Source organism: Phaeobacter gallaeciensis (assembly GCF_001678945.1).
Lineage (GTDB): Bacteria > Pseudomonadota > Alphaproteobacteria > Rhodobacterales > Rhodobacteraceae > Phycobacter > Phycobacter gallaeciensis_A.
In genome coordinates, this window is the sequence record NZ_CP015124.1 from 3,991,304 (window position 1) to 4,048,974 (window position 57,671).

A 57,671-nucleotide genomic window follows, 5' to 3' on the forward strand; every position below is an offset into this window, starting at 1 on the left:
TTGCGCCCAAGGATAAGCGCGGACCGCTGGTGATCTCTGCTGCCTTCACGCAGACGCTGAGTCCTGAGCGCTGGAAGGAGCTGCGCTGGCGTTTCTTCCGGCTGCATTTTCAGTATCTCTGCGCCTTTGACCGGCCCGGTGACTATGACTACTTCCGGATCACCGCAGGCCCCATCTCGCTGGCGGAGCGTTACGAGGGGCGGCAGGCGTCGAAATCCCGGATAGAGGCGCCAACCTCGGGCTATACTACGGTGACAGCACCATGACGCCTCTACCGCCCAAACCCCCTACGCGGCCGGACAAGGTATCGCTCTGGCGCTATGTGAGGCTGTTTCGCAAGGACATCCTGTCGGCGCAGCCCGCGCGGCTTTACCGGGCATGGATGGCTGAATTCCGCACGCCCTTCTTCCGGTCCTTCCTGCTGAACCAGCCGGATCTGGTGAAAACCGTGCTGAAGGACCGCCCGGACGATTTCCCGAAATCGGACCGGATCAGCGAGGGGTTGAAGCCGCTGCTGGGTAATTCTGTGTTCCTGACCAACGGCGAAGTCTGGAAGCGCCAGCGCCGGATCATCGACCCGGCATTCGAAGGCGGGCGTCTGAAAGAGACCTTCCCGGCGATGCGTGCCGCTGCCGAAGCCGCTGCCGCGCGCCTGAAGGGGCAGGAGGGAGAGGTGGAGGTTGAGGCGGTGACTTCGCATGTGGCGGCGGATGTGATTTTTCGCACGCTGTTTTCCATCCCCATCGAGCACGAGGTTGCCGCCGAGGTGTTTTCCCGCTTCCGGGACTACCAGCGCAGCCAGCCAATCCTGAATCTCGCCGCCTTTGTGCCGGTGCCGCGCTGGATGCCGCGTTTCTTTCGCAAGGGAACGCGGGAAAATGCTACGCGAATTCGCGCCCTGATTACCCAGTTGACGGGTGAGCGCGCAGCCGAAATCGCTGCCGGAACCGCGCCGCAGGACCTTGCGACCAAGATCATGACCACTGCCGACCCGGAAACCGGGGCGCGCTTTTCGACCGATGAGATGGTCGATCAGGTGGCGATCTTCTTTCTGGCCGGTCATGAAACCAGTGCTTCGGCGCTGGCCTGGACGCTTTATCTGATGGCGATCTACCCGGAGTGGCAGGAGAAGGTGGCCGAGGAAGCCGCGGCCCTTGAGGACGACAGTTTCGCCGCCGTATCGCGCCTGCGCATTAGCCGTGATGTGTTCCGCGAGGCGCTGCGGCTCTATCCGCCGGTACCGATGATGGTGCGCGAGGCTGCGTGCCCCGAACGTTTCCGCGACCGCGAAGTGCCGCAAGGATCGCAACTGGTGCTCAGCCCCTGGCACCTGCATCGCCATGAACGGCTATGGGACAACCCTGATGGCTTTGATCCGGAGCGCTGGCAGACCGAGAATGGCAAAAAGTGTCAACGCGAAGCCTATATGCCGTTCTCGGCTGGTCCCCGGGTCTGTACCGGTGCTGGCTTTGCTATGGTCGAAGGGCCGTTGATCCTGTCGATGCTGCTGCGCCATTTCCGGGTGGCGCCGGTGGCAGGCAAGGAGCCCGTTCCGGTTGCCCATCTAACGGTGCGGGCAAAGAATGGGATCTGGCTGCGGCTGGAGCGGCGGGATCAGTCCCCGGTCTGATGCGCCTGCAGGTGGCGCAGAACGTACAGGCGGATGGCCGAGGCCAGCCCGCATTCTGTTCCGCGTTCTTCATCAATGTCGGCAGCCAAGTCGTTGATTGCACGGCCTTCCTTGGCGGCTATGGCGCGGAAGGCAGTCCAGAATTCATCCTCCAGAGAGACCGAGGTGCGGTGCCCGCGCAGGGTCAGGGAGTGTTTCTTGGGACGGTTGCTCATTCTTCGGACTTGTGACCGTCAAGTTGGCGGTCGCTTTTGTCACGCCGACTGCGGTCCAGCTGTTTCTCGGCCTTGCTGCGGCCGAATTTCACAGCGTTGGCATCAGCGCGGGCCTTTTTCTCGGCCCGCGCCTTTTGTTTCCTGAACCGGTTCAGATTGACCGGTTCCGCCATCAGGCCTTGGGCCCGATCATGTCTTCGGGGCGCACCACGGCGTCAAAGGTGGCTTCATCCACAAAACCAAGCGCGATGGCTTCTTCCTTGAGGGTGGTGCCGTTCTTATGCGCGGTCTTGGCGACCTTGGTGGCGTTGTCATAGCCGATGGTCGGCGCCAGAGCGGTGACCAGCATCAGCGACTCTTTCATCAGCTTTTCGATGCGGGGCTCGTTCGCCTGAATGCCCATCAACATCCGCTCGGTAAAGCTGTCCGCCGCATCACCCAGCAGCTGGATGGACTGCAGCAGGTTGTAGGACATCATCGGGTTGTAGACGTTCAGTTCGAAATGGCCCTGGCTGCCCGCGAATTTGATCGCGGCGTCGTTGCCCATGACATGGGCGGCGACCTGTGTCAGTGCTTCTGCCTGGGTCGGGTTCACCTTGCCCGGCATGATCGAGGAACCGGGTTCGTTTTCCGGCAGGATCAGCTCACCCAGACCCGAACGCGGACCAGAGCCGAGGAAGCGGATGTCGTTTGCGATCTTGTAGCAGCTGCCTGCGATGGTCGCGAGGGCGCCGGACAGGAACACCATGGCGTCATGCGCGGCCAGTGCCTCGAACTTGTTCGGTGCTGTGACAAAAGGCAGGCCGGTGATCTCGGCCATGTTGGCCGCTACGGTCTCGCCCCAGCCGTTTTGGGTATTGAGCCCGGTGCCGACGGCGGTGCCGCCCTGTGCCAGCTCATAGATACCGGGCATCGCGGCCTCGACCCGTGCCAGACCCTGACGGATCTGATGCGCGTAGCCAGAGAATTCCTGGCCCAATGTCAGCGGGGTTGCGTCCTGGGTGTGGGTGCGACCGATCTTGATGATGTCCTTGAACTCTTCGGACTTCTTCTCCAACCCTTCGGCCAGTTTGGTCAGGCCCGGCACCAGCACGTCACGCACGGACATGGCAGTGGCGATATGCATTGCGGTGGGGAAGGTATCGTTCGAAGACTGCCCCATGTTGCAGTGATCGTTGGGGTGCACGGGATCCTTGGAGCCGATGACGCCGCCGAGGATCTCGATCGCCCGGTTGGCGATCACCTCGTTCGAGTTCATGTTCGACTGGGTGCCGGAGCCGGTCTGCCAGACAACCAGCGGGAAGTTGTCGTCGAACTTGCCTTCGATCACCTCACCTGCGGCTTCGATCACCGCATCGGCGATATTGGCGTCCATTTTGCCAGAGGCCTTGTTGGCCATGGCGCAGGCTTTCTTGATCACGCCCAGCGCGCGCACGATGGCGACGGGCTGTTTTTCCCAGCCAATGGGGAAGTTCATGATCGAACGCTGCGTCTGCGCGCCCCAGTATTTGTCGGAAGGAACTTCCAGCGGACCAAAGCTGTCTGTTTCGGTGCGGGTATCGGACATCTTGTCTCTCTCCGTCTCGTATGCCGTTGCATGCCGTTTAGCCGACGCCCGGGTCAGGCGCAATCGGCCAGTTGCGCGCATCATAGGGAAACGCGCGCGCGGGTATAGGGACAAATGGGCGCGCCGGATTGCCTGCGCCCTGAAATAAGCTAAAGTCACCCGAAGATACTTTCGCTCATCTGTAGACAAGGAACGCCAGTGCCCGATTATTCTGCCCTCTCCAGTCCATCAGCCGTTGCCCGCGCCGGGGCGTTTCCGGCCGTACGTGACGGTGTAGCATGGCTCCGCTGGGTCATGCTTCAGGCTGCGATGTTTTGTGCCGCAGTTCTGCTGCTTGCGCAGGCGGCTATTGCGGATATCGCGCCGTTTGTCGGGGCCTACACCGGGTCGGTGATCGTCACCCATCCCGACGGCGAGAGCGAGCTGCGGGACATGAGCGTGACGATTGCTGAGGCCAAGAAGGGATTTACCGTCAAATGGAGCACCGTCACCATCAAAGGGGGCGGCAACCGCAAGGCAAAAACCTATGAGATCAGTTTCGTGGACAGCGATCGGTCGGGGATTTTTGCCGCTGCGATGGAGCAGAACGTCTTTGGCCATGCCGTCCAGATGGATCCGATGAAAGGCGATCCCTACGTCTGGAGCCGGATTGCCGGAGATACCTTCACGGTGTTTTCAATGTTCATCGCGCCGAACGGCGATTACGAGATGCAGCAATACGACCGCACCCTGGTCAAAGGGGGGCTGGATCTGAAGTATGTGGTCCATCGCAATGGTGAGCCGACCCGGATGGTTTCGACCTTTCTGAAGCGTCAGGACTAACGCCGCGCCGTATTGCCTTGCTGTCCCCCGTCAGGGCTGGTTTTCGATGTAGAGTAGCCGCGCCGATGGCTGACGGTTCAAGCGGGCAAAGGCCCTATTTGGGGTATCTGAAAAAAACGCCACCCGTGACGTGCAAGAGATTTAGCCGTACTTCGCGATCTGGGTTTTTGGTGATCCGGCAGGCCGCGACCAGCAGTTACTTGCGGAAGCTGTCCAGCGATACCACCTCGGCGTCGGTTTTCTCCGCTGTCTCATCCGTAGTCGTATCTTCCTCGGGCGCGGTGATGTCTTCGGGCTGTTCGTCCTCGACGTCGTCCTCGGCGGTTTCGAACCGCAGGCCGAATTCGACGGAGGGGTCCACGAAGGTTTTGATCGCGTCGTAAGGAATATAGAGCGGCTCTGGCGTTTCACCGAAATTGAGCGTGACGGCAAAGCCATCCTGATCGACGGCAAGATTGTCATACCAGTGCTGCATCACCACGGTCATTTCTTCCGGGTAGCGTTCGCGCAGCCAGTCGGCAAGCTGGGCATCGGGATGACGGGTGTCAAAGGTGATGAAGAAGTGATGATTGCCGGGCAGACCGTTGTCCGCCACATCCTGCAGGACGGTGCGGATCAGGCCGCGCATGGCGGAATGCATCAGGTTACCGTAGTCGATTTCTCGGGACACGCTGAGACCCCTTTTTCTTTTCCCCCAGCATAGGGGATTCTCCGGGAAACGAAATAGTTACCGGGACCGATTTGTCAAAAAAAACAGCGGAACGAAGGGGGCGTTTTCCGTTCTGGCACAGGGATTACGGGAGCAGCAGATCGGGTGCAGCCGCAACTGCGAGCCCCGCCACAACCATAAGCGCCAGAAGCCAGAGCAGCCGCCCGCGCAGCGCGATGGTCGCGCCCGCTGCCACTGCTGTGAGAAACAGCGCCTCGGCGTCAAGGCTGCTCCAGTCCGGCACCACAAAGGACAGCGGCCCGACCTGTGTCTGCGGCAGGTCGCGGAACAGGACGTGCAGCAGGAACCAGACCGACAGGTTGAGGATGACACCGGTCACCGCAGCGGTGATCGCCTTTAGCGCGCTGCCAAGGCGGGGATGCAGCGAGAGGCGCTCCACATAGGGGGCGGCGGTAAAGATCCACAGGAAGCAGGGCACGAAGGTCGCCCAGAGGGCCACCGCCCCGGCAGCCAGGAACACGGGCATCCCGCCGGTCGCCAGCCCGGCCAGCATCGCAATGAACTGGGTGACCAGGATCAGCGGTCCGGGGGTGGTTTCTGCAAGACCCAGCGCGTCGATCATCTGCCCGGCGGTGACCCAGCCATGCTGCTCGACCACGGTCTGGCTCATATAGGCGAGCACCGCATAGGCGCCGCCAAAGGTTACCACAGCGAGTTTGGCAAAGAACCAGCCAATGTCTGCCAGAAAGCCGAAGCCGGAAAAATGCAGCAGTGCCAGCGGCGTCAGCCAGAGAATGCTCCAGAAGGCAGCGACCCGCAGCGGCGATTGTGACCCGTGTCCCTTTGTGACTTCTGCCGGTGCCGCTGCCTGGCCTTTCACAAGACCAAACAGACCTGCGCCCAGGACGACAACGGGAAAGGGCAGGCCAAGGAAAAACAACCCGACAAAGCCAAGTCCGGCGAGGGCCCAATCGGAGCCTTTGCTGAGGGCCTTCTTACTGAGCCGCCACAGGGCTTGCAGAACCACGATGATGACCGCTGCCTTGATCCCGGCAAAGGCGGCCTGAACCCCCGGCACGGTGCCAAAGGCAGCGTAAAGCCAGACCAATGCGGCAATAACTGCGGCGCCGGGCAGCACAAAGAGCAATCCGGCCAGAATCCCCCCAAAGGTGCCGCGCAGGCGCCAGCCGGTATAGGTGCACAGCTGCATCGCCTCGGGGCCGGGCAGTAGCATGCAGAAGGAGAGACCACGCAGGAATTCATCTTCGCTGAGCCAGGGGCGCTGCTCCACCAGTTCGCGATGCATCAGGGCGATCTGGGCGGCGGGGCCGCCAAAGCTCAGCAGGCCGATACGAAGGAAAACGCGGAACAGATCGCGCAGATCCGGGCGGTCGGGCGTGAAACTGGCAGACAAGTCGATCTCCGCGGCTGATCGGGGCAGGGTCTTGCATGCCTATATGGCAGCCGCGCCCGCGGAGACAGAAAAAACTAGCTTAGTCTGTGGAGGGATTACTGAGCCCAGATCAATTGCTCGCCTGTGAGGCAGATCGGGAGGGAATCCTCGGGCAGCTGGCCAAGCTGCTCGAACATCTTCATGTAGTCTATGGTTGCAATAAGTTCTGTCACTATTGCTTCTTTGACCCGGGCGATGATCTGCCCGGTAAAGCGAACGTCATCCCCAGTTGCGGCGGATTGCGCCTGCACGATCAACTTTACTGCAACCCATTCCCCCTGCTCGACAGGATAGGCGTATTCGAAGTGAATATTCTTTAGCAGGTCATTCAACGCGGTGACCACTTCGCCATAGTTCTGTGGCGCAGCCAGCTCTGATATCGCTCCCTGCATCGTGGTGCCAGAATTGGAGAGGGCATTTATGGCGGCCGTGTCCGCTTCTTCCCAAAGCTCGTGAAACCATTGCTTTACAGTCTCAAGAACGCTGCCTGTCTGATGAGTCATTCGTTGGGGTCTCGGTTGGTCAGAGTTGAAGTGTCAATCCGGTACTTGTTACCAACAGTGAAGTCGAGAGGGCTTGTGGCTGCGAATCAACCACTTTTACGTGTGGGTGTTTTCTAGTGAAAATGATTGGGGTTGAACTTATTTGCGAGGCTGGTGGTCTAAGGCGCCGCGGCGATGCTGTGGGATGTCTGTCTGACCCAATCGAGCCGCTGCCCGGTCATGCAGATCGGGATCGTGTCGGGCGGCAACAGGTCCATTTGCTCCAGCAGGCAGATATAATCGACGTGATTATAGGCTTCGGCGATCCTGCCGTTTTCGAACCGGGCCATGACCTGCCCTGAAACCTCAAGCGGGGCGCCCGTGTCGGTTCTTGAGGTGCGCACGACGAGAAAGGCTGAAACCCAGTCGCCTTCGGCGATCACCTTGGGCAGGTTCACTTCAAACCGCCCGACCTGGGCCTGAAAGGTCATGATAAGGTCTCGGAAATCATCGATTCCCATCTGCATTTCAGGAACGATTCCCTTGGCGATGGTGTCCGGTGCAATGAAATCTGTGATCGCGTCCAGGTTTCCTTTTTCCCAGACCTCGGTATACCAGTTTCGCAAGCGTTGAGCGTTGGTCATCACAGTTCTCCGTCTTGCGCATAGGATGCGCCCAGAGTCTGAATAAAACCTATACGGGTGCCTATGATCGTTGAGAAAGCTGGGGAAAAGTGCAGGTTTCTGTTGCCAGGTACCTGCGAACCCCGCCTAACGCGGCTAGGCGCTAGGACTTAAAGTCGGTTCGACTCGAACTGCTTACGCAGCCAGAGCAACCGGAGCACGATTGTCGTTTGCAATTGTACTAGTTTCGCCGATAACGGTGGCAGACAGCCGAGACAAAGCTAACCCCTTTAGACGTTCGTCGATCCTGTTTCGGCCCCATGATCCCCAAACGAAGGATATATGGTGGAGCCGCCGGGTACCGCCCCCGGGTCCGATCCGCTTATTACGAGCGCGTTTATGTCCATAGTTCCACGAGGGAACAGTGAGAACATAGGTGCTGACCGGGCGGAGTTAAAGGGGCAAATCGGATAGACAGTGCGAATTTTGTGGGCCGAATTACCTGCGATCAGGCGTCAGGTTGAGACCGCCGCAGCACGTGCGGCGAAGACATCCGAGGCCAGCTTGCGCGTTTCCTTTTCCAGATCACTGAGGCCTTCGCTGGCAGCGGTGCCGTCACCGGATTCGATGGCATCCGCGATGCGTCCGTGCAAATCCACGATACGTGCACGGTCCCTTGCGGTGAAGGTGATCATGTTCATCAGCGGCTGCATTGCCTCGACTGCGCCAGCCAGCTGATAGGACAGGACTGGATTGCCCGCGCCATCGACGAGCGCCCGGTGAAAGGCAACATCCGAGGCGCAGAAGGCTTCATCGGTCAGGCCGGGCTGGGACTGGCGGAACATCTCGGTCCGCATCGTGGCCAGTTGATCGGCTGTGCGCCGCTGGGCCGACAAGGGCGCGCAGGCGCGCTCCAGCGCATAACGCGCTTCGCAGGCTGTGTCGAAACTGACCGCATTCATCGACAGCAGCAGGGTCGAGGTGGTCACCTGCTGGGGGTAGGCATCCTCAAAACTCAATCGGTTGACGAAGGCGCCGCCGGTGGCGCCGCGCTGCGTACGGATCAGCGATTGCGCCGCAAGCCGTTTCAACGCTTCGCGTACGGTCGGGCGGGACACCTGAAAATGATCGGCCAGTTCGGCCTCGGAAGGAAGTCGTTCATCGACGATCAGCTGACCGCCAATAATCGCGTCCTTGATTGCCTGTGCGATTTGCACAGAGAGGTCGTCGGAACTGGAAGGGTCGATTTTCATGGGTACTGTCCTGTCGATATCCGGCGTCATTACCATATCGTGAGGGGCTGTAAAAATCATTTGTCAGACATTTAAAAGTCTGACATTTGAGAAACAAGCGTTGAGTCGCGGTTTCCGACCCTTGGGTGAAGCGTAAAACCCCTGTTCCGGTGAGGATGAGTAGGACCGCAGGCTACTGGGCAACGCGCCTTGCCAGGGAGGATTTGCAATGGCACTGATTTCACCGTCGCGTCGGCTGCGGCGCACCCCGTTTTCCCAAGGTGTGGAAGAGGCCGGAGTGCGCGCCTACACCGTTTACAACCACATGCTGCTGCCCACGGTTTTCGAAAGCGTCGAGGCGGATTACCATCATCTGAAGAACCATGTTCAGGTCTGGGATGTGGCCTGCGAGCGCCAGGTGGAATTGCGCGGACCTGATGCCGGGCGGCTGATGCAGATGCTGACCCCGCGCGATCTGCGCGGGATGACGGCAGGCCAGTGTTTCTACGTGCCCATCGTCGATGAAACCGGCGGCATGCTGAACGATCCCGTGGCGGTTAAGCTGGCCGAGGACCGCTGGTGGATCTCCATCGCGGACAGCGACCTTCTTTACTGGGTCAAGGGTATCGCCAATGGCTGGCGTCTGGATGTGCTGGTGGACGAACCCGATGTCTCACCGCTGGCCGTGCAGGGACCAAAGGCCGAGGAGCTGATGGTGCGCGTCTTTGGTGAAAGCATCCGCAATATCCGCTTCTTCCGCTTCGGGGTCTATCAGTTCCAGGGTCATGATCTGGTCATTGCGCGCTCGGGGTATTCCAAACAGGGCGGGTTCGAGATCTACGTGGAGGGCAGCGAATTTGGCATGCCACTGTGGCGCAAGCTGTTCGAGGCGGGTGAGGATCTGCAGGTGCGTGCGGGTTGTCCGAACCTGATCGAACGGATCGAGGGCGGCTTGCTGAGCTATGGTAACGACATGACCGACGACAACACGCCACATGAATGTGGTCTGGGCCGGTTCTGCAATACCCATACGGCGATTGGCTGTATCGGCCGGGATGCGCTGTTGCGGGTGGCCAAGGAAGGGCCGGTGCAGCAGATCCGCCCGATTGCCATCGACGGCGATGCCGTGCCACCCTGTACTCAGTTCTGGCCGGTGTTTGCTGGCGGTCGTCCGGCGGGGCGAATTTCCTCGGCGGCCTGGTCGCCCGATTTCCGCACCAATGTGGCAATCGGCATGATCCGCATGACTCATTGGGATGCGGGCTCAAGACTTGAGGTAGAAACACCCGACGGTATGCGCACGGCCACCGTGCGCGAGAAATTCTGGATGTGAAACGAGGGGAAGCATGATGTTCAACGCATTGGTCGTGAATAAGGACGAGGACACCGGAAAGACATCTGCGGCGGTCGAGCAGATCAGCCTTGATGACCTGCCCGAGGCCGAGGTGACGGTGGCGGTGGACTATTCCACCGTGAACTACAAGGACGGGCTCTGCATCGGCCCTGGTGGCGGTCTGGTCCGCAAATACCCGCATATTCCCGGCATCGACTTTGCCGGTACGGTCGAGGCGTCTTCGGATGCGCGTTACAAGGCGGGGGACAAGGTGGTCCTGACCGGCTGGCGCGTGGGAGAGGCCCATTGGGGCGGTTATTCGCAAAAGGCCCGTGTGCGCGCCGATTGGCTGGTACCGCTGCCCGAAGGGCTGACAACCCGCCAGGCGATGGCAGTGGGAACCGCTGGGTTCACCGCCATGCTGGCGGTCATGGCGCTGGAGGATCACGGGCTGCAAAAGGACCACGGTCCGGTTCTGGTGACAGGCGCCGCCGGTGGGGTTGGCTCTGTTGCAACTGCGATTCTGGCTAATCTCGGCTATGAGGTCGCGGCCGTGACCGGCCGTCCGGAGACTGCGGATTACCTGCGCAGCCTTGGCGCGACACAGATCGTGGCCCGTGAAGAAATCAATGAGACGGTCAAACGCCCGCTGGAAAGCGAAACCTGGGCAGGCTGCGTTGATGCGGTTGGCGGGGCGATGCTGGCCCGTGTGCTGGGGCAGATGAAATACGGTGCCTCCGTTGCGGCGGTGGGTCTTGCTGGTGGGGCGAACCTGCCCGCAACTGTGGTGCCCTTCCTTTTGCGCGGGGTGAACCTGCTGGGTATCGATTCCGTCATGCAGCCCTATGACAACCGCCTGCGCGCCTGGGAGCGGATCGCAACGGATCTGCCGATGGACAAGCTGGAAGCGATGATCCAGTCCGCAACTCTGCAGGATCTGCCGCAACTGGGCGCAGACATCCTCAAAGGGCAGGTCAAAGGCCGCGTCGTGGTGGATGTGAACGGGTAACGGAAACACCGTTTTTCTGAGACGAAGGGAGCGCGCAGGGCTGATACTGCGCGCTCTTTCTTTTGGCTACACATCTGGCGCCTCACGCTGCAGGACGGTTCCACCGCGTACCGGCGCTTGACCTTGCACGGCAAGATCTGCATCCCTTTTGCGAACACAAAAGCAGGGGAATGACAGATGGCGCTGGATATTGATTTTGTACGCGGGCAGTTCCCGGCCTTTGCCGAACCCACGCTGCAAGGGCAGGCTTTTTTTGAAAACGCAGGCGGCTCTTATACCTGCAAGCCGGTGATTGATCGTCTGATGCGTTATTACACCCAACGCAAGGTTCAGCCCTATGCGCCTTACGAGGCCTCGACCCTGGCCGGGGCAGAGATGGATGAGGCCCGGCAACGGCTTGCGGCAATCCTGGGGGTGGATACCGATGAGGTCAGCTTTGGCCCCTCGACCACGCAGAACACCTATGTTCTGGCGCAGGCGTTCCGGCAGTTCCTCTCCCCGGGGGAGGCGATCATCGTCACCAATCAGGATCACGAGGCCAATACCGGCCCCTGGCGGCGGCTGGCCGAAGAGGGTATCGAGGTCCGTGAGTGGAAGATCGATCCTGCCACTGGTCATCTGGATCCGGCGGATCTGGAGACGCTGCTGGATGAAAACGTGCGCCTTGTCTGCTTTCCCCACTGCTCGAACGTGGTGGGAGAGATCAACCCGGTGACCGAGATCACCGCGCTTTGCCATGCAGCGGGGGCCTTTGTCTGCGTCGACGGGGTGTCCTACGCGCCGCATGGGCTGCCCAACGTCGGGGAGCTGGGACCGGACATTTACCTATTCTCGGCCTATAAGACCTATGGTCCGCATCAGGGGATCATGGTCATCCGCCGGGCGCTGGGCGAAATCCTTCCGAACCAGGCGCATTATTTCAACGGCGACGTTCTCTACAAGCGCTTCACCCCTGCGGGACCCGATCACGCACAGGTCGCGGCCAGCGCCGGTATGGCGGATTATATCGACGCCCTGTGCGATCATCACGGCGGCCCTACCGAAGACGCAGCAGCGCGCGCCGGGTTCGTGCACGATCTGATGCGTGACCACGAGGTTAAACTGCTGCAACCGCTGTTGGATGAGCTGAAGGACCGCAACGATCTGCGCCTCATCGGGCCAAGCGACGCCGCCGTGCGCGCGCCGACCGTGGCTGTTGCCGTCAACCGGTCTGGCGCTGGGCTGGCAGAGGAACTGGCCGGGCATGGTATCATGGCGGGCGGCGGGGATTTCTACGCGGTGCGGGCGCTCTCGGCGATGGGGGTGGACCCGGAACAGGGTGTCCTTCGGATGAGTTTTACCCATTACACTAACGAAAATGAGGTGACGCAGCTGATCGAGGCCCTAGATCGCGTGCTGTAACGAGAATGGCAGCACAGGACTTTCAGACATATGACCAGCAATGCCCCGGTGATCTGGTGGATCCGGCGCGATCTGCGCCTTGCGGATAACCCGGCCCTGACGGCGGCCGTGACCAGCGGCGCGCCTGTCATCCCGCTTTATATTCTGGATGCGCAGGACAATGCGCTGGGCGCGGCGCCGAAATTCCGTCTTGGCCTTGGGCTGGAGAAACTCGCTGAAACGCTGTCCGCGCGGGGCAGTCGGCTGATCTTCCGTCGCGGCGATGCGCAAGAGGTTCTGCGGCAGGTGATTGATGAGACCGGGGCAGGGAGCGTCGTCTGGTCGCGGCTTTATGATCCCGAGGCCATCGCGCGGGATACAGCGATCAAGGAGGATCTGAAGGCCTCCGGGATCGCGGTGAAATCCCATGGCGGGCGGCTGCTGTTTGAACCCTGGACGGTCGAGACCAAGGCAGGGGGCATGTTCAAGGTCTACACCCCGTTCTGGAAAGCCGTTCGCGATCGCCAGCCCGCCGATTTGCTGCCCGAGCCGGGCAAGCTGTCCGCGCCGGTGAGCTGGCCGGTCAGCGATAGGGTGACGGATTGGCAGATGGGTGCGGCGATGCGGCGCGGCGCCGATATCGTGCGGGCGCATTGCAATGTGGGAGAGCAAGCGGCACTGGACCGTCTGGACGGGTTCCTCGAAGAGGCCGTCGCCCGCTACAAGGATCGCCGTGATTACCCAGCCGAGGATGCAACCTCGAACCTGTCGGAAAACCTCGCATGGGGTGAGATCAGCCCGCACCGGATGTGGCATCTGGGCCAGCGCGCGATGGCAGGCAGCGGGAAAGGCGCGGAACATTTCCTGAAAGAGGTGGTCTGGCGCGAGTTTGCCTACCACCTGATGTATCACAGCCCGCAGATTCTGACGGAAAACTGGCGGCCAGAATGGGATGGTTTTGGCTGGTCCAGCGAGATCACCCCGGATGTGGAGGCCTGGCAGCGGGGGCAGACCGGTTATGACTTTGTCGATGCCGCCATGCGGGAAATGTATGTCACCGGCAGGATGCACAACAGATCGCGCATGATCGTGGCAAGTTTCCTGACCAAACATCTGATGGTGCATTGGAAGGTCGGGATGGACTGGTTTGCGGATTGTCTGGTGGACTGGGATCCGGCCGCCAATGCGATGGGCTGGCAATGGACCGCGGGCTCTGGCCCGGATGCGGCGCCGTTCTTCCGCATCTACAATCCGGAAGGCCAGATCGACAAGTTCGATGCAGATCGCCGTTATATCCGCCGATGGATCGCCGAAGGTCAGCGCACACCGCCGCAAAGCGCCAGCAGCTTTTTTGATGCGGCGCCGCTCAGCTGGGGCTTGTCCCCGGACCAGATGCGCGCCCGGCCCCTGATCGATCTGAAAGCGGGGCGGGAGCGGGCTTTGGAGGCCTATGGGCAGCACCGTAGCGCCGGACAGAAAGCAGGCTGAGTGACGCCGGGCAGGCTAGCTTTGTTGCCCAGTTGCGCATGGTGGCAGAACTTGTTCCCGGCACCCTTGTCTGCGAGGCCGGAACCGGCGAAATTGCTGGTCAATGCAGGATGCGGTGGCCGTTTGGGGGCGACCGCCACAACAGGAACGGAACCCGCCGGGATGCCAAACGGAGCACGACTGATCGCAGCCCTGTCGATGGCGCTGCTTGCCTTTGTTGTTTCGGGCATGATCATGCCCCTGATGCCCGAGGGTACCGATTTTGGCTATTTCACCTATGTGAACATGGCCATCGGGGTTGTCTGTGGCTGGATCCTGATGGGGCGGCGGGCTGGTCATGGTCTGGTGCCCGCCATCAACAACGGCATCACCGGCATGGCGGTGATGGTGTTCTGGGGGCTGTTCGTGCAGGGCGTCTGGGAGATGTTCCGGCTGGCCATGCGGCACCGGTTTGACGGGCCGTTCGAGGCGCTGACTGCGATCTTCACCATTTCGCTGGATTATTTCTTTGTCATGGCGGTGCCGCATGTCCTGCTGGCGCTGGTGATCGGCGGGGTTCTGGCGGGCCTCGCCACCGAGAACGCTCACAACCGCTGGCGCTGACTGTCAATTTTCACTTCATAACGGGAGCGCCTTGTGGCTGATCTCTTTTTATACGGCACGCTGCGCTATGTGCCGCTGCTGGAATGCGTTCTGGGACGCAGCGCCGAAAGTCTTGATGCGCGGCAGGCGCAGCTTGCCGATCACGCAGTGCGGCAGGTCAGGGACCAGCCCTTTCCCGCCATCGAGGCCTGCGAAGGCGCCTCTGCGCCGGGGCTGCTGCTGCGCGGTGTGACGCAACAGGATCTCGACGCGCTCAATTTCTATGAAGGCGGTTTCGATTATGCGCTGAAACAGGTGGAGGTGCGCCTGGAGGGGGGAGAGCCTGCGCATGCAGAGGTATATTTCCCCGCGCCCGGTATGTGGGATACCACTGAGCTTTGGGATCTGGACGGCTGGATTGCAGACTGGGGCGCGCTGTCACTGCGCGCTGCCGAGGAGGTCATGGACCTGCGCGGTTGCAAATCGGCTGAGGAGATCGCCCGGATCTTCCCCTCGATCCGCCGCCGCGCCGCGTCCTGGTTGGCGGCGCAGGCCCGGCCAGAGGATCCGGCCCACGATCTGGCGCGGGATGTGCGGGTGCACGGCCACAAACGTGCCTATGTGAATTTTTTCGCCATGGAAGAGATGGATCTGCAGTTCCGCCGCTACGATGGCAGCTTCAGCCCGGTGGTGAACCGGGGCGTGGCGCTGGTTGGACGGGCGGCGGTGGTTCTGCCCTATGATCCGGTCCGCGATCAGGTGCTGCTGATCGAGCAGTTCCGCGCCGCGACCTATATTGCCGGGGAAAAACGCCCCTGGATGTGGGAGCCGGTGGCGGGTCTGATCGACCCCGGTGAAACGCCGGAAGAAACCGCCCGGCGCGAAGCACAGGAAGAGGCGGGCGTAGCCGTCACCCAGCTGGAGCGCGTGGCCGAGGTCTACCCCTCAAGCGGCGCTTCAGGTGAATTCATTCACATTTTTGTGGGGCTTGCCGATCTTGATGCGGTCGAAGGGGGCGGCGGGCTGGCCAGTGAACACGAGGACATCCGCAGTAAAGTCATTTCGTTCTCTGAATTTATCGATGCGGTGGACAGGAATACCTATCAGGACATGCCTTTGGTAACGGCAGCGCTGTGGCTGGCCCGGCACCGGGACAGGCTTCGCGCGCACATCGGTTGAGTAGGGCACAGTTGTGGCTTCGCGCCTTGTGATCGGAGGGGCGGTTGGCTAAGTCTGTAGGGAAAGATCGAAAGGGATACTATGCGCATTGCACGTGATCTGGCCGATGCAATCGGCCATACGCCACTGATCCGGCTGAACCGCGTTAGCGACGAAACCGGCTGTGAAATTCTGGGCAAGGCGGAGTTCATGAACCCCGGCCAGTCGGTCAAGGACCGTGCGGCGCTCTATATTATCCGCGACGCCATCGCACGCGGCGAGCTGAAGCCGGGCGGCACCATTGTTGAAGGCACCGCGGGCAACACCGGGATCGGTCTGGCGCTGGTGGGGGCCTCGATGGGGTTCAAGACCGTCATCGTGATTCCCGAAACCCAGTCCGAAGAGAAAAAGGACATGCTGCGCCTTGCCGGTGCGCAACTGGTGCAGGTTCCGGCGGCGCCCTATCGCAACCCGAACAACTTCGTGCGCTATTCCGAGCGTCTGGCCAAGGAACTGGCCAAGACCGAACCCAATGGTGCGATCTGGGCCAATCAGTTCGACAATGTTGCCAACCGTCAGGCCCATGTGGAAACCACCGGCCCCGAGATCTGGCAGCAGACCGACGGCAAGGTCGATGGTTTCATCTGCGCTGTCGGCTCGGGTGGTACGCTGGCCGGCGTCGCGGAGGCGCTGCAGCCCAAGGGTGTGAAGATCGGTCTGGCCGATCCGATGGGGGCCGGGCTTTACAGCTATTACACCACCGGTGAAATCGCGATGGAGGGCTCCTCGATCGCAGAAGGCATCGGTCAGGTGCGGATCACCAAGAACCTTGAAGGCTTCACACCGGATTTCAACTATCAGGTCCCGGACGAAGAAGCGCTGCCGTTTGTCTTTGATCTTCTGCATAACGAAGGTCTGGTGCTTGGCGGTTCGTCGGCGATCAACATCGCGGGCGCCGTACGCATGGCCAAGGAAATGGGACCGGGCAAAACCATCGTGACGGTGCTGTGTGATTATGGCACGCGCTATCAGTCGAAACTTTTCAACCCCGATTTCCTGCGTGAGAAAAGCCTGCCGGTGCCGGACTGGATGACTCACGCTCCTGCCTCCATCCCGGGTGTATTCGAGGACGTATGAAACGCATAGCTGACTTGCTGCGCATTTGGGGGGCTGGGCTGATCCTGTTGATCGGCCTGGCCCTTCCGCTGTCTGCACAGAGCACGGAAGAGATCCGGGCCATGTCTGCCGAATGGCAGAAAACCGCGACGCGTGCGGAACAGGTTATTGATGCCAACCGGGCTTCCAACGCTGCGCTGGAACAGCTGCGAAGCGAATTGGCCAGATTCCGGCAAACCTTTCTGTCTTCAGGCACCGACAACGCTGACCGGATTCGCACGTTGGAAGGTCAGTTGGAGGCGCTTGGCCCGCCCCCGGCAGAGGGCGAAACCGAGGCCGAGGATATCGCCCAGTTGCGGGCAAGCCTCCGAGATCAGCTGAATGCCTTGCGGGTTCCACGGGTGGTTTCTGAAGAGGCTTACAGCCGCGCCGACGGCTTGATTGCAGAGATCGACAAAATCATTCGCGAACGGCGCACCAAACGATTGCTGGAACGGGGGCCGTCGCCTCTGAACCCGCAATACTGGCCCGAGGCAGCGGCCGATCTGTCCGATGCCGGAATGGCGGTGTGGCATGAAACCGCTTTCCAATTGGGCAATGACACTACGCGGGAGCGGATCAGCAACAACCTGCCGGCGATTTTGCTGCTGCTGCTGTTGTCCGGGCTTCTGCTCTTGCGGGGACGCCCCTGGGCACGGGCTGCGGGCAGCCATTTGCGCCAATATGGCGGCGGTGGCACGGGCGTCTGGAGTTTCGTGGTCTCCTTGCTGGAAGTTCTGCTGCCGTTCGGTGGCATCCTGTTGCTGACCGCTGCAATCGATCTGTCCGGTCTTCTCGGGCTGCGCGGTTCGCTGCTGACGGATTACGTGCCGGTCTGGGCCTTCTTGCTGTTGTCCTTCCATTGGTTGGGCGAACAGGTCTTCAAGCCGCGCGACGGCAGCAGCCTGATCCCGGTTGCCGACAACCGGCACCAGCAGGCCCGGTTGATGCTGGATCTTCTGGCGGTGTTGCTGGTGCTGAAGGATGCGCTGATCCGTTTTGAGCAGATCGAAAGGATCTCGGTCGAGGCCCATGCGGTGCTGGGCTTCCCGCTGATCGTCTTTGCCGCGCTTGTGATGTTGCGGGTACAGCGGCTAACGGCCATCTCCGAGACGTCCGAGACCCAGCAGAGCGAGGACGACGACACAGGAGCGCCAGCTGTTTCAAATGTCGGGCGGATACGGTCCGTCGTGCGACGTGGCGCCTATACCTTGGGGATCGTGTCGCCGCTGGTGGCTGCAGTCGGCTATACCAGTGCGGCCGAGGCGCTGATTTATCCGGCAATCTCCACGCTTGCGATCCTCGCGGCAATGCTGGTGCTGCAACGCTTCATTGGCGATGTTTACGGCTGGCTTAGCGGCAAGGGGCAGACCGCGCAGGATTCGCTGTTCACGGTGATCTCTGGCTTCCTGCTGGTGACGCTGTCGCTGCCGATTTTGGCCATTGTCTGGGGGGCCCGCGTTGCCGACCTGACGGAGCTGTGGTCTCGGTTCCTTGCGGGCTTTTCGATTGGCGATACGCGGATTTCTCCGACCGCTTTCCTTAGCTTTGCAATCGTATTCGCCGCCGGGTATGCGCTGACCCGGCTGGTGCAGGGTAGCCTGCGCAATTCTCTGCTGCCAAAGACCAAGATCGATCCGGGCGGCCAGAATGCCATTGTTTCGGGGCTTGGCTATGCGGGGATATTCATTTCCGCTGTGGTGGCGATTTCCCTGGCCGGACTGGACCTGTCTTCGCTGGCGATTGTTGCCGGTGCCCTGTCTGTCGGGATCGGTTTCGGCCTTCAGACCATCGTGTCGAATTTCGTATCGGGCATCATCCTGCTGATCGAACGCCCGATCTCCAAAGGCGACTGGATCGAGGTTGGCGGGTTGATGGGCTACGTGCGGGACATCTCGGTGCGCTCCACCCGGATTGAGACCTTTGACCGCTCTGATGTGATCATCCCGAACTCTGACCTTATCACCGGGACTGTGACCAACTATACGCGCGGCAACACGGTAGGTCGCGTGATCGTGCCGGTCGGGGTGGCCTATGGCACGGACCTGCGCAAGGTCGAGAGTATCCTGATGGAGATTGCCAAGGCCAATCCGCTGGTTCTGATGAACCCGGCACCCAGTGTGATCTTCCAGGGCTTTGGTGCTGACAGTCTCGATTTTGAAATCCGCGCCATTCTGCGGGATGTGAACTGGGTGCTCTCAGTTAAATCCGAGATGAACTACGAGATCGCTCGCCGGTTCCACGAAGAAGGCATCGAGATCCCGTTCTCGCAGCGCGATATCTGGATCCGCAATCCCGAGGCTCTCGCGACATCGCAGTCTTCCGGTCCGGCTGCCCCTCGTTCGGCGGTCGACGATCCGGTTAAACCCGATCTTCAGGATCTCGACCCTGATCAAGCCGACGGAGAGGATTGAGCGGGCGCGCCTGACGTGCCCGTAAAACCTTGCGCGATGCGGCGTCGCGGGCGGCGGCGAATAGTTGATTCGTTAAGATTGCCGCGGCTGTTTGTTTCGTGCGCAGCAACATTGGCGCTTGTTTCTTGTGATTGCCTCAAATTGGGTGATTATTCGAGAAATTGGCCCGGCACGGCTACTCGGATGTTTGGCGCTTCAAACAGGCCGAAATTGCAATGAGCAAAGAAACAGAAGGCCGGGTATTGAGTGGATTTTGCACACAATAATGGCGGTAGGTGCCGGATTGTTTCGAATGCTCGTTGCAAGTTAAGCCCTTGCCGTCGTTGATATACTCCAGCTTGGAAACAGTTTTTCAACGTTACAAACTCAAAGAGGGCGCGTTTCTTTGAGTTTCTACAAATCGTTTAAATTTTCTTTCGATTTTTTCCTTTGTTGGTTTCAGGGCCTAGGGTAGTTTCGATTGAGCCCATCTGGGGGGGCTGTTTTTGAGTACGCCGAAATTCGGCACTGGGGTTCTGTTCGCTCTGGTATTTGCTGTCGTCTGCCTGGCAGTGAGTGTGTCGTTGAATGTGCATTGTTGACCTGCACGCCTTTCGGGCTGTGCAGAATACGGCGGCGGTAGAATAGGCCGCATCCCCCTACATGATCGGGTATTGGCGATGTCGGCAGATCTGTGCGGCATGGTTATTTGGTATTCGGTCGCTCCGGCGTCCAGAGTTTCTGGTGCGAGCGCGTGCCGAAGAGGAGAATGTGATGGCTGAGAATTTCGACAACCCGTATTCGGCAAATCTGATTGGTTTGTGGGACTTCCGCGAGGATTATACCACTGAGGACACCGGTCTGGGCGATGGCATCGCGCAGGATGGGACGGGGTCTCCCTCCACCACCTACGCTGGCGGCTGGATGCTCGGAAATGGCAGCAACACGCAATTCTCTGTCGATGGCAGCAATGATGGCCCCTTCGATCTGACCGAAGGCACCCTTATCAGCACCTTCCAGCCGAATGAGGTCCCGGCCTCTGACTCCCAAACCGTTGTCAGCCGCGGTCTGGAAACGTCGGGCGATGCCGATGGCGAGAATTTCGAAATCCGGGTCACCGCCGATGGGTCGGTCGAGGTCGCACATGCCGATGGCGGCGCTTCCGTGCTGCTGACGACGGCCCCGGGCTTTTTCACCTATGGCGATGTGCTGACCGTGAAATACAGCTGGACCGATGGGGGCCAGACGATGGTGGTGGAAAACACCACTCAAGGCACGGTTGCTACCGCCGGGGATGATGTGGCTGGCCTGTCTTTGGATGTTACCGCCGACGGCGATGACAGTTTCTCCATCGGCGCCGCCGGGGACGGGTCTGCGTCCTTTAACGGTCTGATTGATTATGTGGCCGTGCTGGATGAAGACGTGATCGCCGGTGAGTTGGACGGGATTGTGGAAGGTGGAGCCACGGACGACCTGATCGACACGGCCTATACCGGTGATCCAGAAGGCGACCGGATCGACGCCGGTGATGCGATCAACCCGGCAGATGGCCCGGATGACGATCTGGTCAACGCCGCAGCCGGGGATGACACCGTTGAAGCGGGCGCCGGGGACGACACCGTGCATGGTGGCTCTGGGGCAGACAGCCTTAGCGGCGGCGCAGGCGATGACGTGCTGGAGGGTGACACCGATGCGCCGGGCGCCGGTCCCAGCAGCCGCGAGGTGTTCCAGTGGGATCTGGCTCCGGACCCGGATGACGGTGGCGCCGTTGATCCGCAGGACGATCTGAGCGGCGGCTTTTCGCAGGATACAGGTTCGGTCACCGTGGACTTCTCCGTGCTGTCTCAGACCTCGGGTTCTGAGACGCTATTCAGCGACACCACGCAGTTTGTTGGCAATATCGACACCGATGGCAGTGCTGCCGATGCCAACAGTGGCATGGCGTCTGAACTGGACGGCGACGGTAACAACGCGGCCTATCAGCTCGACTTTTCTGACCCGGTTGGAAATGTTTCCTTCCGTATCAACGATATCGATGGCGATGGCACGGTACAGGTCAGCGCATTTGACGCAGATGGAAACCCGGTAATCGTCAATCTCTCGGGCGGACCGGCGCTGACTTTGTCGGATGCGGATGCCGTACCGGGCGATGACAGCGCCGAGGTCAAGGTTGACGGCACCTATGCCAGCGATTTCGACCCGGACATTTCCCTATTGGTGACGATACCGGGGCCGGTATCTTCGATCGTGATCAGCCACACGCAGGATGGACATGACAACAGTGGCATCGACGTCTCCGACGTCTATTTCGATGCCACCGATCCCAACGCGCCGATCGTGCCGGGAAATGACACCATTGATGGCGGCGACGGTGATGATGTGATCATCGGCAATGGCGGGGACGACAGCCTGACCGGCGGTGACGGGTCTGACAGCGTCGATGGCGGCGACGGCGATGATGTCATCGACACCTCTGGCAACGAACCGACACCGCTGCCGGATCGCGGTTTCCCGGGCTACACCGGCACCACGCCGAACATTCCGCCGATCCCGGCGGACAGCGATCCCTATGATGACATGGATACCGTCGCGGGTGGCGCGGGCAATGACACCATCACCACTGGTGATGACGCCGACCTGATTTCCGGTGGCAGCGGTGATGACAGCATCGATGGTGGCATTGACGACGATACGGTCGATGGCGGCGCCGACAACGATATGATCATCGGCGGTGAGGGCTCTGACGTTCTGCTGGGGGGCGATGGGGACGATACCCTTTATGGCGGTCTTGATCCGGCCTTCCCGGATGGGCTCAACATCATGGACGATGGCGCTGATGGGCGCCCCGTTGATCCTGATCCGACCAATGGCATGGACACCATCGAAGGCGGTGCTGGCAACGATCTGATCTATGGCCAGGACGACGACGATGTCATTTCCGGTGGTGAAGGCGACGACACCATTGATGCGGGTATCGATGATGACGAGGTGACCGGCGGCACCGGCAACGACGTGATCACCGGCGGCCATGGGGCCGACACGCTGAGCGGCGGCGCTGATCGCGACTTGTTCATCGGTGCATCCGATGGCGATGTGGTCGATGGTGGTTCCACTGGCGATGACTATGACACGCTGGATCTGACCGGTCAGAACTTTGAAATCACCAGCCGCACGCTGGACGCCGATGGCAACAGCTATTCGGGCACCATCAACCTGCTGGATGGCGCGGACTCCGTGATTGGATCCATGACCTACAGCGAGATCGAGCGGATCATTCCCTGTTTCACGCCGGGCACCCTGATCGCGACCCCTGATGGGGAGCGCAAGGTCGAGGATCTGCAGGCGGGGGACCGGGTGATCACCCGTGACAACGGCATTCAGGAAATCCGCTGGATCGGAGCCCGTAGCCTGACCGAAGCCGAACTGAAGGACGCCGCGCATCTGCAACCGGTGTTGATCCGTCAGGGTGCGCTTGGCAATGGTCTGCCGGAGCGCGACATGATGGTCAGTCCGAACCACCGGGTACTGGTCGCCAACGACAAAACGGCGCTTTATTTCGAGGACCGAGAGGTTCTGGTCGCGGCGAAGCATCTGACCGGCCTTGAAGGGGTGGACGTGGTGGAAACCACTGCGGTGACCTACATCCACTTCATGTTCGACCAGCACGAGGTGGTTCTGTCAGATGGTGCCTGGACCGAAAGTTTCCAGCCCGGTGATCTGACCCTGCGTGGTCTGGATGGGGATCAGCGCAACGAGGTGCTGGAACTGTTCCCCGAATTACAGACTGTCGAGGGCCGCGAGGCCTACACGTCAGCGCGCCGGTCGTTGAAGAAACACGAAGCGCGGCTGCTGGTTCACTGAACGGTCCGTCCGTAGCACCGGGGGGAAGCTGCGGAAGAGGACCCGTGAACCACTGCAGACCGAGGCTTCGGGGGAGGGGCAGGGCCGCTGGGTCCTGCCTTTCTTGTTATCAGGTGGTCTTTCGGATTGGGGTAGGCGTCCGAGGGTAGGCCTTCAAACCCGCGCGGCACGCCAGGCGGCCCAGGCTTCTGGCGTGTCCAGATCCGTTGTCGCATGGCGGGCGGGCAGAGCGATGTATTGTACCTTGTCCTGCTTCAGCAGCACACGGGCGCCCTGATCGCCGGTGATCGCCTCAAGATCCGCAAAACAGCGTTTGGGGAAGAGTACCGGATGCCCGGACTGGCCGTCCTCGGCCGTGGCGCGCAGAATCGGGCCATCGCCGCCATGGAAATGCGCTGCCATGTGCATCAGGTCCTGCGTTTCCAGCTCGGGCATGTCTGCGGGCACGATCATCACCCCTTCGGTCGTCTCCGGCAGGGCAGTCACTCCGCGCCGGATCGAGGCGGCCATGCCTTCATCAGCGTCCGGTACCGGGACGGGCGTTGCCGTACCGGTCAGACCGGTGCGCGGGTGTGCTTCATTCGGGACGGTGACATAGACCGGCAATCCGGTCAGCGCAGCGCGTCGGCACATCAGAGCGAGCAGGGGCTGTCCTTCGACTTCTTCGCTCAGCTTGTCGCGCCCAGCCATACGGGACGACGCGCCTGCCGCAAGCAGAAGGATAGCAATGTTGGACATGGAACGTTCCCCCGTGGCTGCTCTGTCACCTGCCAGCCGTTTGGGGATCTTGTGGGCATTGTGCCCATAAAGCCAGAGATTTCTGGCGCCTGCGTCACCCCCGCCCGGGAACAGGCGGAGGCGAAATGCGTTTCAGATCACTGGTCAGCCGCGCATGCGGGCGCCGTCGGCGTCGAACAGCGGCGTGGTGATCAGGCGGGCCTTGTGCATCTTGCCGAGAATTTCGATCTCGGCCTCCAGCCCTTCGGCCACCTTGTCGGTCGGTACGAACCCTTGCGCGATGGATTTCCCGGCGTGATGCGAATAGCCGCCCGAGGTGCAGAAGCCGACAACCGTGCCATCCAGCCAGATCGGTTCATAGGCGGTGACATCGGCGTCATCCGCATCAACCTCAAAGGCGCAGAGCTTGCGCGCAGGACCCGCATCGCGTTCTGCCTCGGCAGCAGCGCGGCCGATGAAGTCCACGTCCTTCTTGAAGGAAATGAAGCGGTCCAGACCGGTTTCGGCGGCGGTGTAGTCGGGGGAGAATTCCCGCAGCCAGGCGCCAAAGAATTTGTCCAGACGTAGCGACATCATCGCCCGCATGCCGAAGGGCTTCATGCCATGGGGCTGGCCTGCCTCCCACAACACATTCCACAGGGCACGCTGGCTGGGCAGATCGCAGTAGATCTCATAGCCGAGGTCACCGGTGTAGCTGACCCGCTGCACCACGCAGTCTGCCATGCCGACGCTCATCCGGCGCACGTCCAGAAATTTCATGTCGGAAATATCCTGTCGCGTGCAGGCCTGCAGCACCTCGCGCGCCTTGGGGCCCGCGATCTGGAAGCCGTTAACCCGGTCCGAGATATTCTCGACGTGAACACCGTCCTGTGCGTTCTGCTGGAACCAGCGCATATGATAGGCCTGCGCGCCATAAGAAGCGGTCAGCTGGTAGGTTTCCTGATCGAGGCAGGAGATGGTGAAATCACCTATCAGGCGTCCCTTGTGCGACAGCATCGGCGTCAGGCTGATCCGGCCCGGCTGCGGCACCCGACCTGCCATGACACGGTCCAGCCAGGCGCGGGCGTTGGGGCCGGTGACGCGGTATTTGCCGAAGTTATGCACCTCGTTGATCCCAACCGTTTCGCGCACGGCCTTGACCTCACGCGCGGTGGCGTCAAAGGCGTTGGAGCGGCGGAAAGAGGGCGTCTCGTAGCGCGGCTCACCCTCTGCGGCGAAGTAGTTCACCACTTCCATGCCGTATTGCTGGCCCCAGACCGCGCCCATCTTGTCGAAGATATCGTACATCGGCGTGGTGCGGAAAGGACGCGCGGCCGGCAGTTCCTCGTTCGGGTAGGAGACGGAGAACCGGGTCTGGTAGTTTTCGATCACCTTGGGACGGGTATAGCCCGGCGTGATCCAGTCGCCGTAACGGGCACAGTCCATGGCAAAGGTATCGCGTTCGCATTCACCTTCGACCATCCATTGCGCCAGCATCAGGCCAACACCGCCACCCTGGCTGAAGCCTGCCATGACGGCGCAGGCGGACCAGTAGTTGCGCATGCCGGGCACCGGGCCGACCAGCGGGTTGCCGTCGGGGGCAAAGGTGAAGGGACCGTGGATCACCGATTTCACCCCGGCGCGCTCCAGCGCGGGGAAGCGGCGATAGGCAAAGGCGATGCTGTCCTCGATCTTGTCGAAATTGTCGGGCAGCAGTTCGTGGCCAAAGTTCCACGGCGTGCCATCCACCGCCCAGGGTTTGCAGGGTTGTTCATAGAAACCAATACAAAGGCCACGGCCCTCCTGGCGCAGGTAGCTTTCGCCAGCCGGGTCCATGACGTGCGGGTGCTCGCCACCTGCGTCGATAATGGCTGCAATTTCAGGCACTTCGTCGGTGACGATATATTGGTGCTCCATCGGGTGCAGCGGGAAATAAACCCCGGCCATCGCGCCCACTTCGCGCGCCCAAAGACCGCCTGCGTTGACCACGTGTTCGGCGTGGATGGTACCCTTTTCGGTGACCACGTCCCAGGTGCCATCGGGGCGCTGGTTGGTTTCGATCACCTTGCAGTGGGTTTCGATGGTGGCGCCGCCCATGCGCGCTGCCTTGGCATAGGCGTGGGTGGTGCCCGAGGGATCAAGGTGCCCGTCGAGCGGATCGTAAAGCGCGCCAAGGATGCTGTCGGTATTGGTGACCTCTGACAGTTTCTTCACTTCTTCGGGGCCGATGATGTCGGTCTCAAGCCCCATGAAGCGGTGCTTGGCCCGCTCGGCCTTCAGCATGTCAAAGCGTTCCTGATTATCGGCCAGGGTAATGCCGCCGACGTGGTGCAAGCCACAGGACATGCCGGTGATCTCTTCCAGCTCGCGGTAGAGTTTGATGGTATAGCCCTGAAGCGCCGCCATATTGGTGTCGCCATTGAGCGTGTGAAAGCCGCCTGCCGCGTGCCACGTCGAACCCGAGGTCAGCTCGGACCGTTCGATCAGCATGACGTCGGACCAGCCCAGTTTGGTCAGGTGATAAAGGACCGAACAGCCGACGACTCCGCCGCCGATGACTGCCACGCGCGTTGTGGTCTTCATGATTGTGCTCCCTGGCGTTCTGCGTTTCGGCCATTCTGGACAGAAGTGAACAGTAGTCCAGTGAAAAAGCGACATCTCATGTCGCTGGCAGATCGGAGGAGAGGGGAACTGTCAGTCTTCGCTGCGGAAACGGCTGTTCTGGATGATGACAATGGCGATCAGCGGCGCGACCAGCGTCAGCACGGCAACGGTGATCAACAATGGCCCGAGCTGAGTGTAATCGGCGGCGGTGACGACGGTGCCATCGGCATCTGTGACCTCACGCGTGACCACGAAGATCTGGTTAAGGTACTTGGTGCCAAGGCTGGAAGCCGAAAGCGCCAGATTGGTGAAGGAGGCCATCACCGCAAAGAAGGTCGCCTTCAGCCCCGAGGGCGCGTTGCGGGCAATCCATGCCAGCATCGGGATCATCGACACCTGTCCCAGCGGCGACTCCACTGCAGTGTCCACCAGTGCGATGAAACGGGCATCCACGACCCCACCGGTCATCGCCGAGGTCCATTCATGGACACCGTAGTAAAGCGCCAGATTCGGCAGGCTCAGCAGGGCCTCGCTGCAGGTCAGGAAAATCACGATCCAGGCAATCGTGTGGTTGGCCATCATCGGCCGTAAAACGATCATGCCGACCAGTGTCAGCAGCGAAGCGATCAGCGACAGCACCGAAAAGAACTGAGGATCAAAACCCAGAACGTCGATTTCGAACCAACTGGCCCCGGGGCCACTGAGGGGCTTGGCACGGTAGACGAAAATGATGATCGCGGTGCCAATCAGCGCGCGGGCCTGGGCTGGCGTCAGCACCGCGATCAACTGGCGCATCAGCAGCAGGACGATGGCCATGGATCCGGCAAAGATGATTTCCTGCCCATAGGCCAGATCGCTGAGCCCGACGCTGAGCGACAGCGCAACAAAGGCGCCGCCGCCGATGAAATACCACCAGTTCACATCCACCGGATCGCGCGGCGGATCGAGCCGGGTGCGGATCTCGGCCTGTGGCAGTCCGGCGCGGCGCAGATCGGCAGTCCTGCGCAAGCGCTGCACAAGGGCAAGCGCGACCCCGGACAGGGACAGCACCGGCACCAGCAGCGCCAGCGTATAGACATGGGCGTAAAGCGCGCCCTTTTCTGCTTGTGGCAGGGCTTCGGCGCCTTCGAACAACAGCACGTTCAGCGCGGCCGCCGCGCTGGAGCCGCCGATCAGGGCGATACGGCCCAGGGTTTGCATGGTTGTGTGCAGTGCGCGGGTTTCTTCTTCGGCCAGCAACGTGCCGTCGGCATCCCGGTGCGGAACCGCCTCGACAGACATGGCATCGGCGACCACGTCCTGCAGCACAAAACCGCAGGGCGCCAGAATGATCGCGGTTACATACCAGGCATTGACCGGCATGATCGCCTGCATAACCTCGGGCAGGGTCAACAATGCCACGATGATCCCATAGCTTGACGCCATCAGCGCCGCACCCAGAAGGATCAGCAGGTATTTCCAGCGCCAGATCAGATCCACCAGATGCCCGATCGGCATTTTCAGCGCCCAGGGAATACCTACCCAAAAGCTGAGCCCGGCGAGGAAGGCCGCGGGCAGGTCCAGATATTCCTTGACGTAAAAGGCCCCGGCAACCGAGGTGATGCCCTGCGCCCCATAGGCGAAATAGATCAGCAGAGGCGGCAGGAACGACCAGCGCATCTGCCGGGACAGATCCACGAAGATACTGTCGATCCATCGCCACGCCCGGGTCATGGGCTGCGTCCGGTCCGGGAGGCGGGGCTATCGCCTCCGTTTCTGCGCGGGCTCTGGGTCATGTCAGCGGGCGCACCTTCAGATCGGTGATCCGGTTGCCTTCGCGACCTGTCACCTCGAACCGGAAGCCATGGAAGGAGAACACCTGTCCAACGGTGGGGATCATCTGTGCCTCATGGATCACAAGACCGGCGATGGTGTTCGCCTCATCATCGGGCAGGTTCCATTCGGTGGCGCGGTTGAGATCGCGAATGGTCGTGGCGCCCTCCACGAGGAAATTGCCGTCCTGGGTCTTCTTGGCAAGGGATTGCTCCGCCGGGTCGAATTCATCGGTGATCTCGCCGACGATTTCCTCAAGGATGTCCTCAAGCGTGATGAGACCTTGCAAGGCACCATATTCGTCCACCACCAGGGCGAAATGACTGCGCATGCGCAGGAACTGGCGCATCTGGTCGTCCAGCGTGGTGGTTTCCGGTACAAAGTAGGGCGGTTTCGCGACCGAGGTGATCTGGAAGTTGCGCAACGCCGCGGCATCGCCATCCGGCCCTCCGATCTGGGCATACATATCGCGCAGCAGATCCTTGGCATGGACAACGCCGATGATGTTTTCCTGCTCATCCTTGAACACCGGCAGACGGGTATGGGGTGAGGTCAGGCATTGCTCCAGAATGACCTCTGGGTCGGAATTGGCGTCGATCATCTCGATATGGGAACGGTGCAGCATGATCTCCTCGACAAAGCGGTCGGACAGATCCAGCGCGCCGAGGATACGGTCGCGGTCCTCTTTTTCCACGACGCCTTCGGAATGGCCCAGTTGCAGGGCGCCTGCGATCTCTTCGCGCACTGCCATGATGTGGCTGTCCGGGTCGATCTGAACTCCGAAGAGGCGCAGCACGCCGCGCACCAGCAGCCGCACTGCACCGACGACCGGCGCCAGTATGGTCACCAGAAAGCCAATCACCGGGGCTACGGCAGATGCGGCCTTTTCGGCGTTGGAAATCGCGTATGTCTTGGGCAGAACCTCGGCAAAGATAAGAACCAGCAGAGTCATGACCAGGGTTGCCAGCGCAACGCCGCCTTCGCCGAATGCGCGGGTGAACAGCGCCGTCGCCAGTGAGGTCGCCAGAATATTGACGAGGTTGTTGCCCAGCAGAACCGAGCCGATCAGCCGCTCGCTGTCCTCGGTCACGGCCAAGGCGCTGCGGGCGCCGCGTGCGCCCTTGTCGGCCTGGGTGCGGAGCTTCCCGCGCGAGGCGGCGGTCAGGGCTGTTTCGGAGCCAGAGAAGAAGGCCGAAAGAACGAGCAGCAGAGCAATGGATCCGGCGCTAAGCCAGAATGCGCTGTCCAGAGTGGTCGGATCGGTTTCCATGTCGGGTCCAGTTTATCAGAAGGATTTTGTATGGTTATGGGCGTCCTGCCGGTTTCGTTCAAGGGGCAGGGCGCTTCCGTGCGGCGCGGCTTATTCTTTGTCGCCAGGGCCCTTGTTGCGGGACAGGGGGTGGTGCTGCAGGACCAGCTCGCTCAGGCGGGCATCCAGCACATGGGTATAGATCTCGGTCGTGGCGATATCTGCGTGGCCCAGCAGCGCCTGAATGGCGCGCAGATCAGCGCCATTGGCCAGCAGATGGGTGGCAAAGGCATGGCGCAGCGTGTGCGGCGTCACCTTTTGCGGCGACACGCCACCGGTGACGGCAAATTCCTTGATCAACAGGTAGAACCGGTGCCGGGTCAGGTGCCCTTCCTTGCCGCGCGAGGGGAACAGAAACCGTGAGGCGGGCTTGCCCTGTTTTTCAACCTCGGCAGCGGCGGCATCGCGGGCTTGCAGCCATTCGGCCAGCGCATCGCGGGCCGGGGGCGACAGGGGCACCATGCGTTCCTTGCCGCCCTTGCCCAGAACCAGCAGCATGCGCGGATCGCCCCGGGCGGCGCTGACCGGCAGCGAGACCAGTTCGCTCACCCGCATGCCGGTGGCATAGAGCAACTCCATCAGGCAGGTGTTGCGCAGCCGGTCGTCGGGCGTGCGGCCAGTCTGACGCGCGGCCTCTAGCAGGCGGTCGACTTCGGTCACCTCCAGCGTCTTGGGCAGGGATTTGCTGCGCCCCGGCCCTTTGATCTGAATGGCGGGATTGTCTGTGCGCCAGCCTTCTTCGAAGGCAAAGCGATAGATCTGCCGGATCGCGGAGAGACGCCGCGCGCGGGTGGCGCGAGAGAGGCCCTCTGCGTCGCAGGCAATCAGGTAGGATTCGATGTCATCCTGACTGGCCGCGCCAAAGGAAATACCGCGCCGGGCCATCCAGCCCGCCAGATCCTTCAGATCGCGGCCATAGGCCAAAAGCGTGTTGCGCGCCGCCCCGAGATCCGCTGCCTGAGCATCAAGGAAGGTCGCGATCCATTGCAGATCATCGCGCGGGGCATCCATATCAGTGCCTGACGAGCAGCAAGAGCTGAAGCGCCGCCCGGCGCGCGGTATCCTCAAGCCCCATCGCCCGTAGTGCAACCAGCGCGGCGCTGAGATCGCCCAGGTTGCCGTCGGCGCCATGGGCAAAGAGTTCTATGGTTTGCAAGATCGCTTCGCCCAGCTGGCCGTTGTCCAGAAGGCGGGCGATGGAGACAGGCATTTCTGCGTCGGCAGCAAAACCGGTCGCGATGGAGGCCGCCAGATCGGAAGGGGGCTGCACCTCTGCCGGGCGGCCTTGTGCCAAAGCAGCCAGAAACAGGTCTTCGGCGGAGCGCGACGGCGGATTGTGCGCCGCGAGTTCATAGCTTCGCGCCAAGAGCCGGATACGCCAGGCCAGTTCGGCGGCCTCTCCCTGCAGGCGTGCGCGGCCCAGATCGTCGGCAAAAAGATCGGCAAAGGCGACTTCGATCCGGGAGGCCTGCGCGGCCTCCCAGGCAGACTGAAGGGCGTCATCCAGTGCCGTAGAGGCGCCCGGATCGGTCCGATTTCCGCGCAGCGCGGTTTCAAAGGTCTGCAGGGCGCGGACCCGGTCCCAGATACCGCCGGAGGCGGCAGGTTTGCGTTCAGTGAACAGGCCAAGCAGTTGGTTGGGGTTAAGCGCCCCGACACGGGTCAGCCGCTCTGCCGCCTCAAGCTGGGCTTTCCAACCGGCAATGTCGCGCAGATCGGCAGCGGCAAAGGCGCGCGGCAAGGGCGCCGTCGGTTGCCGTTCTCCGATGGTTTCAAACAGGCGGAAGGTCAGGGGATCAGGATTGTCTGGCGCCGGAAGCGGTGCGGCTCCTTCGAAGATATCCGGATTTAGGAACCGGTCGAGCAAGGCCAGCGCCGGTGGATCCAGCAGCTCCAGCGCATGGGCGGATTCCAGCATTAGCGCCGCGGTCGGCCAGTCGCCGCGCCGGGCCGCGCAAAAGATCCGCGCGCTGTAATCTGGCGCCAGATAGGGTGCAGCGGTCAGGGCGGCGCAGGCCCGGTCCTCATCCCCGGTCAGGAGCGTGCTGTCAAACCAGCGGTCGAATCGAGCGCGTGTTTCCGACGGTCCAGCCTGTTCGGCCAGCGCCTGTGCCGGGTCGATGGCACCGAGGTCGATCAGCCGGTCGAGGCGGGCCAGCAGAATGGCGTCATCGCCGCCGGGCAAGGGGCGGCTCTCTGATAGAATGACAGTGAACAGCAGCGACTGCATCGCCGGGCTGTTATGCACCGGCACGTCGCGCAGCAGCCGTGCAATGTCCTGCGGAGCGCTGCCGCGCCAAAGGTCGATTGGCAGCCCGGTGGCAGAGGGCGTCACCAATCCGATCGGGGGCAACAGCGCCTCAAGCGGGGTTACCGAGATTTCCGGCCGCGCGGCGCTTCCCGCAGTTGGCGGCTCCAGCAGCACTGTATCCGGCAATACCTGGCTTTGGGTTTGTCCCAGCCAGTCGATCACCGTCAGCGGTTCCTCCGCCAGTGGCGGAGAGGCGCCCGCAGCGCCCGCAAATATCGCCGCAACGGCAAGGGCCAGAGGTCCTGAAGAACGCCTAGTCGGCATGCAGGACCACCGGTTTGCGGATCTCCTCTGTCGGGGCGCTGAAATCAGCGCCGAACCACGGGCCGACATAGGCATATCCCACCAGGCCGATCGCGGCCAGAACAACAATATAAAATAGATATTTGATCAAACTTGCCATTGCGTCCCTGCTGCCTGCTTCTTTGTGTTTTGCTCAAGTTATATATGGCCTTTTCGGCAATATCACGTCATTCACTGAAGAATGAGCGAAAAAGAGCAAACCGAAGAAACTGTGACCGTCGGACCGACACCGGGAAGGCTGAAAAAGACGATCGTCATGGTTGGGATGATGGGCGCGGGCAAGACCGCTGTGGGCCGGGCGCTGGCTGCCCGGCTGGATGTGCCGTTTCTGGATAGCGACCACGAAATCGAAGCTGCGGCCAATATGTCTATCCCTGAGATTTTCTCGCGCGATGGGGAGCCGTTTTTCCGGCTGAAGGAACGTCAGGTCATCGCCCGCTTGCTCGAAGAAGAGCGCGGTGTGCTGTCGACCGGAGGCGGCGCCTTTCTGTCCGAAGAGAATCGCACCCTGATCACCGAAGGCGGTGTGTCGGTCTGGCTGCAGGCGGACCTTGAGGTTCTGTGGAACCGGGTGCGCCACCGGGACAGTCGCCCTTTGTTACGTACCAGTGACCCCAAGGCCACCCTGCGCGAGCTTTATGACGCGCGGGTGCCATTTTATGAAAAGGCCGACCTGACGGTGAAATCCGACGGGCAGGCTTCGATTGAAACAATGGTCGACCGGGTGCTTGAGGCCCTTAAGGAGCGGCCAGACGTATTGGAATGGACGAAATAATGCAGCGCACAGTTCACGTACCCCTTGGCGAGCGCGCCTATGATGTGGTGATCGGTCCCGGCCTGTTGCAGGAGGCGGGCAAGCGGATCAAACCGCTGCTGAACCGCCCCCGGGTTGCGGTTCTGACCGACGAAAACGTGGCGGCCAGGCACCTTGATACCCTGCGGGCCGGACTGGCGGCGGAAGGCATCGAAATGGATGCGCTTGCCTTGCCGCCCGGCGAAAGCACCAAGGCTTGGCCGCAGTTCTCGCGCGCCGTCGAATGGCTTCTTGAGACGCAGGTGGAACGCTCTGACATCGTGATTGCCCTTGGCGGTGGTGTGATCGGGGATCTGGCCGGGTTTGCGGCGTCGGTCCTGCGGCGGGGTGTGCGTTTCGTGCAGATCCCGACCTCCCTGCTGGCGCAGGTCGACAGCTCTGTCGGTGGCAAGACCGGCATCAACGCGCCGCAGGGCAAGAACCTGATCGGCGCTTTTCACCAGCCCTCGCTGGTGCTGGCGGATACCGAGGTTCTTGGCACGCTGACCGCGCGGGATTTCCTGTCCGGCTATGGCGAGGTGGTGAAATACGGTCTGCTGGGCGATGCTGCGTTCTTTGACTGGCTTGAAGAACACGGCCCGGCACTGGCGGCGGGCGATATGGCGGCCCGGGTCGAAGCGGTGGCCCGCTCGGTCCAGATGAAGGCCGATATCGTCGTGCGCGATGAGACCGAACAGGGCGATCGCGCTTTGCTGAACCTTGGCCATACATTCTGCCACGCGCTGGAGGCGGCGACCGGCTATTCCGACCGTCTGATGCATGGCGAAGGCGTTGCCATCGGCTGCGCGCTTGCGTTCGAATTGTCCTCGCGTCTGGGGCTGTGCAGTCAGGAAGACCCCAGCCGGGTCCGCGCCCATCTGATGGCGATGGGGATGAAGGCGGATCTGTCGGATATCCCCGGCGATCTGCCCGGCGCTGTGGCGCTGCTGGACCTGATGGGGCAGGACAAGAAGGTGGTCGCCGGCCAGCTGCGGTTCGTTCTGGCGCGCGGCATTGGCAAGGCCTTCGTGACGGCAGATGTGCCGCGCGAGACGGTGCTGGCCGTGCTGGAGGATGCGCTGGCCCTGCGTCAGGTCGAACAGGCGTAACCTTTCAGGGAATGGGGGCTGTTGTCCCCCGTCCTGTTACAGGTCGTCTGCCTTTGGTCAGCGGCCTTTCACCACCATCATCTCCCCGATGTTCTCCGAGGTGATATAGCCTGCAAGAGCGCCTGTTTTTGTCGTGACGACAACGGCAGGCGCGCCCTTGTGCAGGGCGTCGAGAACGGTCTCCAGCCCGGCAGTCAGCGGGACCGAGGGGATATCATTTGTCATCAGCATGGAAACCGCCTTCATGCGCGGAGTTTCCGCGGCGATGGCGGCAAACAGATCACCGCGCGTCACAAAACCCAGCGGGCGGCCGGTGGCATCCAGAACCGGGAACTCATGCTGGGTGGTGCGGATGACTGCGGCAGAGGCCGTCTCCAGCGTGTCCTCAGGGCGCAGCGCCTCGAAACTGGTGATCATGGCATCGCGGGCCATGAACCGCTTGGTCACGGCGCGCATCGCCACGTCCTGATTTTCGGCATTGGCGGCGATAAAGACAAAGCCCGCCACCAGAACTAGAACCGGGTTGCCCGAGGTGAGGCCGAGATAAGCCAGACCCATGGCCGCGATCTGCCCGGCGATGGCGGCGATGCGGGTCGCCTTGACCCGGTCCATCTTCAGGCACAGCGCAGCACGCAGCACCCGGCCGCCATCCATCGGAAAGGCGGGGATCAGGTTGAAGACTGCAAGGATCAGGTTCACCAATGCCAGACGGCCCAGGAAATTCCAGCCGGAAAACTCCTGCGCCGGATCTGCCAGGCTCGCCAGATCCCAGCGGCCCGCACCAATCACCACCAGAATGGCCCAGATCGCAATGTTGACGGCAGGCCCGGCAAAGGCCACAGCGATCTCGTGCCAGGGGTTGGACGGCATCCGTTCCAACCGTGCCAGACCGCCGATGGGCAACAGGGTGATGTCGGGGGTAGCAATGCCGTAGCGCCGCGCCATCAGCGCATGGCCGAATTCATGGGCCAGAACACAGGCAAACAGCGCCAGCACGAAAACGGTGTTCTCAATGGCGCCTGGCAGGCCCTGTTCGCTGTAGGCAGATAGCCCGATCCACCCCAGAAGAAGGAAGAAGGTGACATGAACTCTGACCTCTGAGCCAAAGAGGCGGCCGAGAGAAAAAGACCATGTCATCGCGTCATTCCTTTTGCAGCCTGTGCGGATCGGGCAAGGATCATCAGAAGGATATCACCAAGGCTGTATCGCCAGGGTGATATCACGCGTCAGAACCGTTAGATCAGAACGGGATCTCGTCGTCGTCGATATTGTGCGAGGGGCCACCCTGACCGCCGCCGCCAAAGCCACCGCCCTGGGGTCCGCTGTCGTAGCCACCGCCGCCACCGCCATATCCGCCGCCGCCACCGTAGCTGCCGCCACCCTGGCCGCCGCCACCGCCGCCTTCACCGCGGCCATCCAGCATGGTCAGGGTGGAGCCAAAGCCCTGCAGGACGACTTCGGTGGAATAACGGTCCTGACCGTTTTGATCCTGCCATTTGCGTGTTTGCAGCTGGCCTTCGATATAGACCTTGGAGCCCTTGCGCAGGTATTGCTCGCAGACGCGCACCAGACCTTCGTTGAAGACGGCAACGCTGTGCCATTCGGTCTTTTCGCGGCGTTCACCGGTGTTGCGGTCTTTCCAGGTTTCAGAGGTGGCGATGCGCAGGTTGCACACCTTGCCGCCGTTCTGAAAGGTCCGCACCTCTGGGTCGCGGCCCAGGTTGCCGATGAGGATGACTTTGTTGACTGAGCCGGCCATTTGGTCCTGTCCTTGTTCTTATTGGATGTTCTTGTCTGTGGATGGGCATCTGGTGTCAGAACCGAATCTGAGCGCGCCCGGATTTTGGGCCACAGTACAGACCCGCAAGCTCTGATGAAAGCAACCTTCTTGGCCGCGGGACGGGGGTTTTCGCAGGTTTTCGGTCGGGCAGCCTCCCACCGGAATCTGTTCGCCGCACGCTGACGCTTTCAATTTAGTTAAGATCCGCTATAGTCGCGCCGGTCGGAAAACGGATCGCGACGGTAACAGAGTTGAGGGCCGCTATGTTTGGGCAAGCCACGTTTAAGACCGCTTTGATCAATGTCTATGCAATGAACGCTCGTGGCCTTGCTGCGGCTGCCGGGGTTTCGCTATTGGCGACTGGCGCTACCGCCGACATGTTCTCGACCAAGAACCAGCGCAGCCTGTTCTCCGCCCATACCAAGGTTCTGGATGGCCGTGCGGCGCAACAATACGAGAACTCCAGCCGTCTGTTGCCGCGGTCCTCATTTGAAACGGGCCAGTATGGCAGTCTGCCCTATACCGGAAAATACCGTGGGAAATTCATGACCATGGCGCGCGCCGCAGCGCGCAAACACGGCGTGCCCGAGGATCTGTTTCTGCGTCTCGTGCAACAGGAAAGTAACTGGAACCCCGGCGCGAAATCCCACAAAGGCGCGCTGGGGCTGGCGCAGCTGATGCCGCAGACCGCCCGGTCGCTGGGAGTGGATCCCGCTGTCCCGCAGGAAAACCTGGAAGGCGGCGCGCGGTACCTGGCGCGCCAATTCCGTAAGTTCGGCTCCTGGCGCCTGGCACTGGCTGCATATAACGCAGGCCCCGAGGCGGTTCAAAAACACGGTGGCGTGCCGCCATACCGTGAAACCCAGGCCTATGTAAAAACGATCTGGGGCGGCTGACCGCTTCCGAAATGCCTTGAACCGCAGCCGTTTGGGGCGGCCCGGATCACGACCGTGTTAACGCCTCGGTAAACTTGGTAAATGCCGCGTTAACTTCGTTTCTCCGCCACGAAGCTGCCCGAATTCCCCCTGAAAAATGCGAGCAGTTTCAGGAGGATTTGCCGTGACAGCCTACAGTTTTGATGATCGCCTTGACCGTATGCACTGGACCCCGTCGGCGGGTCCCAGCCGTGAGATCGTCGACAGCGTCCTTGGCGCGCGGCAGCGTGCCAGCGCCCGCAGTGTCGGTGTTACCCTTGCCGGGGCCATCGTGGGAATACTGATTGGCTTTGGCCTGATCGGCATGTCCTTCGAACAGTCGCCCTGGGGGCCGGGCAGCGGTGCGGTCGGTCTCGTGTTTGGTACCCTGTCCCTGGCTGGTCTGGCCCTGTCGGTCACGCTGGCCTTGTTCGCGGCGTGGAAAAGCAAACGTTTCCCACGCTTGATGCAGTTCGCCTCGATGAACCTTCTGATGATCGTTGTTCTGTTGCTGAGTTAACCAGTATCGGCCCGCCCCATGATCGGGGTGGGCCTTTTCCTAGTTTTATTGTCGGGAATTGCGCTTGATCAAGGTCGGGGCTATAGCTGTCGGGTACTTCGCGTGGGGACTGCCCCGGATCCAAAGGCCCTGATGATGACGATTTCTCCTTTCTGGCGCATGTGCGCCGCTGCCCGTTGCCTTACCTTGGTGGTCGTCGCGGCATCACCGCATTCTGCATTGGCCGAGGATGCAGAGCTGACGCCGGTTGAGACCTTGGGAGAGGCTCTGTTTCACGATCCGATCTTGTCGCAGAACCGCACTCAGTCCTGTGCCAGTTGCCATGATGCCGAATATGGCTTCACCGATCCACGCCGTTCTGCCGATGGGGCGTTCTCTCTTGGCGATGATGGGCACTCGCTGGGCGACCGCAACGCGCCAAGCGCGGCTTACGCGGCCTTCACGCCGCCGTTTCACCAGAAGGAAGACGGAAGCTGGGCCGGGGGGATGTTCTGGGACGGGCGTGCCCGGGATCTGGCAGAGCAGGCCGCGGGGCCGCCGCTGAACCCGATCGAGATGGGGCTAAGTGATAAGGCGCAGCTCGTCGCGCGCCTGAAGGAAGAGCCGGACTATGTCACAGCCTTTCAGCAGAACTTCGGCGCGGACATCCTGAAGGATCCTGAGGCCGGGTATGCGGCGATGACCGAGGCGCTGGCGGCCTATGAAAAAACCGCCATCTTTGCGCCGTTCGACAGTAAATACGACCGTTTCCTGCGCGGTGAGGTTCAGCTCAGCAAAAAAGAAGAATTGGGCCGGATCCTGTTCTTCTCGGAGCAGTTCACCAATTGCAACCAGTGCCACCAGCTGAAGCGCAGCGCGATGGATCCGCAGGAGACCTTCACCAACTACAGCTACCACAATATCGGCGTGCCGGAGAATGTTCTGGGGCGGGCCGAGAACGGCGTTGCCGCCGGTGCCATTGACGATGGGCTGCTTGCCAACCCGGCGGTCACTGATCCGGCAGAACGGGGCAAGTTCAAGACGCCGGGATTGCGTAACGTGGCTGTCACCGGCCCCTATATGCACAACGGGGTGTTTCAGGAGCTGCGCACGGTGATTGCCTTTTACAATCGCTACAACAGCAAATCGGACGCCGCGCAGATCAATCCCGAAACCGGAAAACCCTGGGGGCCGCCGCCGGTTGCAGGCACCCTGTCGACCACCGAGCTGACCCACGGGCCTGCGCTGGATGACCGGCGCATTGACGCCCTGGTTGCGTTTCTGAAAACGCTGACCGATCAGCGCTACGAAGAGTATCTGGAATAGAAAGGGCGCCCGCGTGATGAACGCGGGCGCCGCTTTGGGTGTGATCAGAGTGGCTACTCGGCGGCGATCTTGATGACCGGGTTCATCCGTTCAAGGATCTCATCGCTGAGGTGGCATTTGATCTGATGCCCGCCCTGCATGTCGCGCACCGGGGGGACCTCGCGTTCACAGAGACCGCCCGGAACTTCGCTCTTCCAGCGACAGCGGGTCTGGAAAGGACAGCCTGATGGCGGGTTCATCGCTGACGGGATGTCGCCTTCGAGAACGATATGCTCCTTTTCCACCGATGTATCGGCGATGGGAACCGCGCTCAGCAGGGCCTCTGTATAGGGGTGATAGGGCGGCGAGAAGACCTGATCGGTCGTCCCCAGCTCCACCACATGGCCAAGATACATCACCATCACCCGGTCGCTGAGATAGCGCACGATGGACAGGTCGTGGCTGATGAACAGCAGCGTCGTCTTCTCGTTGCGCTGGATCTCCATCAGAAGATCGGTCACCGCCGCCTGCACTGACACATCCAGTGCCGAGACGGGTTCATCCGCCACAACGATGCGTGCACCGCCAGCAAAGGCGCGGGCGATGCCGACGCGCTGTTTTTGTCCGCCGGACAGCTGCCGTGGCATGCGGTCGGCAAAGGCGCGGGGCAGTTTCACCAGATCCAGCAGCTCCAGCATCCTCTGCTTGCGCTCCGCGTCGTTGTCACCGATGCCAAAGATTTCCAGCGCCCGGGTGATCTGCCGTCCGACGGTCATCGACGGGTTCAGCGTATCAAAGGGGTTCTGGAACACCATCTGCACGTCCGAAATCGTCTTGGTGTTGCGTTCTTCGATCGGGGTCTGTTCGATGTTCTGGCCATCCATCAGGATATCCCCGTCGGTGGCGGTTTCGAGCCCCATCAGCACCTTGGCAAAAGTGGATTTGCCACACCCCGATTCACCGACGATGGCCAGCGTTTCGGATTCGCGGGCCTCGAAGCTCAGCGTTTCATTGGCCTTCACCACTTTCTTGGCGCCTCCGCCAAATAGGGCATTCGCGGCCACCTCGTAATATTTCTTGAGCTTGTCGATCTTGAGGACAACCTCACCCGGGGCGGTCTTTTCCTTCTTGTCGGCTACGGTGATCGGCGCGTTCCAGTCGATTTCCTGGAACTTCAGGCAGCGCGTGGCGTGGCGGTCATTGCCGGGCACATCGGCCATGGCAATGTCGCCCGCATCGCAGCGGCCCGCTTCGAAATAATCGCAGCGCGGACCGAAGTTGCAGCCCGGCGGGCGTTCGTGGGGCAGTGGGAAGTTGCCCGGAATCGCCACCAGCGGGCGCGCGTTCTTGTCGGCACCCGGCAGCGGGATCGAGCGGAACAGCGCCTGCGTATAGGGGTGCTGCATCTCGTCAAAGACGTCTTCTATACTGCCGCGCTCGACCGCTTCGCCGGAGTACATCACACAAAGCCGGTCGCAGGTTTCCAGAACAAGGCCGAGGTTGTGCGAGATGAACAGCATCGAGGTGCCGTATTTCTTGCCCAGATCCTTGACCAGTTCGACCACGGCGGCCTCCACCGTCACGTCAAGGGCGGTGGTGGGCTCATCCAGGATCAGCAGTGCCGGTTTCGACATCAGCGCCATGGCGATGACGATCCGCTGCTGTTGGCCGCCCGACAGCTGGTGCGGATAGCTGTTCAGCATCCGCTCCGGGTCGGGCAGGCGCACGTCGGTGACAACTTCAAGGGCGCGCTTGTAGGCTTCTTCTTCGCTGACGCCCTCGTGGATCATCGGCACTTCCATCAGCTGCTTGCCGATTTTCATCGCCGGGTTAAGGCTGGCCATCGGCTCTTGATAGATCATCGCGATCTCGTTGCCGCGAATGTCACGCAGCTCCTCGACGCTCATCTCTCCCAGGTCGCGGCCCTTGAACTTGATCGAGCCGCCCACGATGCGGCCGTTCTTGCCAAGGTCCTGCATCACCCCAAGGGCGACAGTGGATTTGCCGCAGCCAGATTCGCCCACAAGGCCAACCGCCTCGCCGGGCATCACGGAGACGGAAAAATCCATTACCGCCGGGATTTCACGCAGCCGGGTGAAGAAGGAGATCGACAGGCGGTCGATTTCCAGGATCGGGCCATCGGTTTGCTCTAGCTTGCTCATGTCATCAATCCCTCAGGCTTTCTTCACGCAGACCATCGGCCAGCAGGTTCAGACCCAGTACCAGGCTCAGCAGAGCGATGGCGGGGGGCAGGGCCGGGTGCAGGTAGATCGACAAGAGCTTGCGGCCCTCGTTGATGGTCGATCCCCAGTCCGGGCTTTCGGGCGGCAGGCCAAGGCCGAAGAAACCCAGAGTCCCAAGAAGGATGGTCGTGTAGCCAATGCGCAGGCAAAAATCGACGATCAGCGGCCCGCGGGCGTTCGGCAGAACCTCCCACAGCATGATGTACCAGGGACGCTCACCCCGGGTCTGCGCGGCGGCCACGTAATCGCGGGTCTTGATGTCCATCGTTAGGCCCCGCACGATGCGGAACACGGTGGGTGAGTTCACGAAGACCACCGAGACAAAGACCACAAGGATTCCGCCCGGAATGTCGAACAGATCCACCGGCCAGAAGTCGATCTTGGATCCCTTGGCATTGATCAAGGACATATAGAGCACGAACAGCGGCGCTAGAACGACAGCTAGGATGATGATGTTCTTCTTGGGCTGCGTCCTGTAGCGAGCATTCAGCAGCACCCCGAAGAATACCATCGGGAAGGCAAAGAGCACCACCGCCATATATTGCGGCAGGCCGGTCTCGACGATCTCGGGGGTTACCATCAGGTAGAACAGCAGGATCACCGGGAAGGCCAGGATCAGGTTGGCGAGGAAGGACAGGAAGGTGTCCAGTTTGCCGCCATAGTATCCGGCCGGCAGCCCTAGGGTGATCCCCACCATGAAGGCAAAGGTCGTCGCCAGCGGGGCAATTTTCACCACCTCCCAGGAACCTTTGACCATCCGGCTGAACACATCCCGCGCCAGGTTGTCACCGCCAAGGAGATACCATTGGAACTCGCCTTCTTCGGCGCCGCGCAGGGGCGTGCCGGGGGCTTTGTTTTTCATGCCCGACGCCTGCGACAGCGCATCATGGGTGGCCAGCATGTCAAAGGCCGCAAAAAAGCCGGTGAAGACCCAGAACATGACAAGGCCAAAGCCGATCATGCCGATGGGGCTGTCAAACAGCTTGCCATAAAGGCCAAGACGCCGCTTGAAGGTGATGGAAACGGCATAAAGCACCACAAGGGCGATCCAGACCGGCAGCATCTGCTGCGACAGGGCGCCGATGATTCCCGCGCCGGTGCCCATCACGAGGCCAAGCAGCAGATAGGCCAAAAGGATGACGGCCGAGGCCAGGAAGGTGAGGCGCACGGCCAGCGCGGCAAGGCCCTGCGGCCCGGCCGACAGGCTGAGCGTACCGCCTGCGTTGGTAATAGCGCGTTCCTCGGGGGTGACCGCGCCGATGATGATCCAAAGAAGGATCGAGATTGCCAGTAGTCCCAAAGCCGCAAACAGAAGCGGGTTGAGAAAGGCGATTGATCCGGTCCAGCTGAGTGGTTCCATAGTCTTTCTCCGTCTTCAGGAAATGCGAATGCGTGGGTTTAGGTAGACGTAGCCGATGTCCGAGATCAGCTGCGTGATCAACACCACGAGAACCGAGACGACCGAGACGCCCAGCAGCAGTTCGATATCGTTGTTGCCAGCGGCTTGTACCAGCGTCCAGCCAAAGCCCTTGTAGTTGAACAGGGTCTCAACGATCACCACGCCGTTCAGGAGCCAGGGGAACTGCAGCATGATCACGGTGAAAGGCGCGATCAGCGCGTTGCGCAGGGCATGTTTCATGACGATCTTGGGAAAGCTCACCCCTTTGAGCCGTGCGGTGCGGATATATTGCGCCGTCATCACCTCGGTCATCGAGGCGCGGGTCATGCGTGCGATATAGCCCATGCCATAAAGGGCGATAGTCAGAACCGGCAGCAGGAAGTTTTCGATGTTGGGGCTTTCCATCGCGCTGGTCGCGGTGCCCTTGAACCATTTGAGGCCGACGGCAGAGGATGAGAAAATAGCGATAAACAGGACGCCCGAGACATATTCGGGCGTCGCCGTGGTGGTGATGGCAAAGGTCGACAGTGTTCGGTCGGTGGCAGAGCCTTCCTTCATGCCCGCCAGAACGCCAAGGATCAGCGCCGAGGGCACCATGACCAGCATCACCCAGAACATCAGCGTGCCCGTCAGCGACAGACGGGTGGCGATGATGGAACTGACCTCATCCTTGAACACCGTGGAATAACCCCAATAGCCCTGCAGGATGCCGCAGAACTGCGGGGCCTCCGCTGGGTCCATGCCCGGCGTGATGCAGCGGCCGGTGATGGTGCCATCCTCAGCCGTGTGCTGGTACGACGGCGCGAGGCCGATCCATTCCATGTATTTCTTTGGCGTGGATTGCAGGTAACCGCCCTTTTCCAGCCAGCTGGCCACGGCTTCGTCCGACATGCGGAAGTTGCCCTGGGTCTTGGCGAGTTTTTCAAGGTTCGGATAGAGGTTTGTCATGAAGAACACGACAAAGGTCAGACAAAGCGCCGTCAGGATCATGACCCCGACGCGTCTGAGGATAAACAGTCCCATGGATGCCCCCATTGGTGGCTATGCGCCCGGTTCAATGCCGCTGCGCTTTTGCTAGGCGCGGATGCGCCCTGTCTTTTGGCTGTGCTACGGGTCCAGCGGAAACGGGCCGCGCGATGCGCGGCCCGTGCAGGTCCAGGTCAGGCTTTGAGAGCCCACTTGTAAAGCTGGGGCAGGTCCGCAATGTGCTTGTCGACACCGACCAGGGTATCCCGGTGGTGACGCATGGCGGTGCGCCAGTAAGGCTGGATGGTGACGCCTTCGTCGATCATGATGGCTTGCAGTTTGCCCATCACTTCGCGGCGCTTGTCGGCATCTGCGATCGAGTTGGCCTCGGCCAGCAGAGCGTCGAACTCGGCATTTGCAAAGCCGCTTTCGTTCCAGGCCTCGCCCGAGCGATAGGCCAGTGCCAGAACCTGAGTGCCCAGCGGGCGGTGGTTCCAGTTGGTCGAGGAGAAGGGATATTTCACCCAGTCGTTCCAGAAGGTGGAACCGGGCAGGATGGTCCGCTTCACGTTGATGCCTGCATCGCGCAGCTGGGCTGCCACCGCATCGGTGGTGTTGCGGCGCCAGTCATCGTCGATCGACAGCAGCTCGTGCTCGTAATCGCCCATGCCTGCTTCATCCATCAGGGCCTTGGCCTTGGCGGGGTCATAGGGGATACGGGTGACGCTGGGGTCGTGCTCCGGGTGCATCGGGCCGACGTGGCAGTTGTCTGCCGGGATGCCGTAGCCGGACATGCCCAGTTCAAGGCAGACGTTGTTGTCGACTGCCATGGCCAGAGCCTGGCGCACGCGCTTGTCAGCATAGGGCTTCATGCCATCGACTTCGGCCAGCTGGTTCGGGCGGATGACGATGGTAAAGCCGGAGGGGATTTCCGATCGGGTCAGGCCGATGCTGTCGAAGATGTCGACATATTCACCGACCGACTCCCAGTTCATGTCGATTTCTTCGGCCTCGAAGGCGGCCAGGAAGGCGGCCGGATCGGTGCCGTAGTCGATGAACTCGATGCGGTCCAGATGGCCGCCCTTGCCAGCGGCGTAGCCCCACCACTCGTGGTCCTCGTTGCGCACCAGCACACCCTTGACGCCGACTTCCATGCTCTCGGGCAGCATGTAACCGGTACCGATCGGGTTCTCCAGCATGGTTGCGGCGTCATGACTGGCATGGGTGATGGCTGCGGGATAGTCCGCCATGCCGGGGATGATGGTGATGTCCGGCGTGTTGGTCTTCAGCATCACGGTGTGGCTGTCCACCACGGTGATGGCGCCATCTGCGGCCTTGCCAGTGGCTTCGTCGATCAGCGATGCCATGCGGCCTGCCATCGAGTTGCCTTCGACGCTCTTGTCACACCAGCCGGCGATGTTGCGAGCCACGTCCTCGGCGGTGAAATCGTCGCCGTTGTTCCATTTGACGCCCTTGCGGACGTTCAGGGTGTATTCGGTCGCATCGGCATTGGCGCTCCAGCTTTCCAGCAGCATCGGGCCGAAAGAGCCGTCGCTGTTGTATTCGACCAGATATTCCAGCCAGCCGGCGGTAAAGGTCGCGATCTGGGTCCAGTCAAAAGTGCGCGGATCCTTGAGCGCACGGACCTCCATCTGCATACGCAGGGTGCCACCCTTCTGGGCATGTGCAGCGGCCTGCACCGGGGCCTCCAGACCGATCAGCCCATAGGCGGCTGCGGCGCTGACGCCCAGTGCGGTGGAGCGGGCCAGGAATTCACGGCGGCTCAGTTTGCCGTTTTTGACTTCCTCGGCATGCATCTGGGCGGCCCAGTGGATCGGCGCGCCGGTGGTGGTATCGTTGTTCATACGGATCTCCCTGTTTGCACCAACAGGACGCTTGGCCCTGCCTCGAGGTGGCGATGGTATGTCCGGATTGCGGTCCGGAAAGGTGCTATTTTTGAATTTCGCCGTCTCACGCACCTATTCGGCCTCATAAGGCGGCTTAGGTCAATGCACAGATTCGGCGGAATACGGCAGAAAAGCGACCTTTTTTGCGTCGTTTTCGTATATTCGCGGTGGGTCGCGCCACAGGACTGGGCAGAAGTGCCCAGTTCTCCGCAGGGTTGAGGTGCAAACGGGGGCCTGGGCCGACTCACGACGGCAGGTCGCGGGCAGAGGCTGGAACGTTACTGGGGAATAGCGGCTTTGCGCGCCTTCTTGCGCAGGGCGCTTGGTGTCTCACCGGTGTGCTGGGTGATGAAGCGAGTGAAATAGGCGGCGCTGCCGAACCCCAGTTGGGCGGCGATGTCGCGCATGGCCAGATCGCTTGAAATCAGCAGGCTCCGGGCCGCGTGAAGCTGCCGCTCTGTCAGCAGCGTGGCGGCAGTCTTACCGGTTTCCGCCTTGCAGACACGGGTCAGGTGGGTCGGCGTCACGTTCAGCGCAGCGGCGTGATCCGCCATGCTGGCGTGATCGTCGAAATAGGTTACCACCCGCTTGCAATAGGCCTGTGACAGGCGCCGCGCGGCGTTTGGTTTCACCGGGGGCAGGGGGCCGGAGGGGGGCTGACGGCGCAGCTGGATGCTGATCAGATCGGTGTAGGACTGCATGGCCCGGCGCCACAGGGCAGGATGAGTGGATTGTTCGACCGACACCGCCTCAAGCAGGCTGTTGAGACGCGCTTGCTCGACCGGGTCGTTGAACTTCAGGTGTAGCGGCTCGGGCGGCATCGACACGGGCGCGGTGGCAGGCACGATCAGGGCCTGACCCAGGCATTGGCGTCCGAATTCCACTGACCACAGATTGCCGGCCGGAAAGAACAGCGCCGTATGCGCGCCAAACCCGCGCCGGTGCCCATCCATCAGAAAACGACCCTGTCCGCGTGTGATCCAGATCAGCACATGCTCGGCGCGATCATGCGCAAGTTCTGTTTGCCAAGGACCGTCTGGGTAGAGACGCGAAAGCGGCGAAACGTGAAGATCTTCGGCTGGTTTCGGGTCGAATGGCATGAGATGTTACATAGATTTACTTAAACTTTATCGATGTAACAGCGCATGAAAATGTGATTCTGGCAAGTTCCTGCCGAAGAAGGTTAAAAATTGATAAATTTGTGCCTCTTACCTGCACCTGCCGTTTAGCTGAGCTGATAGCCGATCTCGGGGGAGATTTTCCGCCATTTCTCCATGCGGGCACGGAACCAGGTGCGCTGCCGTTTGGCGAACCGGCGGGTGGCAATCGCGGCGCTTTCCTCCGCCTCCTCCAGCGTCATTCTGCCAGTGGCATAGGCCATGAGTTCCGGCGCGCCGATCGCCTTGCAGGAGGGCAGGCTGGGGTCGAACCGATCTCGCATGGCCTCGACTTCATCCATGGCGCCCTGATCCAGCATGGCGCGGAACCGTTTGCGGATGCGTGCCTCCAGCCAGTCCTTACTGCTTTCCAGCACCAACGCACTGCAGGCGTTCAGCGGCAGGGGCGGCGGCGGGGTGTCATCCTGCCAATCGGCCAGCGCCCGTCCCGTGGCGGTCAGCACCTCCCAGGCGCGCTGCACGCGGGCACGGTTCTGCACATCGATGCGGGCCGCGGTCTGGGGATCAAGCGCCGACAGCAAGTCTTCGAGCGACATCGAATCGCCCTCGGCCCGGACTTCTGCAGGTGTGGGCGGGATTTCAGCCATACCTTCGGTCAAGGCGTTGAAATAAAGGCCGGTTCCGCCGACGATGATCGGCCGCTGCGTTCCTGACAGCAGCGGCACCACCTCCCGCAGCCAGTGACCGGCGGAATAGGGCGCATCATAGGCCACATGCCCATAAAGCCGGTGCGGCGCGCGGGCCTCTTCCTCGACAGAAGGGCGGGCGGTAACGATCCGCCAACAGTCGAACACCTGGCTGGCATCGGCATTGACTACCACACCGCCTTGTTTTTCCGCAATTTCCAGCGCGAGCGCGGATTTCCCCGAGGCCGTTGGGCCAGCGATCAGAACGGGCCTATCCGGATCGATGCGAAGTTCTGTCATGTCAGCCTGTCCTCACCGGGGGCGGATTTGTTATACTCCGGGGAAGAAAAGGCGCCTGGCCTGCATTGATCCTGCCGGTGATTTGCTTCATTTTGCGGCGCAAATTAACCCCGTCATATTCCGGAGCGCAACATGCCCCAAGAAATCGAAACACCGGCCGCCACTTCGGCCGTTGCCTATAAACGTGTCATGCTGAAAATCTCCGGGGAGGCGCTGATGGGGGATCAGGGCTTTGGCCTGCATCCGCCGACCGTGGAGCGGATCGCCAAAGAGGTGAAGTCGGTGCACGACATGGGCGTCGAGATCTGCATGGTCATCGGCGGCGGCAATATCTTCCGGGGCCTGTCCGGCGCTGCGCAGGGCATGGAACGCACCACAGCTGACTATATGGGGATGCTGGCGACGGTGATGAACGCCCTTGGCATGCAGGCCGCTCTGGAATCGCTTGGCGTCTTCACCCGGGTGATCAGCGCCATTCCGATGGATCAGGTCTGCGAGCCCTATATCCGCCGCCGCGCCGTGCGCCACCTTGAGAAGAAGCGGGTCTGCATCTTCGCGGCCGGCACCGGTAACCCCTATTTCACCACCGACACTGCGGCGACGCTGCGTGCCAATGAAATGGCCTGCGAGGCGATCTTCAAGGGCACCAAGGTCGATGGCGTCTATGACAAGGATCCGGTGAAGTTCGACGACGCCAAGCGCTATGACACCGTCAGTTATGACGATGTGCTGGCCAAACGCCTGGGCGTGATGGATGCCTCGGCGATTGCTCTGGCGCGCGACAACAGCCTGCCGATCATCGTCTTCTCGCTGGATGAGCCTGGCGGGTTCCGGGGCATCCTGGCCGGCGAGGGGACGTACACCAAGGTTCAGGGCTGAGCCGCAGTTGGTTTGATAATGGCAAAAGACGCGTGTCCCGGCGGGAGGCGCGTCTTTTCGTTTATGCAAGGGGTTGCAAGCCGGTATCAACGCTGTGGCTAGCTTCTGCCATCGGGCAGAGTGGCCGTCAGCGGGCCGAGATTGCTATACAATCTTGCGACAATCGCTTATGAGCGGTGTAAAGACCGCCTCAAGTCAGGGGAGAGAGCAGAATGTCTGATGATTTTGAACTGGATACCGACGATCTGAAACGTCGCATGGATGGCGCCATGGCCAACCTGCGCACCGAGTTTGCCTCGCTGCGAACCGGCCGTGGCTCGGCTTCGATGCTGGATCCGGTGATGGTAGATGCCTATGGCTCGATGACGCCGATCAACCAGGTCGGCACCGTCAACGTGCCCGAGCCGCGCATGGTGACGATCAACGTTTGGGATAAATCCCTTGTTGGCAAAGTTGAAAAGGCGATCCGGGAATCCGGCCTTGGTATCAATCCGCAGTTGAACGGCACCATCATCATGCTGCCGATTCCGGAGCTGAACGAAGAACGCCGCCGCGAGCTGACGAAGGTTGCCGGCCAATACGCTGAACACGCCCGTGTGTCGGTGCGCAACGTGCGCCGCGATGGCATGGATCAGATCAAGAAGGCCAAGGCTGATGGGATGTCCGAGGACGACCAGAAGTTCTGGGAAAGCGAAGTTCAGGATCTGACCGACGCGATGATCAAGGCCGTGGACGAGGCGCTGGAAAACAAGCAAGCCGAAATCATGCAGGTCTGACGCCCGGATATGGTCAGCAATACCGACACGGCGCCTTCCGAGGGCGCGTCCGAAGACGGCACGGGGCAGGGCCCACGCCATGTTGCCATCATCATGGATGGCAACGGCCGGTGGGCACAGTCCCGTGGCCGCCCGCGTCTGTTCGGGCACCACGCAGGCGCCAAACGGGTGCGGGAAATCGTCGAATGCTGTCCGTCCCTAGGCATCAAGTATCTGACCATATTTGCCTTTTCGACCGAGAACTGGAAACGGACGCAGGTCGAGGTCGCGGGCCTCATGAGCCTGTTCCGCCGCTATATCTCCAAGGAGATGAAGGCGCTGGCCGCGCGTAATGTACGGGTGCGTTTCATCGGGGATCGGGTGCGGCTTGATGCCAAGCTGATCCAGTTGATGGATCAGTTGGAAGAGGAAACCAAAGGTAACGACGGCACCAATCTCACAATTGCCCTGAACTATGGTGGGCGGGACGAGGTGGCCCGCGCCACGAAACGGCTAGCGCAGGATGTTGCGGCTGGAAAACTATCTCCTGACGATGTGGACGAGGAAACCCTGCCGAAATACCTCGATACCCATGTGCTGCCGGATCCCGATCTGGTGATCCGCACCAGCGGTGAGGCACGGATTTCCAACTTCCTGCTGTGGCAATCTGCCTATGCGGAGTATGAGTTCATCGACACGCTCTGGCCGGATTTCACCGCCGAAGAACTGGGGCGCCTGTGCCGGGGCTATGGCGCCCGTGACAGACGTTTTGGCGCGGTGAAGACATGAGCGCGGGACGTTGGTCCGACCTGATGCCGCGCTTGCTGTCTGCGGTCGTCATGCTTGTTGTAGGCGCCGTGGAAATCTGGCTGGGTGGCATCTGGTTTGCTGTGCTCATCGCTGCCGCTTGTGGTGGTATGATCTGGGAACTTGTCCGGATGCTGGCGCCCGAAAAGACCGGGCAGGCGCTGCAACTGGGGGCAATGTCAGCCATTGCGGTGCTGGGCGCGACCCTGCTGCCGCCGGTCTGGGGCATGCCTCTGCTGGTGTCTCCGATCCTTGGTGGCATGTTTCAACTGCCCGTTGCCGCTCGCTTGCGGTTCGGGCTGTTTGGTCTCTGGATCGTTTGCGCCGGCTTTACCTTTGTATGGCTGCGCAACGAAATGGGCGCTGCATGGCTGTTGTGGCTGATCGGGGTTGTCGTTGCCACTGATGTGGCAGGCTATTTTGCCGGAAAGATGATCGGCGGGCCAAAGCTCTGGCCGCGTGTCAGCCCCAAGAAAACCTGGTCTGGATCTTCGGCTGGCTGGATCGCTGCGGCGGTTGTCGGGGCCTTCTTCAGCGAAGCCTCGGGGCTGGGCATGGGCGCGATTGTCCTGTCGGTTGTCATGTCGATGGCCAGCCAAGCGGGCGACATCGCGGAAAGCGCTCTGAAGCGGAAGACCGGCGTCAAGGATTCCAGCGCGCTTATTCCCGGTCACGGTGGCCTTTTTGACCGGTTCGACGGGATGCTCGGGGCGGCGGCGGCCTTCCTGATCTTCGTGACATTTCTGGGATAGCCTTGTAGGGCATGACCATGCGTAAAATCTCTATCTTCGGCGCCACCGGCTCGATCGGTCAGAACACCATTGACCTGATCCGGCGCGATCAGCGCGCCTATGACGTGGTCGCTCTGACGGGCGGTGCCAATATTGCCCGGCTTGCCGCGGATGCGATCGCGCTCAAGGCTGATATTGCGGTAACGGCCTATGAGGAGCGCCTGCCGGATCTGCGCGCCGCGCTGGAGGGCAGCGGGGTGGAGGCCGCAGCGGGCGAGGCCGCCCTGATCGAGGCGGCAACCCGTCCGGCGGACTGGATCATGTCGGCGATCGTTGGCGCTGCCGGTCTGGCGCCGGGTCTCAAGGCGCTAGAGCAGGGCACCACGCTGGCGTTGGCCAACAAGGAATCGCTGGTCTGTGCCGGTGGCCTTCTGATGCAGACCGCGCTGCGACATGGCGCCCGGCTCTTGCCGGTGGATAGCGAACATTCGGCGGTGTTTCAGGGGCTGGTCGGTGAAGAGATTTCAGCAGTTGAGCGGATCATCATCACCGCATCCGGTGGCGCGTTCCGCGACTGGCCGCTGGAAGATCTGCAAAAGGCAACCTTGGCCGAGGCGTCCTCTCATCCAAACTGGGACATGGGGCAGCGCATCACCATCGACAGCGCATCAATGTTCAATAAGGCGTTAGAGGTTATTGAAACCAAAGAATTCTTTGGTGTCGCGCCAGAACAGATCGAGGTTCTGGTGCATCCCGAATCGATGGTGCATGCGCTGGTTGGCTTTCGCGATGGTGCCCTGATGGCGCATCTGGGCGCACCAGATATGCGCCATGCCATCGGATACGCGCTGCATTGGCCCGAGCGAAAGGATCTGCCGGTTGCGCGGCTCGATCTGGCGGAAATTGGTCAGCTGAATTTCACGGCTCCGGATACGGCGCGGTACCCGGCGCTACAGCAAGCCTATGATGTAATGCAGCGCGGCGGTCTGATGGGCGCCGTCTTCAACGCAGCCAAGGAAAAGGCGCTGGATTTGTTCATAGCGGGACAGATCGGGTTCACCGAAATGGCCGAGGTAACGGCCGCGGTTCTGGAGCGGATGGAGGCACAAAGCGGCCTTATTGATTCCGCAATGACCCTTGATAACGTCACTGAGATTGACCATCTCGCCCGACAAGAGGCAGAGCGCGCCGCAGCGGAACGCAGATAAGGTAAGAACTTGGATATCGTGACCCTACTCCCGCAGTTTGGCGGCTTTCTCTACACCATCGGCAGTTTTGTTGTCGCGCTTTCGGTGATCGTCGCCGTGCATGAATACGGCCACTACATCGTTGGCCGGTGGTCCGGAATCCATGCGGAGGTTTTTTCGCTGGGCTTTGGCCCCGTGTTGTTCAGCCGCGTCGATAAGCGTGGCACCCGCTGGCAGATCGCGCTGTTGCCCTTTGGGGGATATGTGAAATTCCTTGGCGATGCAGACGCGGCCTCGGGCAAGGACAGCGCCGCGATGGAGGCGGCGGCCAATGATCCGACGCGCCTACGCCAGACCATGCACGGTGCCCCGCTTTGGGCGCGCAGCGCTACGGTTGCTGCCGGACCGGTGTTCAATTTTGTGATGTCAGTGATCATTTTCTCGGTTCTGGCGATGACGCAGGGAACCCTGCGGGATCCGCTGGCTATCGGCACCTTGGTGCCGCTGCCCGGCATCGAAAATCAGCTGCGCGAAGGTGACGAATTGGTCGCAATCGAGGGCGTTGCCATCCCGGACGAGGCCGGAGCCATGTCCTGGGGGGAATTCCGCGACCAACTGCCGATGGTGCAGCCGATGGAGTATCAGGTGCGCCGGGATGGTCAGTTGGTCTCGGTTCAGGGCCCGTTCCTATCGCCGCCGCATGTGCGGGCCGTTGCGCCGCGCAGCGCTGCATCGGATGCCGGGCTTCAGGCCGGCGATGTCATCACGGGCGTCGATGGAGAACCGATTTTTGCCTTCGATCAGCTGAAGCAGACCGTCGAACAGGCCGATGGCCGCGTACTGCTGTTGGAAGTCTGGCGGCAAGGGCAGGAGTTGGAGCTTGCGCTGGCACCGCGTCGCACGGATGAGCCGCAGCCCGATGGAAGTTTCGCGACCCGTTGGCGGATTGGTGTGGTCGGCGGTCAGGCCTTTGAGCCCGCAACCGAAGTGGGCGGGGTCGGCGAATCCCTGGTGGCAGGGGCGTCCCAGGTCTGGTCGGTGATCGACATGTCGATTTCGGGCCTGACGCATATGATTACCGGCGCCATCAGCACCTGCAATCTATCAGGGCCCATCGGGATCGCGGAAACCTCCAGCGCAATGGCAAGCCAGGGCGCGGTCAGCTTCATCCGCTTCATCGCGGTTCTGTCGACAGCTGTTGGCCTCCTGAACCTCTTCCCGGTGCCAGCGCTGGATGGGGGGCATCTGGTGTTCTACGCCTATGAGGCGGTCACAGGGCGTCCGCCCAGTGATGGTGTCATGCGCATCCTGATGACCCTTGGCATTGCGATGATTCTGTCGTTGATGGTCTTTGCACTCGGCAACGATCTTTTCTGTTAAAATTTATCACACTTGTTGTGGCGCCCGCCTCCGGGAAGAGGGCGGGTGCCCAACTGTCGCCATAATCCGGCATTAACCCTTTCTCAATCTGCTACGCCCGCAGCGCAGCCTTGCGCGCGGCATCGACTGGGGAAAGGAAGTCACCATGCACGCTCTGATGAGAACGGACAATGGCCTGGGTCTTTTGATGCGCCTGAATTGGGATCGCGCACTGTCGGTCGTGACGATTTTTCTCGCTCTGACTGCAGGTGCCTGGTTCGGATCCCTTTGAAACCATGGGGATGCGGCGTTTGCGCTGCGCAACGCGTCGGTCACCCGTGCTCAGTCTGTGCGCATCTTCATGCCCCGGAGTGATTTCTTAGTTTTGACAACGGTCAGTAAACCCGGTACGCACAGTTAAAAGCTGCTTAAAAAATCGGATTATGACTGATGGTTCGGGGGAAGGTCGTGGGTACATCCTGCGGTGTGCGCACAAAACGCACCAATATACTGTATAGAAGCGTATCGAGCGCCGTATTGGCTGTTGCCTTGGGATTTGTCCTGACGCCCAGTTTCGCATCGGCGCAAAGCTACCAGTTCAATTCGGTCCGGGTGGAGGGCAATCAGCGCATCCAATCGGATACGATCGTGTCCTATGCGGCGCTGGAACGGGGAAAACCGGTCAGCGCTGGCCAGTTGAATGACGCGTATCAGCGTATTCTTGACAGCGGTGTTTTTGAAACGGTTGAACTGGTGCCAAGCGGCAACTCTCTGATCATCAAGGTCACCGAGTTCCCGACGATCAACCAGATCAATTTCGAAGGTAACCGGCGGATCAAGGATGACAAGCTGGCCGAGCTGATCGAATCCGCGCCACGCCGCGTGTTCCGCGCCGCGCAGGCGGAACGGGACGCCGAGACCATTGCTGCCGCCTATGGGGCGCAGGGACGTTTGGCCTCGCGGGTGACGCCGCGCATCATCCGCCGTAGCGACAATCGTGTCGATCTGGTGTTCGAGATTGCCGAAGGCGACACCATCGAAGTCGAGCGCGTTTCGTTTGTCGGAAACAAGGTCTATTCGGATCGGCGTCTGCGCCGGGTTCTGGAAACCAAGCAGGCTGGTCTCTTGCGGACCTTCATCAACAAGGACACGCTGATCGAGGACCGCCTGCAGTTTGACCGGCAGGTGTTGCGCGATTTCTACCTGTCGCGTGGCTATGTGGATTTTCGGGTCAACAGCACCAACGCCGAAGTGACTCGGGAGCGTGACGCCGTCTATCTGGTCGTCGATGTTACCGAAGGTCAGCAGTTCGAGTTCGGCAATATCTCGGTGACCAGCGAAATCGCTGAAGCCGATGCTGACCTCTACCGCTCTGCATTGAAAGTCAAACCGGGCGTGACCTATTCGCCGCTGATTGTTGAACGTTCCATCGAGATGCTGGAAACGCTTGCAACGCGTCAGGGGATTGATTTCCTGCGCGTTGAGCCGCGGGTGACCCGCAACGACCGCGATCTGACGCTGGATGTTGAATTCGCGATGGTGCGCGGGCCGCGTGTCTTCGTCGAACGCATCGATATCGAAGGCAACACGACAACGCTGGACCGGGTGATCCGCCAGAAGTTCCGCTCGGTCGAAGGCGACCCCTTCAATCCGCGTGAAATCCGGGATGCCGCAGAACGGATTCGTGCGCTTGGCTTCTTTGCCAAATCAGACGTGGACGTCCGGGAAGGCAGCTCCGAAAGCCAGGTGATCGTAGACGTGAACGTCGAAGAGCAACCGACCGGTTCGTTGAGCCTTGGCGGCGCATACTCTGTCAACGACGGCTTTGGGGTTAACGTTGGTCTGACCGAAAACAACTTCCTGGGCCGAGGTCAACGCCTGTCTTTCTCGATCGCGACTGCTCAGGAATCGGAAGAGTACGTTCTGGGCTTTACCGAGCCGCATCTGCTGGGACGGGATCTGAAATTCGATTTGGACCTTGGTGTGTCCGAAACCGATTCTAGCTATGCGGAGTACGACACCTCTCGCGCGTTCTTCCGTCCGGCGCTGACCTTCAATGTGACCGAAGATACCACTCTGGAAGTGCGCTATACTTGGGCCGACAGTGAAATGATCCGCCGCGATGACGTGAGCTTTGTCGGAGGGACCTATCCTGTGGCGGGCCCTGTGATAAGAAGTGAGATCAATCAAGGCAGCAAAACGTCCAGCTCCCTTGGGTTCACATATTCCTATGACAGCCGTCTGACCGGTCTCGACCCCAATATCGGTTTTACCATGCAGGTGGGCGCTGATTATGCCGGGCTTGGCGGAGATAGCGAATACCTCAGAACCACGGCCAAGCTGGTCGCACAGCGCAAGATCCTCAACGAGGAAGTCACGCTTCGGGCGACTTTGGAAACCGGCTCGCTGCACTGGATGGGCGACGATTACAGCCGCTCGATTGACCGTTTTGTTCTGACCCCCAGCGTTATGCGAGGGTTCGAACCCGGCGGGATCGGGCCTCGGGATACTGCGCCGCGGGCTGATGGCGGAAGTTACGACGATTTCCTCGGCGGCAACGTCTATGCCGTTGCACGTTTTGATGCCGAATTCCCGCTGGGTCTGCCTGAGGAACTGGGGCTGCGCGGTGGTCTTTTCTACGATGTCGGCAACCTTTGGGGCCTGCAGGACGTGGACACACCTGCCAGCGGTGGTTTCGTCGTCGGCCGTAACGGGTCTTTCCGGCACGTGGTCGGGTTTTCGGTCCTCTGGACCACGGCCTTTGGCCCGTTGCGGTTCAACTTTTCCAATGCGGTCAAGAAAGAAGACTTTGACAAGGAACAAAGTTTCGATCTGACCTTGCAGGCCCGGTTCTGACCCGGTGATGCAGGCAAGGCCGACGTGTATAACAAAGAGGGCGCCGACCGGCTGGTCGGCGCCCCTTTATCTGGCGCGCCGGGGGCTTGTTATGGGCCTGGCGCTGTGCCTGCCTTTGACCGCTGGAACAGCTTTGGCCCAGTCAACGGCTATTGGAACACCCGCGCCTTTCAATCTGTCTCTCGGCCAGGAAATGCAGATTGGCGCGCCGCAAAGTGGCATTCTGACGATCCAGCCTGACCGTCTCTTCTCTGAAAGCGCCTTTGGCCAGCGCGTCACGCGTGAGCTGGAAGCCGAAGGCGCCGTGCTCACTGCCGAGAACCGCCGTATCGAAGCAGAGCTGCGCGCGGAAGAGCAGGACCTGACTCAGCGGCGGCCCTCTATGGAGCCCGAGGCGTTTCGCACGCTTGCGGATGCCTTTGACAAAAAGGTGCAGGAGACCCGGCGCACGCAGGATCAGAAACTGCGCGAGATCACTCAAATGGGCGAAACAGCCCGCCGGGAGTTCTTTGTAGCCTCTTTGCCCATCCTTCAGGGGATCATGCGTGACAGCGGCGCCGGTGCCATTCTGGATAACTCTTCGGTTTTCCTCAGCTCTGAGGCCGCGGATGTGACGGATCTTGCGATCACGCGCATCGATGCCGTTCTGGGAGACGGGGCAGACCTTGAAAGCCAGTCGTCTGACCAGTGAAACAGGTCTGACCGGTGCCTGACATCGGCGCGGTGCGCTTGCCCAGACCGTTCCCGCTTGGTAGTGACGCAGGACATATAAAAAAACGGGATACCCGCCATGACCGCCGATCTGAAAAGTGCCGATATTCACCTGATCCAGCGCATTCTGCCGCATCGTTACCCGTTCCTGCTGGTCGACAAAGTGATCGAAATCGACGGTTACACTTCGGCGCATGGGATCAAGAACGTCACCATGAACGAACCGCATTTTCAGGGCCACTTCCCCGGCACGCCGATCATGCCGGGCGTGACCATCGTCGAGGCGATGGCGCAAACCGCAGGCGTCATGCTGGGTGTGGGCATGGATATGGTCGATACCGACCTGCTGATCTACTTCATGAATATCGACAAGTGCAAATTCCGCCGCAAGGTGATCCCGGGCGACGTCCTGGACATGCATGTCGAAACCCTGCGCGGGAAGAAAGGTGGCAAGATCTTCAAGTTCAAGGGCGTTGCCTCGGTCGATGGCGAAACCGCTGCCGAGGCTGAATTCTCGGCCATGGTCGACATTCAGAAGGATTGATCGCGATGAGCCAGATCCATCCGTCGGCGGTGATCGAACCGGGCGCCACCATTGGTGAGGGCTGCGAAATCGGCCCGTTCTGCATGGTCGGCGCTGACGTCACCCTTGGCGAAAGGGTGGTTCTGAAATCCCATGTGGTGGTCACCGGCGAAACCGAGATCGGCGCAGAGACGACGGTGTTCTCGTTCGCAGTGATCGGTGAGATTCCGCAGGATCTGAAGTTCAAGGGAGAGAAAAGCCGGACCGTGATCGGTGCGCGCAACCGGATCCGTGAACATGTGACCATCAATGCCGGTACCGAAGGTGGCGGCGGGGTGACCCGGATCGGCGATGACGGCTTGTTCATGGCCGGTTGCCACATAGCCCATGACGCGCAGATCGGGGATCGGGTGATCGTGGTCAATTCTGCCGCCGTCGCAGGTCATTGCGTGATCGAGGATGATGTGATCATCGGTGGTCTTTCCGGTATCCACCAATGGGTGCGCATTGGGCGCGGCGCCATCATCGGCGCGGTTACCATGGTCACAAATGATGTGATCCCCTACGGACTGGTACAGGCCCCGCGCGGAGAGCTGGACGGGCTTAACCTTGTCGGCCTGAAACGCCGCGGTGTGTCGCGGGCAGATATCACCGCCCTGCGCGCCGCCTTCCAGATGCTGGCACAGGGGGAGGGCACCTTTCAGGAACGCGCCCGGCGCCTTGGTGAGGAAACCG

At 61.0% G+C, this 57,671-nt stretch carries 50 protein-coding genes and 1 other RNA gene (2 of these 51 running past the window's edge); 27 read left to right on the top strand and 24 right to left on the bottom strand.

Annotated elements, in window-relative coordinates; genetic code table 11:
- Positions 1-266: the 3' portion of a hypothetical protein gene (locus JL2886_RS18800; RefSeq protein ID WP_065273391.1), read on the top strand. 1,027 nt of this gene lie to the left of the window's left edge; the window shows 266 of its 1,293 coding nt (coding positions 1,028-1,293); its start codon lies beyond the left edge, outside the window; the stop codon is at positions 264-266.
- Positions 263-1,630 (top strand): cytochrome P450, encoded by a 1,368-nt coding sequence (locus JL2886_RS18805; protein WP_065273392.1) that lies wholly within the window; start codon positions 263-265, stop codon positions 1,628-1,630. The genes JL2886_RS18800 and JL2886_RS18805 overlap by 4 nt, the downstream gene beginning before the upstream one ends.
- On the opposite strand, the gene JL2886_RS18810 is transcribed toward JL2886_RS18805, so the two are convergent.
- From JL2886_RS18810 to fumC, 3 genes are read right to left on the bottom strand one after another with little or no spacing between them, the layout of a single operon-like run.
- Positions 1,615-1,845: a ribbon-helix-helix domain-containing protein gene (locus JL2886_RS18810; RefSeq protein WP_065273393.1), complete on the bottom strand. Its 231-nt coding sequence runs from the start codon at positions 1,843-1,845 to the stop codon at positions 1,615-1,617. The two genes, JL2886_RS18805 and JL2886_RS18810, sit on opposite strands and share 16 nt — an antisense overlap.
- Positions 1,842-2,018 carry a DUF4169 family protein gene (locus JL2886_RS18815; RefSeq protein WP_065273394.1) on the bottom strand — a complete coding sequence of 59 codons (177 nt, stop codon included), beginning with the start codon at positions 2,016-2,018 and terminating at the stop codon, positions 1,842-1,844. The genes JL2886_RS18810 and JL2886_RS18815 overlap by 4 nt, the downstream gene beginning before the upstream one ends.
- Entirely contained in the window at positions 2,018-3,412 is a 1,395-nt protein-coding gene (fumC, locus tag JL2886_RS18820; RefSeq protein WP_065273395.1) for a class II fumarate hydratase, read from the bottom strand. The genes JL2886_RS18815 and fumC overlap by 1 nt, the downstream gene beginning before the upstream one ends.
- 198 nt (positions 3,413-3,610) lie before the next feature.
- On the opposite strand from fumC, the gene JL2886_RS18825 reads away from it, so the two are divergent.
- Positions 3,611-4,234, top strand: coding sequence for a hypothetical protein (locus JL2886_RS18825; RefSeq protein WP_335645283.1), 624 nt, complete (start codon positions 3,611-3,613; stop codon positions 4,232-4,234).
- A 196-nt stretch (positions 4,235-4,430) separates the two neighbouring features.
- Here JL2886_RS18825 and JL2886_RS18830 read toward each other — a convergent pair whose 3' ends face one another.
- The 6 genes from JL2886_RS18830 to JL2886_RS18855 form a co-directional block, all read right to left on the bottom strand.
- The gene (locus tag JL2886_RS18830; protein WP_065273396.1) at positions 4,431-4,904 is read right to left on the bottom strand and encodes an SspB family protein; all 474 of its coding nucleotides are present in this window, start codon (positions 4,902-4,904) and stop codon (positions 4,431-4,433) included.
- A gap of 124 nt (positions 4,905-5,028) precedes the next feature.
- Complete coding sequence (gene chrA, locus JL2886_RS18835) at positions 5,029-6,324, bottom strand: chromate efflux transporter (RefSeq protein WP_065273397.1); 1,296 nt, start codon at positions 6,322-6,324, stop codon at positions 5,029-5,031.
- Positions 6,325-6,413: 89 nt separating this feature from the next.
- Positions 6,414-6,860 carry an ester cyclase gene (locus tag JL2886_RS18840; protein WP_065273398.1) on the bottom strand — a complete coding sequence of 149 codons (447 nt, stop codon included), beginning with the start codon at positions 6,858-6,860 and terminating at the stop codon, positions 6,414-6,416.
- Positions 6,861-7,018: 158 nt separating this feature from the next.
- Complete coding sequence (locus JL2886_RS18845) at positions 7,019-7,483, bottom strand: ester cyclase (RefSeq protein ID WP_065273399.1); 465 nt, start codon at positions 7,481-7,483, stop codon at positions 7,019-7,021.
- 88 nt (positions 7,484-7,571) lie between these two features.
- Positions 7,572-7,924, bottom strand: a transfer-messenger RNA (tmRNA) gene (ssrA, locus tag JL2886_RS18850).
- Between the two features lie 53 nt (positions 7,925-7,977).
- A complete protein-coding gene (locus JL2886_RS18855) occupies positions 7,978-8,715 on the bottom strand; it encodes a FadR/GntR family transcriptional regulator (protein ID WP_065273400.1) in 738 nt (245 codons plus the stop codon).
- Between the two features lie 208 nt (positions 8,716-8,923).
- Here JL2886_RS18855 and JL2886_RS18860 point away from each other — a divergent pair, with 208 nt between their 5' ends.
- The 9 genes from JL2886_RS18860 to JL2886_RS18900 all read left to right on the top strand — a co-directional run bounded on the left by JL2886_RS18860 (position 8,924) and on the right by JL2886_RS18900 (position 23,053).
- Positions 8,924-10,027 carry a dimethylsulfoniopropionate demethylase gene (locus JL2886_RS18860; protein ID WP_065273401.1) on the top strand — a complete coding sequence of 368 codons (1,104 nt, stop codon included), beginning with the start codon at positions 8,924-8,926 and terminating at the stop codon, positions 10,025-10,027.
- A gap of 16 nt (positions 10,028-10,043) precedes the next feature.
- Positions 10,044-11,036 carry an acryloyl-CoA reductase gene (gene acuI / locus JL2886_RS18865; RefSeq protein WP_065273831.1) on the top strand — a complete coding sequence of 331 codons (993 nt, stop codon included), beginning with the start codon at positions 10,044-10,046 and terminating at the stop codon, positions 11,034-11,036.
- Between the two features lie 177 nt (positions 11,037-11,213).
- Entirely contained in the window at positions 11,214-12,437 is a 1,224-nt protein-coding gene (locus JL2886_RS18870; protein WP_065273402.1) for an aminotransferase class V-fold PLP-dependent enzyme, read from the top strand.
- Between the two features lie 30 nt (positions 12,438-12,467).
- On the top strand, positions 12,468-13,904 hold the full coding sequence (locus JL2886_RS18875; RefSeq protein ID WP_065273403.1) for a cryptochrome/photolyase family protein: 1,437 nt from the start codon (positions 12,468-12,470) through the stop codon (positions 13,902-13,904).
- A gap of 162 nt (positions 13,905-14,066) precedes the next feature.
- The gene (locus JL2886_RS18880; protein WP_065273832.1) at positions 14,067-14,507 is read left to right on the top strand and encodes a TrgA family protein; all 441 of its coding nucleotides are present in this window, start codon (positions 14,067-14,069) and stop codon (positions 14,505-14,507) included.
- Positions 14,508-14,540: 33 nt separating this feature from the next.
- Positions 14,541-15,665 carry an NUDIX domain-containing protein gene (locus tag JL2886_RS18885; protein ID WP_065273404.1) on the top strand — a complete coding sequence of 375 codons (1,125 nt, stop codon included), beginning with the start codon at positions 14,541-14,543 and terminating at the stop codon, positions 15,663-15,665.
- Positions 15,666-15,746: 81 nt separating this feature from the next.
- A complete protein-coding gene (locus tag JL2886_RS18890; protein ID WP_065273405.1) occupies positions 15,747-16,781 on the top strand; it encodes a cysteine synthase A in 1,035 nt (344 codons plus the stop codon).
- Complete coding sequence (locus JL2886_RS18895) at positions 16,778-19,213, top strand: DUF3772 domain-containing protein (RefSeq protein ID WP_065273406.1); 2,436 nt, start codon at positions 16,778-16,780, stop codon at positions 19,211-19,213. Before JL2886_RS18890 ends, JL2886_RS18895 begins: the two co-directional genes overlap by 4 nt.
- 753 nt (positions 19,214-19,966) lie before the next feature.
- Positions 19,967-23,053, top strand: a complete 3,087-nt coding sequence (locus JL2886_RS18900; RefSeq protein ID WP_065273407.1) for a Hint domain-containing protein — start codon at positions 19,967-19,969, stop codon at positions 23,051-23,053.
- 153 nt (positions 23,054-23,206) lie between these two features.
- On the opposite strand, the gene JL2886_RS18905 is transcribed toward JL2886_RS18900, so the two are convergent.
- The 7 genes from JL2886_RS18905 to JL2886_RS19635 form a co-directional block, all read right to left on the bottom strand.
- Positions 23,207-23,791: a nucleotidyltransferase family protein gene (locus tag JL2886_RS18905; protein ID WP_065273408.1), complete on the bottom strand. Its 585-nt coding sequence runs from the start codon at positions 23,789-23,791 to the stop codon at positions 23,207-23,209.
- Between the two features lie 144 nt (positions 23,792-23,935).
- A complete protein-coding gene (locus JL2886_RS18910) occupies positions 23,936-26,353 on the bottom strand; it encodes a GcvT family protein (protein ID WP_065273409.1) in 2,418 nt (805 codons plus the stop codon).
- 111 nt (positions 26,354-26,464) lie between these two features.
- Positions 26,465-28,087: a hypothetical protein gene (locus JL2886_RS18915; protein WP_065273410.1), complete on the bottom strand. Its 1,623-nt coding sequence runs from the start codon at positions 28,085-28,087 to the stop codon at positions 26,465-26,467.
- Between the two features lie 58 nt (positions 28,088-28,145).
- A complete protein-coding gene (locus tag JL2886_RS18920; RefSeq protein WP_065273411.1) occupies positions 28,146-29,456 on the bottom strand; it encodes an HlyC/CorC family transporter in 1,311 nt (436 codons plus the stop codon).
- Between the two features lie 90 nt (positions 29,457-29,546).
- The gene (locus JL2886_RS18925) at positions 29,547-30,506 is read right to left on the bottom strand and encodes a site-specific tyrosine recombinase XerD (protein WP_065273412.1); all 960 of its coding nucleotides are present in this window, start codon (positions 30,504-30,506) and stop codon (positions 29,547-29,549) included.
- 1 nt (position 30,507) lies between these two features.
- Entirely contained in the window at positions 30,508-32,070 is a 1,563-nt protein-coding gene (locus tag JL2886_RS18930) for a hypothetical protein (RefSeq protein ID WP_065273413.1), read from the bottom strand.
- Positions 32,060-32,209 carry a hypothetical protein gene (locus JL2886_RS19635; protein ID WP_197492328.1) on the bottom strand — a complete coding sequence of 50 codons (150 nt, stop codon included), beginning with the start codon at positions 32,207-32,209 and terminating at the stop codon, positions 32,060-32,062. The genes JL2886_RS18930 and JL2886_RS19635 overlap by 11 nt, the downstream gene beginning before the upstream one ends.
- 81 nt (positions 32,210-32,290) lie before the next feature.
- Between JL2886_RS19635 and JL2886_RS18935 the strand changes: the two genes are divergently transcribed.
- The gene (locus tag JL2886_RS18935; RefSeq protein ID WP_065273414.1) at positions 32,291-32,884 is read left to right on the top strand and encodes a shikimate kinase; all 594 of its coding nucleotides are present in this window, start codon (positions 32,291-32,293) and stop codon (positions 32,882-32,884) included.
- Entirely contained in the window at positions 32,884-34,011 is a 1,128-nt protein-coding gene (gene aroB / locus JL2886_RS18940; protein ID WP_065273415.1) for a 3-dehydroquinate synthase, read from the top strand. The genes JL2886_RS18935 and aroB overlap by 1 nt, the downstream gene beginning before the upstream one ends.
- 57 nt (positions 34,012-34,068) lie before the next feature.
- On the opposite strand, the gene JL2886_RS18945 is transcribed toward aroB, so the two are convergent.
- Positions 34,069-35,148, bottom strand: coding sequence for a site-2 protease family protein (locus JL2886_RS18945; RefSeq protein ID WP_065273416.1), 1,080 nt, complete (start codon positions 35,146-35,148; stop codon positions 34,069-34,071).
- 103 nt (positions 35,149-35,251) lie between these two features.
- Positions 35,252-35,770 (bottom strand): single-stranded DNA-binding protein, encoded by a 519-nt coding sequence (locus JL2886_RS18950; RefSeq protein WP_065273417.1) that lies wholly within the window; start codon positions 35,768-35,770, stop codon positions 35,252-35,254.
- 398 nt (positions 35,771-36,168) lie between these two features.
- Here JL2886_RS18950 and JL2886_RS18955 point away from each other — a divergent pair, with 398 nt between their 5' ends.
- The 3 genes from JL2886_RS18955 (at position 36,169) to JL2886_RS18965 (ending at position 38,530) form a co-directional block, all read left to right on the top strand.
- Positions 36,169-36,687 (top strand): lytic transglycosylase domain-containing protein, encoded by a 519-nt coding sequence (locus tag JL2886_RS18955; RefSeq protein ID WP_420480640.1) that lies wholly within the window; start codon positions 36,169-36,171, stop codon positions 36,685-36,687.
- A gap of 163 nt (positions 36,688-36,850) precedes the next feature.
- Positions 36,851-37,225 (top strand): hypothetical protein, encoded by a 375-nt coding sequence (locus tag JL2886_RS18960; RefSeq protein ID WP_065273418.1) that lies wholly within the window; start codon positions 36,851-36,853, stop codon positions 37,223-37,225.
- Positions 37,226-37,357: 132 nt separating this feature from the next.
- On the top strand, positions 37,358-38,530 hold the full coding sequence (locus tag JL2886_RS18965) for a cytochrome-c peroxidase (RefSeq protein ID WP_065273834.1): 1,173 nt from the start codon (positions 37,358-37,360) through the stop codon (positions 38,528-38,530).
- A gap of 53 nt (positions 38,531-38,583) precedes the next feature.
- Here JL2886_RS18965 and JL2886_RS18970 read toward each other — a convergent pair whose 3' ends face one another.
- From JL2886_RS18970 to miaA, 6 genes are all read right to left on the bottom strand, one after another.
- Entirely contained in the window at positions 38,584-40,671 is a 2,088-nt protein-coding gene (locus JL2886_RS18970; protein ID WP_065273419.1) for an ABC transporter ATP-binding protein, read from the bottom strand.
- A gap of 4 nt (positions 40,672-40,675) precedes the next feature.
- Positions 40,676-42,112 (bottom strand): ABC transporter permease, encoded by a 1,437-nt coding sequence (locus tag JL2886_RS18975; RefSeq protein WP_065273420.1) that lies wholly within the window; start codon positions 42,110-42,112, stop codon positions 40,676-40,678.
- A gap of 15 nt (positions 42,113-42,127) precedes the next feature.
- Complete coding sequence (locus tag JL2886_RS18980; protein WP_065273421.1) at positions 42,128-43,174, bottom strand: ABC transporter permease; 1,047 nt, start codon at positions 43,172-43,174, stop codon at positions 42,128-42,130.
- A 137-nt stretch (positions 43,175-43,311) separates the two neighbouring features.
- Positions 43,312-44,982 carry an ABC transporter substrate-binding protein gene (locus JL2886_RS18985; RefSeq protein WP_065273422.1) on the bottom strand — a complete coding sequence of 557 codons (1,671 nt, stop codon included), beginning with the start codon at positions 44,980-44,982 and terminating at the stop codon, positions 43,312-43,314.
- Between the two features lie 320 nt (positions 44,983-45,302).
- On the bottom strand, positions 45,303-46,124 hold the full coding sequence (locus tag JL2886_RS18990) for a helix-turn-helix transcriptional regulator (RefSeq protein WP_065273423.1): 822 nt from the start codon (positions 46,122-46,124) through the stop codon (positions 45,303-45,305).
- Between the two features lie 125 nt (positions 46,125-46,249).
- Positions 46,250-47,128 carry a tRNA (adenosine(37)-N6)-dimethylallyltransferase MiaA gene (gene miaA / locus JL2886_RS18995; RefSeq protein WP_065273424.1) on the bottom strand — a complete coding sequence of 293 codons (879 nt, stop codon included), beginning with the start codon at positions 47,126-47,128 and terminating at the stop codon, positions 46,250-46,252.
- Between the two features lie 132 nt (positions 47,129-47,260).
- Between miaA and pyrH the strand changes: the two genes are divergently transcribed.
- The 10 genes from pyrH to lpxA all read left to right on the top strand — a co-directional run.
- The gene (gene pyrH / locus JL2886_RS19000) at positions 47,261-48,007 is read left to right on the top strand and encodes a UMP kinase (RefSeq protein WP_065273425.1); all 747 of its coding nucleotides are present in this window, start codon (positions 47,261-47,263) and stop codon (positions 48,005-48,007) included.
- A 212-nt stretch (positions 48,008-48,219) separates the two neighbouring features.
- Positions 48,220-48,783 (top strand): ribosome recycling factor, encoded by a 564-nt coding sequence (gene frr, locus JL2886_RS19005; protein ID WP_065273426.1) that lies wholly within the window; start codon positions 48,220-48,222, stop codon positions 48,781-48,783.
- 9 nt (positions 48,784-48,792) lie between these two features.
- Positions 48,793-49,551, top strand: a complete 759-nt coding sequence (locus JL2886_RS19010; RefSeq protein ID WP_065273427.1) for an isoprenyl transferase — start codon at positions 48,793-48,795, stop codon at positions 49,549-49,551.
- Positions 49,548-50,321 carry a phosphatidate cytidylyltransferase gene (locus JL2886_RS19015; RefSeq protein ID WP_065273428.1) on the top strand — a complete coding sequence of 258 codons (774 nt, stop codon included), beginning with the start codon at positions 49,548-49,550 and terminating at the stop codon, positions 50,319-50,321. The genes JL2886_RS19010 and JL2886_RS19015 overlap by 4 nt, the downstream gene beginning before the upstream one ends.
- 17 nt (positions 50,322-50,338) lie before the next feature.
- Positions 50,339-51,508 carry a 1-deoxy-D-xylulose-5-phosphate reductoisomerase gene (gene dxr / locus JL2886_RS19020; RefSeq protein ID WP_065273835.1) on the top strand — a complete coding sequence of 390 codons (1,170 nt, stop codon included), beginning with the start codon at positions 50,339-50,341 and terminating at the stop codon, positions 51,506-51,508.
- A gap of 9 nt (positions 51,509-51,517) precedes the next feature.
- Positions 51,518-52,867: an RIP metalloprotease RseP gene (gene rseP, locus JL2886_RS19025; RefSeq protein ID WP_065273429.1), complete on the top strand. Its 1,350-nt coding sequence runs from the start codon at positions 51,518-51,520 to the stop codon at positions 52,865-52,867.
- A 429-nt stretch (positions 52,868-53,296) separates the two neighbouring features.
- The gene (gene bamA / locus JL2886_RS19030; RefSeq protein ID WP_065273430.1) at positions 53,297-55,702 is read left to right on the top strand and encodes an outer membrane protein assembly factor BamA; all 2,406 of its coding nucleotides are present in this window, start codon (positions 53,297-53,299) and stop codon (positions 55,700-55,702) included.
- A gap of 91 nt (positions 55,703-55,793) precedes the next feature.
- Positions 55,794-56,393 carry an OmpH family outer membrane protein gene (locus JL2886_RS19035; RefSeq protein ID WP_065273431.1) on the top strand — a complete coding sequence of 200 codons (600 nt, stop codon included), beginning with the start codon at positions 55,794-55,796 and terminating at the stop codon, positions 56,391-56,393.
- Positions 56,394-56,492: 99 nt separating this feature from the next.
- On the top strand, positions 56,493-56,957 hold the full coding sequence (fabZ, locus tag JL2886_RS19040; RefSeq protein ID WP_065273432.1) for a 3-hydroxyacyl-ACP dehydratase FabZ: 465 nt from the start codon (positions 56,493-56,495) through the stop codon (positions 56,955-56,957).
- 5 nt (positions 56,958-56,962) lie between these two features.
- On the top strand, positions 56,963-57,671 hold the 5' portion of the coding sequence (gene lpxA, locus JL2886_RS19045; protein WP_065273433.1) for an acyl-ACP--UDP-N-acetylglucosamine O-acyltransferase. Its footprint extends 77 nt past the window's final position; 709 of the gene's 786 nt are visible here — the first part of the coding sequence; its start codon is at positions 56,963-56,965; its stop codon lies beyond the right edge, outside the window.

What these genes read in the sequence shown, in the direction of transcription:
- JL2886_RS19635 (WP_197492328.1), bottom strand. Translation starts at nt 32,209, where the DNA reads ATGGCAAGTTTGATCAAATATCTATTTTATATTGTTGTTCTGGCCGCG.
- JL2886_RS18840 (WP_065273398.1), bottom strand. Translation starts at nt 6,860, where the DNA reads ATGACTCATCAGACAGGCAGCGTTCTTGAGACTGTAAAGCAATGGTTT.
- pyrH (WP_065273425.1), top strand. Translation starts at nt 47,261, where the DNA reads ATGCCCCAAGAAATCGAAACACCGGCCGCCACTTCGGCCGTTGCCTAT.
- JL2886_RS18970 (WP_065273419.1), bottom strand. Translation starts at nt 40,671, where the DNA reads ATGAGCAAGCTAGAGCAAACCGATGGCCCGATCCTGGAAATCGACCGC.
- JL2886_RS18965 (WP_065273834.1), top strand. Translation starts at nt 37,358, where the DNA reads ATGATGACGATTTCTCCTTTCTGGCGCATGTGCGCCGCTGCCCGTTGC.
- fumC (WP_065273395.1), bottom strand. Translation starts at nt 3,412, where the DNA reads ATGTCCGATACCCGCACCGAAACAGACAGCTTTGGTCCGCTGGAAGTT.
- JL2886_RS18950 (WP_065273417.1), bottom strand. Translation starts at nt 35,770, where the DNA reads ATGGCCGGCTCAGTCAACAAAGTCATCCTCATCGGCAACCTGGGCCGC.
- JL2886_RS18895 (WP_065273406.1), top strand. Translation starts at nt 16,778, where the DNA reads ATGAAACGCATAGCTGACTTGCTGCGCATTTGGGGGGCTGGGCTGATC.
- fabZ (WP_065273432.1), top strand. Translation starts at nt 56,493, where the DNA reads ATGACCGCCGATCTGAAAAGTGCCGATATTCACCTGATCCAGCGCATT.
- frr (WP_065273426.1), top strand. Translation starts at nt 48,220, where the DNA reads ATGTCTGATGATTTTGAACTGGATACCGACGATCTGAAACGTCGCATG.
- JL2886_RS18890 (WP_065273405.1), top strand. Translation starts at nt 15,747, where the DNA reads ATGCGCATTGCACGTGATCTGGCCGATGCAATCGGCCATACGCCACTG.
- JL2886_RS18955 (WP_420480640.1), top strand. Translation starts at nt 36,169, where the DNA reads ATGTTCTCGACCAAGAACCAGCGCAGCCTGTTCTCCGCCCATACCAAG.
- JL2886_RS18855 (WP_065273400.1), bottom strand. Translation starts at nt 8,715, where the DNA reads ATGAAAATCGACCCTTCCAGTTCCGACGACCTCTCTGTGCAAATCGCA.
- JL2886_RS18985 (WP_065273422.1), bottom strand. Translation starts at nt 44,982, where the DNA reads ATGAACAACGATACCACCACCGGCGCGCCGATCCACTGGGCCGCCCAG.
- JL2886_RS18980 (WP_065273421.1), bottom strand. Translation starts at nt 43,174, where the DNA reads ATGGGACTGTTTATCCTCAGACGCGTCGGGGTCATGATCCTGACGGCG.
- JL2886_RS18915 (WP_065273410.1), bottom strand. Translation starts at nt 28,087, where the DNA reads ATGACCCGGGCGTGGCGATGGATCGACAGTATCTTCGTGGATCTGTCC.
- JL2886_RS19035 (WP_065273431.1), top strand. Translation starts at nt 55,794, where the DNA reads ATGGGCCTGGCGCTGTGCCTGCCTTTGACCGCTGGAACAGCTTTGGCC.
- JL2886_RS18900 (WP_065273407.1), top strand. Translation starts at nt 19,967, where the DNA reads ATGGCTGAGAATTTCGACAACCCGTATTCGGCAAATCTGATTGGTTTG.
- acuI (WP_065273831.1), top strand. Translation starts at nt 10,044, where the DNA reads ATGTTCAACGCATTGGTCGTGAATAAGGACGAGGACACCGGAAAGACA.
- JL2886_RS18880 (WP_065273832.1), top strand. Translation starts at nt 14,067, where the DNA reads ATGCCAAACGGAGCACGACTGATCGCAGCCCTGTCGATGGCGCTGCTT.
- JL2886_RS18925 (WP_065273412.1), bottom strand. Translation starts at nt 30,506, where the DNA reads ATGGATGCCCCGCGCGATGATCTGCAATGGATCGCGACCTTCCTTGAT.
- JL2886_RS18930 (WP_065273413.1), bottom strand. Translation starts at nt 32,070, where the DNA reads ATGCCGACTAGGCGTTCTTCAGGACCTCTGGCCCTTGCCGTTGCGGCG.
- aroB (WP_065273415.1), top strand. Translation starts at nt 32,884, where the DNA reads ATGCAGCGCACAGTTCACGTACCCCTTGGCGAGCGCGCCTATGATGTG.
- dxr (WP_065273835.1), top strand. Translation starts at nt 50,339, where the DNA reads ATGCGTAAAATCTCTATCTTCGGCGCCACCGGCTCGATCGGTCAGAAC.
- JL2886_RS18935 (WP_065273414.1), top strand. Translation starts at nt 32,291, where the DNA reads ATGAGCGAAAAAGAGCAAACCGAAGAAACTGTGACCGTCGGACCGACA.
- JL2886_RS18810 (WP_065273393.1), bottom strand. Translation starts at nt 1,845, where the DNA reads ATGAGCAACCGTCCCAAGAAACACTCCCTGACCCTGCGCGGGCACCGC.
- JL2886_RS18845 (WP_065273399.1), bottom strand. Translation starts at nt 7,483, where the DNA reads ATGACCAACGCTCAACGCTTGCGAAACTGGTATACCGAGGTCTGGGAA.
- JL2886_RS18920 (WP_065273411.1), bottom strand. Translation starts at nt 29,456, where the DNA reads ATGGAAACCGATCCGACCACTCTGGACAGCGCATTCTGGCTTAGCGCC.
- bamA (WP_065273430.1), top strand. Translation starts at nt 53,297, where the DNA reads ATGGTTCGGGGGAAGGTCGTGGGTACATCCTGCGGTGTGCGCACAAAA.
- JL2886_RS19015 (WP_065273428.1), top strand. Translation starts at nt 49,548, where the DNA reads ATGAGCGCGGGACGTTGGTCCGACCTGATGCCGCGCTTGCTGTCTGCG.
- JL2886_RS18875 (WP_065273403.1), top strand. Translation starts at nt 12,468, where the DNA reads ATGACCAGCAATGCCCCGGTGATCTGGTGGATCCGGCGCGATCTGCGC.
- JL2886_RS18990 (WP_065273423.1), bottom strand. Translation starts at nt 46,124, where the DNA reads ATGCCATTCGACCCGAAACCAGCCGAAGATCTTCACGTTTCGCCGCTT.
- JL2886_RS18860 (WP_065273401.1), top strand. Translation starts at nt 8,924, where the DNA reads ATGGCACTGATTTCACCGTCGCGTCGGCTGCGGCGCACCCCGTTTTCC.
- JL2886_RS18910 (WP_065273409.1), bottom strand. Translation starts at nt 26,353, where the DNA reads ATGAAGACCACAACGCGCGTGGCAGTCATCGGCGGCGGAGTCGTCGGC.
- JL2886_RS18975 (WP_065273420.1), bottom strand. Translation starts at nt 42,112, where the DNA reads ATGGAACCACTCAGCTGGACCGGATCAATCGCCTTTCTCAACCCGCTT.
- JL2886_RS18870 (WP_065273402.1), top strand. Translation starts at nt 11,214, where the DNA reads ATGGCGCTGGATATTGATTTTGTACGCGGGCAGTTCCCGGCCTTTGCC.
- JL2886_RS18805 (WP_065273392.1), top strand. Translation starts at nt 263, where the DNA reads ATGACGCCTCTACCGCCCAAACCCCCTACGCGGCCGGACAAGGTATCG.
- JL2886_RS18815 (WP_065273394.1), bottom strand. Translation starts at nt 2,018, where the DNA reads ATGGCGGAACCGGTCAATCTGAACCGGTTCAGGAAACAAAAGGCGCGG.
- miaA (WP_065273424.1), bottom strand. Translation starts at nt 47,128, where the DNA reads ATGACAGAACTTCGCATCGATCCGGATAGGCCCGTTCTGATCGCTGGC.
- JL2886_RS18905 (WP_065273408.1), bottom strand. Translation starts at nt 23,791, where the DNA reads ATGTCCAACATTGCTATCCTTCTGCTTGCGGCAGGCGCGTCGTCCCGT.
- JL2886_RS19010 (WP_065273427.1), top strand. Translation starts at nt 48,793, where the DNA reads ATGGTCAGCAATACCGACACGGCGCCTTCCGAGGGCGCGTCCGAAGAC.
- JL2886_RS18945 (WP_065273416.1), bottom strand. Translation starts at nt 35,148, where the DNA reads ATGACATGGTCTTTTTCTCTCGGCCGCCTCTTTGGCTCAGAGGTCAGA.